We start from the raw sequence: 57671 nt of genomic DNA, 5'->3' as shown, positions 1-57671 counted from the left end.
ACGATGGTTTCTCCTTTAAAATCAATAACACCAACAGAAACTTCCATTCCGTCAAGGAAACTTTCAATTAAAATTTCATCATCTTCTTTAAAGGCAATTTCTGTTGCAGCAATCAGTTCAGACTGATCTTTTACTTTAGAAATTCCAAGAGATGAGCCAGACTGATTGGGTTTCACGAAAACCGGAAGACCAAGGTTTTGAATGATTTCATCAACATTGATATCCTGTCCTTTTCTGAGATAAACACTTTTAGCAGAGGGGATTCCATATTTTGATAAAACGGCTAAAGTATCTTTTTTATTGAATGTCAATGCGCTTTGGTAAAAATCACAGCCTGTATAGGTCTGTTCTATTGCGTCCCAATAAGCTTGTAAAATTCCGTTTTCACCTGGAGTTCCGTGGATGATGTTGAAGCAAACGTCAAATTTTAAAGTCTCATCTGCATTTAATGTAACTGAAAAATCACCTTTATTAATGGGCAGTTTGTTTTCATTTTCATCTAGAAAATACCATTCATTTTTCAGAATGACTACCTTATATACATTATACTGATCTCTGTCTAGAGAATCATAGATCAACTGTCCACTTTTTAGGGAAACTTTATATTCGTCAGAATAGCCTCCCATCACTACGGCAACGTGTTTTTTGCTCATATCCGTTTATATCATTTAAGGCAAATTTAATGAAATTATATCATGCACGAATTGAATTTTTGAAAATTTGGAGCCAAATGCTAATTCTGTTAAATAAAAAGTGCAATCAAAAATTATTAGCTATATTTGCCGTTATAATTCAAGTATTTTTAAGTATGCTTAAATCACTTTTCAATTGGAAAGTTTTAGTTAATTTATTAGTAGCGATCGCTATTTTCGTGGGATTGGTATGGCTTACATTTCGTTGGCTGGAGTATCATACAAACCACGGTCAGGAGATTCCCGTTCCTAATGTTGTTAATAAATCTGTACATGATGCTGTCAAAATCTTAGAAGACACAGGTCTTGATTATGAAGTAGACAGCGCTACCTATAATCCAAAATACAGACCTTTTCAGGTGCTTCAGGTTTATCCTGCGCCGGGATCGCGTGTAAAGGATGGAAGAGCAATTACTTTGAAAGTAAATCCAAGAAGCTGGGCTCCTGTTGCGGTACCTGATGTTATTAATAAATATTCTGGTCTTGCATTCCAGCGATTGGATCAGGTAGGTCTGAAAGTGGGTGATACTATTTTTGAACCGAGTATTCAGAAAGATGCGGTTCTCAGAGTTTTGTTCAAAGGAAATTCTTTGAAACCGGGAACGAAAATTCCAAGATTCTCTGTGGTTGACGTTGTAGTAGGTTCCGGGCCGATGAGAAATATATCGATCCCTAATGTTGTAGGGTTAACCGTTAAAGAAGCAAGAGCTTATATTGCCAGAAATCTTTTTGAAGTAGGAATCGTAGATCATGAAGATGGTGGCAAAGACGAATCGGATATCGTTTATTATCAGGATCCTGCTGCAGGAGATGCACGAGATCAAGGAATGCAGATAGATCTCTGGGCAAGTAAGAAAACTCCAGCAGAGCTTAGAGACAAGATAGATCAGCTTAATTCTATGTACAGAATGAAGGTCGATACTACATTGCCTCCGATCAGATATGAGGAGGTTCCTAATTTTCAGGATGCCCCTGTACATGAAACGCCGCCACCTCCTGTTACTCAAAAGCCTGTAGCTCAGAAAGTGAACGTGTCATCAACAGCAAAGCCTGCTGAATCAAAGCCTAAAACAGGAGAAAATTCAGGCAAGTCAACAGCAACGTCGGTAGATAAACCGAAAGCTAAGAAAGCTGTGGTAGAGTAATTAATAACTTTATTATAAAAATTCAGGCTTCAACTTTAAAATGTTGAGGCCTTTTATGTAAAAAGAATATAATGACAGAAGAAAACGAAGATTTTTTAGACGAAGAATTATTAGATCCCAACAATGTAGATATTGATGAGGAAAATAAAGGTTTGTACGAACATGTGAATATTACAGTTGACGGGAAACAAGAACCTTTAAGAATTGATAAATTTCTTTTAAATTTCCGACAGAATTCTTCAAGAAATAAAATATCACAAACCTGCAGAGCCGGAAATGTTGTGGTTAACGGAAATCCTGTGAAGCAGAACTACCGTGTAAAACCGGGAGATCAGATTTCGTTGCTCCTTGCTCATCCGCCCAGACTGAATGTGATCATTCCGCAGGATATCCCAATTAATATTGTGTACGAAGATGATGATTTGGTTGTGGTAGACAAAGAACCTGGAATGGTTGTGCATCCTGGATTTGGAAACTGGGATGGAACTTTAGTCAATGCTTTGGCTTTTCATTTTGATAAAAAAGGTGAAAAATCAGATTTGGATAGAGTAGGATTGGTTCACAGAATCGATAAAGACACTTCTGGCCTTTTGGTTATTGCAAAAAATGAATATGCTTTGAGTTTTCTCGCAAAACAGTTTTTCGAAAGAAAAACCAAAAGACTGTATTGGGCGTTTGTCTGGGGTAATGTAAAAGAAGATGAAGGCACCATAACGGGTCATATAGGAAGGCATCCCAAGAACAGAATGCAGATGTATACTTACGTAGACGGAAGCGTTGGTAAGCATGCCGTGACGCATTATAAAGTTTTAGAGAGGTTTAAATACATGACTTGGGTAGAATGTAAGCTGGAAACCGGAAGAACCCATCAGATTAGAGCGCATTTCAAACATATTGGTCATACTTTGTTTAATGACGAAAGATATGAAGGGAATATCGCTCTTCGTGGAGTTAATTTGCCTAAATATAAGCAGTTTGTAAAAAATGTTTTTGATATTTTACCAAGACATGCTCTTCATGCCCATACTCTCGGATTTATACACCCTACGACAAAAAAGGAATTGTATTTTGAGAGTCCAATGCCTCAAGATATGGCGGATGCCGTAAAAAAATGGAGAAATTATTTAGAAAACTAAAAATATATTGAGAATTTTTTTATATTTGTTGAATTGAAATCAAGATTTGTTATGAGAAAACTATATGCTATCGTATGTTTAGCTCTTTTGTCTAATGCGTACAAAGCACAAGAATCATTACCATACTATCAGCAATATCTATTAGATGGTGAGTTCCTGTTCAACCCTGCACAATATGGTAAAACGGACTATGTACAGCTTAATCTAAACTATCAACAACAATTTTCAAAATTTAGCGAGTCTCCAAACGTTCAGTCTGTGGGGATCAACGCGAATATTTTTGATAGAGTGGGAGCGGGTATTTCCGTTTTTAGAGATAGCAACGGTCCTATATCTGCGGGAGGTATTACAGCGGGAGCTTCTTACTTCATCCCGTTAAGCAGTGAGGGTGAAAGAAAAGATCAGTTTTCTTTTGGTACAAGTGTTAATTTTTATAATATGAATTTTGATTATTCTAAAATTAATACGGAAGACGGTTACGATCCATTATTGCAAGGAAACGAAAGTAATATCTTTATGGCATATGCAAACTTTGGTTTGGCTGCAACGTACAAGGGATTATTTGGAGGTGTTTCTGTGAACGATATCGCTTTAAGCAATGACGAGTCTATCGTTAACAACTACGAGCCATCACCAATCAAATTCTTCTTAAACTTAGGATACGACTGGAAAATTGCAGATAATATTGCCATTACTCCTTCAGCTTTAATCAATTTAAATACCAACTCTACAAGAATGATGGATTTAAACTTGATGGCTACATTCTCTAACGACATCAATGCATTCTCTTTCGGGGTAAGCTACAGAGGTGTTCAAAACAGATTTGATAACCAGCAGTTGAGTATTTCACCAATTGTAAAAGTAAGATTCAACAAATTTATGGTGGGTGCTACTTACAACCTTGGAATGTCTGACATTCAGGAATATGGTGGAAACAGCTTTATGATTGGTTTAGGTTACAACTTTGATAACTTTATTAATCATAGAGGATTTAGATATTAATCTGATTTAATTTAAATAAATTTGAGCTCTGAATTTTTCAGAGCTTTTTTTATGATTTATATTCACATTCCTTTCTGCAAACAGAAGTGTAGCTATTGCAATTTTCACTTTTCGACTTCTTTGAATTTTAAAGATGAGATGATTGCTGCGATGAAAAAAGAAATTTTTCTCCGCAAAGATGAACTTCAAAACAAAAATTTGCAGTCCCTTTACTTCGGTGGAGGTACACCTTCGATACTTTCTGGCAATGAAATTAAGTCTTTAATTGATGAGGTTTTAAAATATTTCAGTTTTAACGCTGATATTGAAATTACATTAGAGGCTAATCCGGATGATTTAGATAAAAACTTTTTAAGACAACTCACAAATTCTCATGTCAATCGATTGTCAATCGGAACTCAAAGTTTCTTCGACGAAGATTTAAGGTTAATGAATCGTGCACATAATGCTTCGGATGCTGAAGGTTCTATCAAAAGAGCACAGGATTTTGGCTTTGAAAACTTAAGTATTGACCTCATTTATGGTTCACCAACATCAAGTTTAGAAATCTGGAAGCAAAATTTAAATAAAACTATTGCACTTGAAGTTCCCCATATTTCATCGTATGCATTGACGGTCGAGCCAAAAACGGCTTTAGAAAAGTGGATTGCGAATGGAAAAGTTTCCAATCCTAAAGAAGAAGAGCAGAACAGAGAATTTTACTATATGATTGACTTTTTGAAAGATCATGAATTTGAGCACTATGAAATCTCCAATTTTGCTAAAAAAGGTTTTCATTCAAGACATAATTCTGCCTACTGGAAATATAATGAATACTTGGGAATCGGGCCTTCTGCACATTCTTACAACGGATTTGATGCGAGAAGCTGGAATGTTGCTAACAATCAGCAGTACATTAAAAAATTAAACTCCAATCTTCTGGCCAAAGAAACAGAAATTCTTTCACCAAAGGATCAGTTTAATGAAATGATTATGATCGGTTTGCGGACTACTTGGGGGATTGATCTTGAGAGTTTGAAAAATAAATTTAAAGAGGATATATTAGATATGTTTCATAAAGAAATTCAGCAAAAAATGGCAGACGGAATTTTAATTAAAGAAAATAATCACCTTAAAATTCCTGAAAAGCATTGGTTTATGGCAGACGGCATTGCTTCAGATTTGTTTCAGGTTTAAAAAAATAGAATCTAAAATCTACAATTTAAAATCTTTAAGTATTTTTGCACTAAATTTCACTTCGTTTGAAAACTAAAAAACAGGATTATTCGCATCTTTCGCCTCAACAGCCTATCGGAATTTTTGATAGTGGTGTAGGTGGATTAACGGTTGCCAAAGAAATAAAGAGACTTCTTCCGAATGAAGATCTAATCTATTTCGGAGATACAAAACATCTTCCCTATGGTGAAAAATCAAAAGAAGCGATCATAGGATATTCTACGAAAATTACTAATTTCTTATTGGAACAAAACTGTAAAGCTATTGTAATAGCCTGCAATACTGCAACTGCAAATGCTTTGAATGAAGTAATGGAAGCTGTTGCCGGAAAAGTTCCTGTGATTGACGTTATCAATCCGGTTGCGGAAAAAGTAGCGTATGAAATTCATAATAATGTCGGAGTCATTGCGACAAAAGCTACTGTAAATTCAGGTCTGTATAAGAAAAGTATTCGCAAGCACAATAAGTTTATCAAAGTAGATGAGTTGGCGACGCCTTTGCTGGTTCCTGCGATTGAAGAAGGGTTTAAAAACCATCCGATTACGCATTCTATTATTTATAATTATCTGAGTAATGCCAAGCTTAAGAATATCGAAACACTGATTTTAGGTTGTACGCATTACCCATTATTGATTGACGAAATCAAACAGTATTATGGAAACCGCGTTCGTGTGATCGATTCACCCAATATTGTAGCCAATCACCTGAATATTATTTTAGATAAGTATCATCTTCTTAATACCAATAATCCTAAGGCGACGTATCAGTTTTATCTTTCAGATATCACGAAAAACTTTGAGAAAATTTCAAAAAAGTTCTTCGGAAAAAGTATAGATTTGGAACTGAAAGTATTGTAATTATCTGTAAATCAAAAAAACGGACTTTTGCCCGTTTTTTTGCAGTGTTAAAATTTTAGATTTCAGTAATTATTTTTTCTGGGTTTAATCTTCGTTTGGGAGTAATGGTCAATTGATTATGATCTGTTTCAGGCTTTTCACCGATGGCTACTGCCAACACCGATTCATAATCTAGATTATTGATGATAGCATCGTAGTGATCCGGTTGGATTCCTTCCATCGGAGTAGAATCAATTTTCATGTCAGCGCACGCTGAGAGAAATACACCAAGCGCAAGATAGACTTGGTGGACCATCCACGATTTTACATATTCTTCACCATGTGGTTTTACCAAAGTGTTATAAAAATTTACACCCACTTCATTAAGATACTCATGCATCTGATTTTCGAAATGTTCAGAACTTTTCAGCACCTGAAACACAATAACATGACTGCAGTCGATTACTTTTTGTTTGTTGTGATAAGAAAATTCAGACAATTGCTCTTTGATATTTTGTGTTTTGATAAATACAAAATTCCAGGGCTGACTGTTGATCGAGGACGGACTTAAATTTAAAATTGTTTTCAGTTCATCAATTTTATCCTGACTGATTTTAGCTTCAGGATTGTATTTTTTCACCGCATATCGGTTTTTTATTTGATCTAAAAAGCTCATTGTAATTCAATTTGTACCTACTAATGTAAATAAAAAAATCAGGAATTAAATTTCCTGATGATCTGTTTGTTCTAAATCCGTTGTTTCTTCCTCAATAGGTTCGAAAAAGCTGAAGGTTATATTTCCATACTTTCGACTGTCAACCAAATTCGGATGATCAAGTTTCATTCTGCTTTGATGTTCTACGATGAAAACTCCGTTAGGTTTCAGGTATTTATTTTTTAGAACCAAAGAAATCAGTTCCATATATTTTTTCTCTTCAGTTTCAAATGGTGCATCAGAGAATACAATCTCGTAAGACTTTTTATTTCTGAATTTTTTCAGCCAGTCAAAAACATCGCCACGCTGCACACTTACATTTAAGCTAAATCCAAGTTCTGCTGCAGTAGAATTTAAAAATGAAGTATGTTTAGGGTTTAATTCAACTGATGTGACATCTTTGCAGCCTCTGGACGCAAATTCGAAAGTGATAGAGCCAATTCCTGCGAAAAGATCCAGCACAGAGCTTGCCTGCATATCGTATTTATTTTCGATGATGCTGAACAAAGCTTCTTTCGCAAAATCGGTGGTCGGTCTTACGTCAAAGTTTTTAGGAGCGGCTATTTTTTTGGCTTTCCACTTGCCGGCAATTATTCTGTACATTTTTTAGGTTTTAGATAGTAGGTTATAGGTGAGCAGAAAAGGATTAAGTTCTTTAATCTGCGTCCTGCAACCTAATTTAGAATGAAATTCTTAATCGGAATATTATCAAAAACAATCTTAATATTCTTTACAAACTTCTGAAGCTCTGAGATGAATGTTTCGTTTTCTGTTGTTTCGCCGTAGACAAAAAAGTTGGTGTCGTTAATTCCGAAACCGATTTTGCTTAAAGTAAACATCACGAAATAAAGAAAATCCACCTCTGAGTTGACGTCGAGATTGTTGTATAAAATCACCTTCTTATTGGCGATCGCAAAAAACTCACACTGGTTATGATAAAGATTGATGTGAATTTCTTTATTGTTTTTATTTTGTATTGAATTTAAAAACTTCTCTCCCGAAAAATTAAATTTCACAGGAATCGAAAGATCTTTAATTTTTGTGTAAAATTCCTTCGGAAAAGTATAATAAAACTGCACTTGAAACTTCTTATTTACTGAAAGCATCAATTCCTCATTTTCCTTATCAACAGGAGCATTGAATGCAATCAGATCATAACCTGCCTCGTGCTCAGAAAAACCTTCCGGCATCAAAGTAAAATGATTGAGCGCCGAGACCACAGAAATTTCATCATATCTCTGTTTCAGCAATGCTTCATCCAGTTTGTCAGCGATATAATTTGCAGGAGATTCTTCATTCACAAGATAAGACTTCTCTTCCAAAACATTTTTGTTCTTGGAAATCTGATAGATCAGCCCGTCTTTGGTAAAAAGTAAAGTAAGTAAGTTCATATAACAATTGCTGCAAATTTAGTGAAATTCTACCATTACCGCACCCGATTGATGGTGAAGAATTTCTTTGTTGTAAAAATCCAAACCGGTTTGACTTTCAAGCACGTCCCAGACTAATTTCTGAAGTACGCCGTCACCGATTCCGTGTACGATTTCCAGTCTTTTCAGATGATTTTTTCTACAGAAATTAATGGTTTGAACCAATTTTTCCTTCTGCATAAACAATCTTTCGAAACTGTCATAGTCATTCGGATTTTTAACTAAATTATGAAAATGTAGGTCAAGAACCAAAGGGTTTTTATCGTGTTTCTTAGAAGTCACTTTTCTGGGTTCTGCTTTCTGCACCACTTTTATATTTTCGTAAATAGAAGCGTTTTTCGGAACCAGTTTTTCTTTCGGATACTGATAGGTAAAACCATATTCATCTTTGAAAACCACGATATTTCCATTCACAGAAGTGATTACTCCGCTCAAATCTTCATCAACCACTGAAACTTTATCGCCTATTTTCATATATTTTCTTTTTATCAATGCAAGGAAGCAATCTCTTGATTTTTCCAATCTATCAATATTCATTACCAATTACTTATCACTCATTTTCAGGAGCTATTCCCGCTATCCACTCATACTCCTCGTAAGCCAGCCTGTCCTGAGCCTGTCGAATGGCTTACTGTGGGGTAACCGTTACTATCGGGGCTAGAACCACTCCGTCAAAAATTCTTTCAGAATTTTCGCCACCCCTCCAGAGTAGGGGAATCCCATATTACATCTATTTGTCATTGCGAGAAACGAAGCAATCCTTTTTTAATAAAGAACAGTTAAGAAGGTAAGTTTATTAAAGAAAATCAATGGATGTCTCAACTTACTTAAAAAAAAGTTTAAACTGAAAAATCTCAAACTTTCGCTCCCAACTCAATCACTTCCAAATCTTTTATTTCCTCTCCATCAATCACAAAACGCATCATCGTTCTCATTTTATGCCATCCCTGTTTTCCGCAAGCTCCCGGATTTAAATGTAAAAGATTATTTTTCCGATCATACATAGCCTTCAAAATGTGAGAATGCCCGGAAATAAATAACTTCGGTGCTTTCTCTGAAATTTCTTTGTGAGTTAACGGTGTGTATTTTCCGGGATAGCCGCCGATGTGAATCATTAAAACTTCCACTTTTTCGCAGAAAAAACGGTTAACTTCAGGAAACTCAGAACGTATTTTAGCACCATCAATATTTCCCCAAACCCCTTTAAGAGGTTTTATTTTTTCAAGTTGTTCAATGATTTCAAAACTTCCAAAGTCACCACAATGCCAAATTTCATCAGCATGTTTTGCATAATCTAAAATTCTTTCATCAATGTATGAATGGGAATCGGAGAGTAGTAGGATTTTGGTCATCGGTGAACAAGAATTTCTTTAAAAAGCAAATTTACTCAATAATCCCGAATTGATTAACTTTGGAAAAATTAAAAAAATGAAGCAAAAGCTATCTCTATTCTTTGTTCTTGTCTCTTTTATCTCGTTTGCGCAGGTCGAAGAAAAAAAACTGGATGAACTCATTCAAAATACTTTAAAAACTTTCGATGTTCCGGGAATGTCGGTTGGTGTAATCAAAGACGGTAAAATCATTTATTCAAAAGGTTTTGGAGTACGGTCTTTGACGTCTAAGCAGCCAATGGACGATACTACTTTGGTAGGAATTGCTTCCAATTCAAAGGCATTTACGTGTACCGCTTTAGCAATTTTGGCAGATGAAGGAAAATTGAACTGGGATGATAAAGTTTCAAAATATATTCCTGAATTTCAGATGAATGATGCTTATGTTTCTCAAAATGTCACAATCAAAGATTTAGTTACACACAGAGCCGGATTAGGTTTGGGACAAGGCGATTTAATGTTCTTTCCCGAAGGTGGAAGCTTAACAGTGAACGACATTGTCCATAACGTAAGATATTTAAAACCCGAAAATCCTTTCAGAACAACTTTAGATTATAATAATGTCATGTTTATCGTTGCCGGAGAAGTAATTCACAGAGTTTCCGGATTAAGTTGGGCAGAATTTATTGAGCAGAGAATTATGAAACCTGTGGGAATGAATGCAAGTTTCGGAAGTTACAACAGAGCAAAAGCTGTTGCCAATAAAATCGATGCGCATGCACCTGCAGACGGAAAAGTGATCGCTGTTCCTCACGACTGGAATGAAACAGCCAACGCAGCCGGAGGAATTATGAGCAATATCAAAGATATGACAACATGGGCCGAATTTCTTCTCAACGGATTTACAACTAAAGATGGAAAGAAATTAGTTTCAGACAAACAGATTATGCAGCTTTGGAATTTGCAAATTGCAAGTCCGGTTGCGATGAAGAATCCTTATGATACAGGTTTTTATGGTTATGGATTGGGATGGTTTTTAAGTGATGTAAAAGGTCATAAACAGGTTCAGCATACAGGCGGATTGATCGGAACCGTAACTCAGTTTACCTTAATTCCGGATATGAAATTAGGAATTGTGGTGTTGACCAATCAGCAGTCTGGAGCAGCATTCAATACAATTACTAATACTGTAAAAGATTCTTATTTAGGCATTGCCGACAGAAACTGGCTGAAAACCTATGGCGACAGAATGTCTAAAGCCAATGCAGAATACGAAAAACAAAAGAAAGATGCTTTCGCAAAGTCAGTTGCATTTAAAAAAGATAAAAACCTTCAGCCAAAAACCGAGCAGTTTGTCGGGAAATATAATGATGTCTGGTTTGGGGATGTAGAAATTGTTCAGCAGGGAAATACCTACAGAATTTTATGTAAAAATTCTCCGAGATTGAAAGGAGAATTGCTTCCTTATTCAAACAATTCTTTTATCATTAAATGGGATGACCGAAGCTACGATGCCGATGCTTACATTATTTTCAGCTTCGATGAAAACGGGAAGGCAGAATCTGCAAAGATGAAAGCCATTTCTGATATCACAGATTTCAGTTTTGATTTTGATGATCTGGAGTTAAAAAGGAAATAATTAAGTTTAGAAATAAAACTAATAAAAAACGGGCTTTTAGTCCGTTTTTTATTTATAAAGCTATTGTATCTATTAATCTGCCAAAAACATTACTAGAAAACATCCTAGCTGAACACATAAACTCAAAAGATTAACGGATACCGATCTGAATTTATTTTTAATTAAAATAAACAGATTAAAAAAGAACAAGAAAATCATTCCTATAATTATGGGAATGGTCAGAAGTTCTGCAACAACGTTGACCAACTCAATTTTAACTAAAAAACCTAAACTATAATAAACCATAAACAACATATATCCCAGGCAAAAAATACTGAATAAAAGAATAAAGATGTTAAGTATGTTTTTCATTTTAAGATCCTAGAACTGAATTTTATTAGGCTCATAATAAAACAAAAACTTTTTCCTAGCACCATCAAATTCAGACCACGAGTTGCAATCGATTTCAAAACCTGCGACACCACATGTTGAAAAATGGAAAATGTTGTCGGTAATGTAGTTGGCAAAATTTGAAATTCCGTTATTGTGCGAAAACAAGGCTACTGAATTGACCTGATCATCCAGATCGTAAATGACAGAATTGAAATTATTTTCCGAAGGATTGTATAATTTAGCATTTGTCGTCCAATCTAAACGATACGTTTGGTTGAAAACTTTGCATGTACTGAGTGCTCTCACCGCAGGACTAGACACGAATTGATCAATCAGGATATTTTGACTTTTTAAAAACTTAGACATTTTCAGTGCGTCTTGTAAACCTTTGTCTGCCAATGGTCTGTCAAAATCTTCCATTTCTTCCGGCCAATCACTTTTTGCATGTCTTACTAGGATGAGTTTCTTCATAGTTTTGAGTTTGGTTAAATAAAATTATAAAAAAAAACGTGGAAAGTCACATCATTTTATAAAAAAAACTGCGTTATGAATAAAATCATTAAAATTTCTTAAATTTGCAGACTTATGGGACAAATCCTTGCGATAGACTACGGAAAGGCTCGTTGTGGCCTTGCAGTAACCGATGATATGAGGATTATTGCCAGTGCACTGAAGACTGTAGAAACAAAGTTTTTAATGGAATTTTTGAAGAAATATTTCAATGAAAACAAGGTAGAAGACATTGTTGTAGGTCTTCCGACAGATTTAAAGGGGAATCTTTCTGAAGTGGAAACAGATATTTTGAAATTTATAGAAAGTTTCAAAATTGAATTTCCCAACATTCAGGTTCATCGTTTGGATGAGCGGTTTACGTCAAAAATGGCCTCGTTTTTTATCTCCCAAAGTGGGAAAAGTAAAAAACAGAGACAGGAGAAAGGATTAATAGATAAAGTAAGTGCAACCATCATATTGCAGAATTTTTTAGAACAAAGAACAAGATGATTTTACCAATTAGAGCCTTTGGAGATCCTGTTTTGAGAAAAGTAGGAAAAGATATAGAGAAAGATTATCCTGGTCTGCAGGAGCTCATCGACAATATGTTTGAAACGATGTATAGTGCCAACGGTATTGGTCTTGCAGCGCCACAGATAGGTTTAGATATCCGTCTGTTTATAGTAGATGTGACTCCTTTGGCAGAAGATGAAGATTATGAAGATATTGCTGAAGAGCTGAAGGATTTTAAAAAAGTATTCATCAATGCTCAGATTCTTGAAGAGTCAGGTGAAGAGTGGAAATTTAATGAGGGCTGTCTTTCGATTCCTGATGTAAGAGAAGATGTAAAAAGAAAAAGTACAATCGTTATAGAATATTATGACGAAAATTTTGTTAAGCATAAAGAAACTTTTTCCGATATTAGAGCCCGCGTAATTCAGCATGAATATGACCATATTGAAGGTACGTTGTTTACCGACCATTTGAGTTCTTTAAAGAAGAAGCTGGTAAAAGGTAAATTGGTGAAAATTTCTCAGGGTGATGTAGCCATCAACTATAAAATGAGGTTTCCAAAATAATAAGAGAGAAAATAAATAAATAATAAACTGCAGTTTGTCTTGAGCAGATTGCTAAAAATTTTAAAAAAATAAGATTATGCTGTTAGAAAAAATAATTTCGATTTCTGGTAAACCAGGTCTTTACAAATTAGTTTCGCAATTGAAAAACGGATTTATTATTGAAGACGTTACTACAAAAAAGAAAGTGAGCATCGGTAACTCAAGTCAGGTGAGCTTGTTGGATAATATCGCAATGTTTACATTTGATAAAGAAGTTCCTTTGTTTGAAGTTTTTGAAAATATTGCTAAAAACTACGAGTACAAAGAAACAATTTCTCACAAATCTACTGAAGAGGAGTTGAAAGAGTTTATGGGAGCTTCACTTCCAAACTATGATACAGAGAGAGTATATTTTTCTGATATCAAAAAATTAGCGCAATGGTACAATATCCTACACAAAGCAGGATATATTACTCCGGAAAGCTTCGTAAAAGCTGAGCCAGAAACTGTAGAAGGAGAAAGCGCAGAAGGAGAAATCACTGCAGAAAAAGCAGCTCCTAAAAAGGCAGCTCCAAAAGCGGATAAGCCAGCAACTCCAAAAGTGAAAGCGAGTACAGGAGCAAAAGCAGCTACAAAAAGTACACACAGAAAAATGGGATAATTAATTTTATCTGAATTTATACAAAACCTTATCAGCAATGATGAGGTTTTTTTGTTTTTGGGCTAAAAAAATTGACCTAGGAAAATGGAGCGTTAAAAAAATTAAAAGTTAATCCGTTAAAAAAAATCCACTGTTTGAAGCGCGACATCAATTTTGAACTGAAGAATTGATTTAGAATTCGCGCAAGTTTTGGGAATTTTAGGATTGGCTTTTAATTTTTAGCGGAAGTTTCCAAGTCTTGAACTTTTGGTTCTTTTATTTCAAGACAAAAGAACTAATAAAGATTTACCTTAAATTTGCATGAATTTCAACACTCAAATTATGAACACCAGACAGGAAAAACTCGAAGCTTTTGGAAGACTTTTGGATATTATGGATGACCTTCGTGAAAAATGTCCGTGGGATCAGAAACAGACACTTCAGACCCTTCGTCATTTGACGTTGGAAGAAACATATGAACTTTCAGATGCGCTTTTGCAGGAAGATTTAACCGAAATTAAAAAAGAATTGGGTGATGTACTTCTGCATTTGGTTTTTTATGCCAAAATAGGTTCGGAGAAAGAAAGTTTTGATATTGCTGATGTCATTAATTCATTAAATGAAAAACTGATCTTTCGTCATCCTCATATTTACGGTGATATCGAAGTGAAAGATGAAGAAGAAGTTAAGCAGAATTGGGAGAAACTGAAGCTTAAAGAAGGAAATACATCGATTTTGGGTGGCGTTCCGAAAGGTTTACCAAGTATGGTAAAAGCCTACAGAATTCAGGATAAAGTAAAAGGAATTGGTTTTGAATTTCACGATGCGGAAGATGCGTGGAAAAAAGTAGATGAAGAAATTCAGGAATTTCATGATGAAACCGATTCAGATAAAAAAGAACAGGAATTGGGAGATGTATTTTTCTCATTGATCAATTATGCGAGAATTTCTGGTTTAAATCCGGATTCAGCATTGGAACGAACTAATCTGAAGTTTATTTCTAGATTTCAGAAGATGGAAAATTTAGCTTTGCAAGAAAATTTAAAATTGGGAGAAATGTCTCTTGAAGAAATGGATGTTCTCTGGGAAAAAGCAAAACATTTTGACTAGATGAAAACGAATCATGCCGCACGAAACCGATTTCAATATCTGATTGAAATCAAAAAAACAGAGAGGAAATGGCATTTTCCGTTTCTTGCGGCTTTGTGTATTGGCACACCACTATTGTTGGGTTGGTTTTCCGGAAAACCAAATTATGGCAGTCTTTCGAGTTTGGGAGCTTTGACAATCTTGTATTTTACCACAGCGCCCATCAGTCAGCGAATGATTCATATGGCGGTATGTGCTTTCGGAATTATCTTTTCCTTTACCATCAGTCTTTTTTTTAGTTTTAATATTTATATGGCAGCGCTGTCCTTTGGGATTGTTTCTTTTCTGTCACATTTTATTACTTCTTATTTTAAAATTCCGCCGCCTGGAAATTTTTTCTTCATCATGCTTGCGGCGATGGCAAGCACTTTTCAGTTTGATTTGGAAATGATTCCGACAAGAGTTGGATTGGTCGCAATGGGAGCCATTTTATCATGTTCACTGGCTTTTATTTATTCCGTTTTTGTGGAAAAAAGCGAAGTGGTGACTGTTCCCCGAAGAGTTTTTAAAAAGAAAAGATATACCAAGTTTGTTGAAAGTACGATTATCGGTTTGATTATGATGCTGACTTTAATTGTCGGTCATCTTTTAAAATTTCAAAATACCTATTGGATTTCTATTTCTACCGTTGCCATTATTCAGGGAAGGAATTTCGAGCATGTTCGACAAAGAAATATGCACAGAATCTTCGGAACTTTCATTGGTCTCGGTCTAGCTTGGCTAATTTTACTTTTTGATCCCGAAAAGATTATAATGATAGGAATTATTGTAGTTTTACAGTTCATTGTAGAATTGATGATTGTAAGAAATTACGGTTTGGCCGTTATATTTCTAACACCACTCACTTTACTTTTGGTAGAAGCAGGAAGTCCCATTCATCATCATGTTGGAAATCTTATGGAGGCGAGACTGCTTGATACGGTTATCGGAAGTTTAATGGGGTTGGGAGCAGGATTTCTTCTGCATCATCAACAGATCATCAATCAACTGGAGAAAAATATAAGATATTCTTTTTTTCAGTTTAAAAAATTTAAAAAATAAAATTATGCGCATTCTTGTTGTATTCGCTTTCATCTTATTAAGCTGTAATCCAAAAGCTCAGGATTCAGTAACACAATCACAAGACGATTTGAAAACAGAGTTTTCACTTCCTAAAAAACTGAAAGAAGTTTCTGGAATTGCTCTTTCTCAGGATCAGAAGACCATATGGGCCATCGAAGACGCAGGAAATAAAAATGTGGTATACGGACTGAACAGACAGGGCGAGCAAATCGCTGATGTTCTGGTGGAAAACGCTGAAAACAACGATTGGGAAGATATTACAAAAGATGCAGCCGGAAATATATACATCGGAGATTTCGGAAATAATGAAAACGACAGACAAAATCTTTCCATTTTAAAATTAGATTTAAAAACTGATTCTCAGAAGTCGACAAAGGTTATTCAAACGACGAAGTTTCATTATGAAGGCCAAACTGAATTCCCACCTAAAAAATCAAATTTACTGTACGATTGTGAAGCTTTTGTAGAGAAAGACGGTAGTTTTTACCTGTTCACCAAAAACAGAAGCAAAGGTTTTGACGGGACTTTTCTGGTTTTCCAGATTCCTAATAAAGAAGGTGATTTTGAAGCGAAATTGGTTGGTAAACTTAAACTGGAAGGAGGTTACAGCGATGCTGCCATTACTTCAGCAACTATCAATTCTAAAAATCAGATTGTTCTATTGAATCATAGAAATATCAATGTACTTTCCGGATTTACTTCAAATGATTTTAATTCAGCTAAAATTCAGAAAATACCATTGAATCACGATTCACAGAAAGAAGCAGTTGTTTTTGTTGATGATAAAACGGTGTTGATTGTCGATGAAAAAGATAAGAAAACGGGTGGGAATGTGTATCAGTTTTCTTTAAAATAAATATTTTTAAACCTTCAAGTTTTTCAAAACCTTGAAGGTTTCTTAATTGTTTTTATAATAGTAAGAAATGATAGATTTGTTTTCTTCGAAGGGATTGGTTTTTCAAGAATATTCAAAATTTCGAGCACAAGTTCTTTCTGATTTTTCGTTTTTTCCTGAGCAATAAATCCGTTTTCTAAATTTTTATTTGAGAACAGAATGCTGAAATTATAGGAAGTTCCATCAATATATTTGCCTTCAATTCTTTCCAGATCTTTCTTTGAGATTTTACGGATAATCATTTTTAAATCATTTAAATCTTCATCTTGAAGTTTTAAAGAATATGATCGAAGATGTTTATTTGTTTCAATAAATGGCTCATTGGTACCATCTTTTCTCGGAGGTGGTGGCGGTTCTGGAAGAAATGGATAAATGGTTCTGAAAATTAAATGCTTTTTTTCAAAGTTGATAATCACTTCTGTATTTTCTTTCAACGAAGGTTGAAATTGAAAAATTAATAATTCAGGGATTTGTGTTTTCTTCTTATCATTAGCTTCTGAAACAATTGTTGATTGATGATTTAATTGTAAATCATAGAATATAAATCCACTAACAATAATGGTTAAAGATATAAGTAGAAAGTAGATTTTTTTCATCCTTGACAAAAGAAAATAATGGATAAATAACTTTTTAAAAACTCAATCCCACACCACCGGAAATTCTTCCACCATCTTCACCCGTAAAATAATCCACTCTCGCAGAGAACGTTTCCAGAATACTCATCCAGAATCCTGCGCCAACACCTTGATGCCATTTATCGGATTGTTCACCGTCTTTCCATACTCTTCCTAAATCATAGCCGATCAAAATTCCCAAGTTCGTAGGAACGATATTGTTTTTTACTCTTCCGAAATTCCAACGAATCTCAGAATTGTTGGCGAAATATGATTTTCCGGCAAATCTTTCGTTTCGGTAGGCACGCATTCCGTTGTTTCCACCGATGGCTGCAGCCTGATAAAATTCAAAGTTATTATTGTTGATGATCATGGCATTGCTCGAGTTGGCAAATACAAATTTGCCACGCTTATCAATTCTGTGGAATAGATTTAATGTTCCGTTGAAATTAGCGAAGTTTTGATTGAATTCTGACAGATTGGCTTTCCAGCCGGCATTTAAAATCATTTCCAAACCTAAAGTAGGGAAGGCTGTATTGTCTAAATTTTTAAAACTAAACGTATAGTTGGCTCCCGCAAATTGTTGCCCGTTAAAAACTTCAGGATTCACATCCGGAGAAACAGCTATGAATCGGTCATCATTGAACTGTACTTTAGCATGTTCAAAATTCAGCTGAAACTGATGTTTAAGATTCAGCCAGCTCGTTTTTGAAATAGAAGGAGCAAATTTAAACTGCGAAATTCGCACTCTGTTGTAGTCTCGGTTGTCTTCGTCAGCATTATTTAAACTTTCATTACCCAAACCGAAAAATGTTCTGGCAAAAAACGGTGTGGTGTAGGTGGCATCAATTCCGGCATCCCAACCAGTGATTGCTTTTTTGAAAATTCCTTTGTAACCGACATTAAATCCGCCGGTTGCAGTATAAAAATTAGCGCTTAAACTATGTTTTTGGGTAAAAGGATCACGGATGAAATTGTTAACGGTATAATTTGCAACGATTCCAAGAATCACGCCGTCATCAGGATTGAAATTGGCCATTGGATACCCAGCAAAGAAATTGTATTTCGGATGTTTCCAGTTGTACGTATTCACGTCATAATCGTTGGAGATATGTTTGGTCGCTGATTTTGCATTATAGGTGTTTTTTGAAGATTTAAAATCATAGATTTTCACCTTCCTTCCGTTCTCTACATTGTACGTGTCATGATTGTAACCACCGATTAATCGGATATTGATTTTCGATTTTCCTTCTCCTGAAACTTCATAAATATCATCTTCTTCCAAGCCGTAGATCCAAAGTTCTTTGGTTTTGGTATCATCATATTTTTTCTCAAAAACCAGTTCTTCGCCTTTGTTTTTATCAAGCTGATATTGTTTAACTTCAACAGAATTTCCATTTTTAGTAATCACAAATTTGTCTTTGTTCACTGTTCCTGTTAAAGGAATTTTTTCCTGCAAAACATCAAAATATGTCTTAGCATAATCTTCCAGTTTGCCTTTTCTCAGCTTCAGTTTTTTCTGAATGTCTTTAATGGTTTCATCCTGAACTTCTTTTGGCAAATTATCAAAAGCACTGTCGATATCAGTATCTGATAAATGTTCCTGAATGTATTTTGCCTGAGCCGTCCAGTCGCCCTGATTCGCATTCTTCAGGAAAATTAAATCCATAGGATAAGGCTCCATATTAATCCATCGTACGCTTTTGATATCATCTTTAAACGTTTTCATGTGACGAATTGCCGGAATATTCATGAGGACTTTAAAAGCAGCTCCATCGTAATTGCTGAATGCCTGATCTCTGTCACGGGGAATAGGTTTATAAACCACTTGATCGCCTGCCTTATATTCTGCCCATTTCCATTGATCTTCGTGCCTGTCCCAATCGCCAATCAGCATATCAAAAATTCTTGCTCTGATGTAGAGATCCTGATCAACTGAATATTTACCGTCTTTTCGTATATTTTTCAGAACATCTGAAGTTGAAACGATGTCTGAAGCATTACCCAATGACTGTAAAGTTTTAGGATCTGATGAAAAACGTTCTTCGATCATGTACAGCTCGTTACCGTAGTTTTGATTGTATCGTCCTAAAGATTTTTGTTTTGGAATGTAATATAATTCAGGATTGCTGTGGTAAATCCCCAATTTGTCGATCATATTGTTGACCGCAAAACCTGTAAACGGATGATTGGTTGTATAAAAATCGAGTAAAAACCTTTCAGGAAAAGTATTGTTTAGTTCGCTTCCAAAACTATTTTTCTTAAAAGCCTGTGCGTTCAGAAAACGGACTGCACTTTTTTTGATTCCGCGCATTACAAATTCCTGTCCTTCATTGGTTTTAAGACGGAGACTGTTCGATTGGTTTCCGCCACCTTCTCTGACAGGAGAATATCCGGGATTCATGTCTGAAAGATTTTTTGTTTTAGCTTCAATCGGAAGTGCGTAATATTTTCTGTAGTGATTTCCCCAAAGCCAGGTGTAGAATTTCCCTGCTTTAGTCTGTCTTTCGGAGTAAATCGTAGATGTTACGGTTGCTGGTAAAGTATCTGGATAAGTATTGATATATTCTTCGGGTTTTTTAAGAACTGCAATTTGAGTCAGCTTTTCAAGCTTATGGTTTTTAGTTGAAAAATATTCAACATCCGAACTTAAATCTTTTCTAAGATTTAAAACTGCAAATCCGCTTCCGCCGGAAAAAAAGTCTGTCTTTTCCACAATCGTTGCCGGATCAGTTTTTGAACCTGCACCGCTGATGATCTGTTTTATGTTTTTGTTTTCGTGATATTGAAGATTGTGATCATGACCGGAAACCAGAATCACATTTTCTTTATCCTGAATAATACTTTTGATTCTGTTGGCAAATTCGGCATAATGAGCATTCGTAATATCTTCCATACTCGCCCCGGAAGAGCTTCGCAAAATATTAATTAAACTCGCAACTCCGGGAACAGGAAGTTTACCCTGAAAAGCGGAGAGGTGCGATTTTGCAGAATTAAAACCTGCATGAACGCCCGAACTGATGACAGGATGATGTACTGCAACAATAATTCTCTTATCCTGATTTTTTGTAATTAAATCTTTGAATTCAGCATAAAAATCCGCTGTTGTTTTGATGTCGCAACCTTTGTTGATGCCCAGATATTTGTCCCAGTTGATTAAGGCCCATTCAGAATCTATAACGATCAGTTTAATGTCTTTGGTTAAATTGATATCGTCAATCGGACAGGAATTTTTAGGTAAAAATGCTTTTTTGTCGTTTAAATATGATTTTACAAATTCTTCCTGTGCTTTCAAGCCTTCCACGCCGTGATACCAATCGTGATTTCCAGGAATGACTAAAGTTTTTCCTTTAAAATTTTTAGTGATCGCTAATTGGTTTTCAAGTTTCTGTTTGGCTAAATGATAGCCTTTGTCAGTTTCTTTTGGCATTCCCAGCGGATAAATATTGTCTCCTAGAAACAGAAGCATTGAGTTTTTATCGGCGGAATCTAGTTTATTTTTAATGAAATTTAAAGTATGCTGCGCTTGTGGCTCATCTGCGTTTCCGGCATCACCAACGAGAAAAATTTTAAAATCATTTTCAGTTTTTATATCAGAATTTTGTATTTCATGCACGTTTTTTCCTTTTTGTACGTTATAGGTTGCACACGAAAATAGAAATCCGGAAAGAAGGATTGTTCTCGCAGTCGCCGAGAATATTTTTCGATTAAATTTAAAGGATAAATTCATACATTTACATTAAGAAAAATTCGGAATGAGCGTTTTAAACAAAGCCAAAGATTATGTTGAAAACTTATTCAAAGATAAGTTATCTTCTGTATATTTTTACCATAATTTTATACATACCACATACGCTGTCAACAAAGCTGAAGAGATCATCAACCACTCTGAAGTTTCTGAGGCAGACAGAGAGAAAATCTTGCTGGCACTTTGGTTTCATGACGTTGGTTTTACCGATTGTAATGCGGAAGGTCATGAGAAAAAAGGTGTCGAAATCGTTACTGAATTTCTTCTTCACGAGAACGCTTCAAGAGAATATATTGATGAGGTTTCAAAGCTGATTCTTTCAACAGAAAAATATCATCAGCCTCAGAATTTTCTCGAGCAGATTATGAAAGATGCAGATTTCAGTCATTTTGCGAGTCCGTTTTATAATGATTCTGCGGAAGCTCTGCGTAAAGAATGGGAATTGACTGGCGGAATGTGCTTTTCTAATGATGAATGGAATGTGATGAATGTAGATTTTCTGAAAAACAAACACAAATATTTTACAGATTACGCCAAAGAAAACTGGGAGCCACTCAAACTGAAAAACGTAAAGAAATTGGAAAAGAAGATTGATAAAGAAGAAAAGCCTAAAAAAGAAAATTCAGATTCTAAAAAAGATAAAGACCCAAAGTCTGACAGAAGTGTAGACACGCTTTTTAGAGTAACTCTGAACAATCACACCAGATTGAGTGATATTGCAGACAGCAAAGCCAATATTTTACTTTCCGTAAATGCGATTATTATTTCCGTTTGTCTTTCGGTTTTGGTTCCGAAATTAGACACTCCCAAGAATGCACATTTGATTATTCCTACGTTTTTTCTTCTGATTTCAAGCGTTCTTACGATCATTTTTGCTATTCTTTCTACCAAACCGAATGTGACGAAAACTACCTTTACCAATAAAGATATTGAAGACCGAAAGGTGAATCTTTTATTCTTCGGAAATTTTCATCAGATGAAGTTTGAACATTATTTGGATTCAATGCACGATTTGATAAAAGACAGAGATTACATCTACGATTCTATGGTGAAAGATTTATACTTTTTAGGGAAAGTTTTAGACAGAAAATACAAGCTTTTGTCTACGACCTACACGATTTTCATGGCTGGAATTATTATTTCGGTGCTTTCTTTTGCATATGCATTTCTGAAACTATAGTCCTTTGATGATTTAAACAAAAGAAACCCTTATCGCCAGCAAACCTGTAATCCCCTGAAGATCTTCAACCTTTAAAAATTCAACATCAGCTTTGAGAATATTTAATTTTTGAAGTCTGTTGATGTATTGCAAATATTCGCGTTGATTTTCCATCCCGAAATAAACGATGGTGATTTTTCCCGGGCAGGTAATTCTTTCTGTTGAATCTTTAACGTTAGCTTTTTCAAGTCTCTTTTTAATGATTTCAAAATTAGAATTAAAAGCGCCGTCTACGTCAAAACGTTTTTCATCCATTCGGAAACGGATGTCTATTTTTTCATTATAAACAAAAATCAGTGAAGCAATGTCGAGCGAAATCGGGAGGTCTTTTTTAAACAAATGAAATTCGTGCTCCATCGTACAGATAGTTTCCAGCTGCCAAAATCTCAGTTCGTGAACAACTTTGGAAGAGTAAAGTAACTCCGGTGCAACATTCGATCCGATGTAAAGATTGTGCTCTACACCGTCAGATTTAAATCTTTCAAAATAATGCGGGAAAATTTCCTGAGCAATAACCTGTTTTTGATCCAGAATATCTGCCAACTTGCGGTTCAGCAGCGTAATCGAATCATCTAAATTTTTTCGGTTGGCATAAAAAAGGTCATTCTGTACAAAAACCTGACTGAAATAATTTTTGATTTTATCTTTAATAATTCCGTCATTTTGAACTTCAAGCTGACCTTGCAGATACGGATGTATATCATCCCGCAACAATCTTTGGAAACGCTGTTCGGTATCGGCTTTGATCTCGTTATTTAATTCATTTTCAAAAATATCCAGAGCCAGAAGATATTTCTCAGCATTGGAAGAGCTCAGTAAAGTCATCACTTCATGCAGTCCGTCAATCTGCTGGTTGAGATCTTCCAGCATCAGATTAAAACGTTTGTCAGATGACGAACGAATGTCTGAGAAACTGAATAGCGGAGTGAGATTTTTAAATGAAATCTCTTTTAAAGTATATATTTTTTTAGATAAATAGGCATTCAGATATCTTTCGGCTTCATTTCTGAATTTCCAGATGACGCTGTCGTGAATCGTTGTATATTCCCGCTGAATGATGGCTTCAATCTGATTGTTTCTTTCGTAAGAAAATCGGGTGAGAGAGAAGATAATCATGTCTGCTACAAACTCGAGCTTTTTTAGCTTCAGACCATTTAAACTGTTGGCAATTGGTGAAGTAAACTCCATAATAGCCAGCAATTCGCCGTCTTTCATAATCGGAATGACCATAAAGCTGTTGATCTGATGATCTTTTAAAATATGAAATGAAGGAAGTTTTTTGATTTCTTCATCTATTTTGTCAACATCAGAAATAACGATAGGCTTGGAGTTGTAGGTAATGTTTTCAAAAGCACTTTTGCGGATTTCTTCATCAAATGTATTGAGCCAAAAATCTAAAAGATAATTGGTGAAAACACTGTCGTAAATGGGAAGTTTTTCCAGCCTTTGATTTTTGTTGTTAAAGAGCATTAAACCAAAATTAAGCTCAGCGACATCAAAATAAGATTTAAAAATTTCTTTCAGATTCTCGTCCGGTGAAGGATTTTCGAGATCAATTTTAATAAGGGTTGATTTCAGATCAGACAAGGCAACTTCTGAAGTACAGTCTACCAGTGAAATGATGCTGAATCCGTTTAAAATCCATGATTCTGAAGGAAAATGCTTTTTCCAAAGCTGAATATCATCCATGTTTTCTAGCAGCATGTCAATAATGTCATCGGGAGGAATTTTCGTTCCTTCTGCGGGATATACATAACTAAAATCTGAGTTGACCGTGATTTTATAATGTTTGATAATTCCATTTTTATCGGGAATGTCATAATAAAAAGGCATGTTAACTCTGATATCTCTTTTCAGATAAGTCTGCAAAATGAGGCAACAGCAAAATATGTAATATTCGTCATCGCTAATGTCTCTGAATTCGATCTCAAAATCTTTTCCGGCATCATTCAAAATGTTCTGAAATCTTTCAGTGTAATTGAATGTAAGATTCGTTAGCGGGATTCCTGCTGCTTTAATTTCATTTTTCGTTAAACCGGTCGGGAAGAGGTCTGCCAACAAAAGGCGGATGAGGTCTTTGTGTTTTTCAAAGACCGCAAGATCCTGAAATCCGTCGCGTAATTCTTTGAAATTTTTTGTTTTTTCAATTAAGGATTCTGCATAATTGGCGCGATATTCCAGTCGGTCATTATACCGGATATGCTCTAATACATCCAAATATTTTTTGAACGATATAAAAACCTGAAACGGACTTTCTTTCTTGTGAAGATTTGCCAAAATGTGAAAAAAAATTAAGAGGGTAAAGGTATGAAAAAAGGTTTTTTAAAAGGCGTAGGAATCCTGATAATTGTAGTGAAATATTATTCGTTTTATCTTTGGAATTTGTTTTAGAATGTAATTTTTCAGAATTTAGTGTAGGCTGTCACTAAAAAAAAGTTTACGTTCAAGATTCATACGATCGGAAAAAAAATCCCCAAAGTTGTGAGGCTTTGAGGAACTGTTTATAGAAATCTTTAATGATTTTATTTTTTCGGTTTCAGAGAAAAATTATCTACATAAACCGCTTGATGCACACTATTGAGTAATACTTTCAAAGCTAGATTAGAATCTTTCTTCAAGGTAATGTCAAATACTTTTTTAACACCTGCAATTTTTGAAGCTTTCGCTATCGGTATATATGACTTTGTGTCGGCTGCATGGTTTAGGGACAAGAGTTCCAGTGTAGTTTCACCTCCATTGTCTGAAATATCGAGGGTTAATGTATATTTTCCGGCCTTAATTTTTGGAGTCACTAAATACATGTTTTCTCCAGGATTGGTCATCGAATAAAAAACGACTTTTTTATCGCTTGCATACAACATGGCTTTTCCTTGATGCGCAGTCCAGCATTTATTAATTTCTTTCCAGCTGTCAAAATTTTCACTGATTGCGGCTACAGTTTTACACTGAGCGTTTGCAGTTAGAAATCCTCCCAAAGTCAGTATTCCTGCAAGTACGATTTTTTTCATGTCTCTTAATAAATTGTGACGTAAAAATAGTTTAAAAAAAGGTAATAGCCGACTGTATTAGTTCGCTGTTATCATATTTACTGTATTTTTTTTGAAGATTAAATTTCTTATGAAGATAAAAATGATGTATCTTTTTAAAAACAATTTAAGCATGAAGAGTCAACTGTACGATCATATTTTAAAATTAGTTCCCAGTTTTGAAAACGAGATCGATAAAGTGCTTCGTTATTTTGAAGAGCAAACTTTTTCAAAGAATAGCGTGGTGATTGATGAAGGAGATTTGGTAAACCGATTTTATTTCGTCATCAAAGGATGTTTACATATTTATTTTAAGGATCATGACGGATATCAAAACACCATCCATTTTGCCATTGAAGATTGGTGGGTGACAGAATACAATGCATTTTTAGGAACAAACCCTTCTAATTTTGGTATTGCAACGCTTGAGGAAACAGAAGTTTTAATGATTACAAAAGAAAATTTTGAAAAGTTACTGCTCGATTATCCGTTTATGGGAATTTACTTTAATAAAGTTCACATGCGCGCCTACGGTGCCTCGTTACAGAAACAGAAAACATACCCGATGACCACCAAAAAAGATTTTCATGCCTATTTTTGTAAAACGTATCCTGATTTGGTGAAGCGATTTCCGGATGATGTCTTCGCATCTTATATTGGGATTGCCACAGATGAACTTAAAGTTTTTAATGAAAATTTTCGTTCTTAAACCAGTTTAAGTTTTTTAAGATCGAACTTGCTGACCTTTGTTTTAATAAAAAATTAGAACAATGAAAATAGTAATTATCGGAGGTACCGGCCTTATCGGATCTCAATTGACCAATCTTTTAAAAGATCAGCATGAAGTGATCGTAGCATCACCTAATACAGGGATCAACACCATCACCGGTGAAGGTTTGGAAGTGGCCTTAGAAAATGCAGATGTGGTAGTGGATGTGTCCAATTCACCTTCTTTTGCGGATGATGATGTGATGAATTTCTTCAGAACTTCTACCTCTAATCTTTTGGCAGCTGAGCAAAAGGCCCAGGTAAAACATCATATCGCTCTGTCTGTCGTAGGAACACAGAAATTAGGAGCGAGTGGTTACTTTAGAGCAAAACAAGCTCAGGAAGAATTGATAGGGAAGTCATCTATTCCTTATTCTATAGTGCATGCAACACAGTTTTTTGAATTTGCAGGTGGCGTTGCCGCTTCCAGTGTAAAAGATGGCGGAATGTTTGTGACTGATGCCTTGGTGCAGCCTATTGCTAGTTCAGAAGTGGCGAAATTTTTAGCTAAGACAGTATCTGAAAATCCCAGTTTTGGAATTGCAGAAATCGCCGGTCCTGAAAAAATGCCGATGAATAATTGGGTTGAAGATTACCTGTCTGTAATGAAACGTCCGTCGAACATTACCATAGAAAAAGATGCACCATATTTCGGAGCAGTTTTAGACGCAGACACATTAGTTCCTGAGAAGGCAGTTTTTGAGAGCGCCGTAAAATATGAGGATTGGATTGCAAATCCGCAAAACCAAAGATAAAATTATGGCTGGTTTCATAGGTTTTTTTACAAGTTCCATCGGGAGAAAAGTGGTGATGGCGACAACAGGTTTATTTCTGATCAGTTTTCTGATTGTACACTGTGCTGTCAATGCTTTAATCTTTTTCAACGACGGAGGAAAGACTTTTAATATTGGTGCTCATTTTATGGGCACCAATCCTGTTATTAGGACGATAGAAATCGTTTTGATTATTGGTTTTTTAGTCCATATTATTCAGGGGTTAATGATTTGGCGGCAGAACCGAAAAGCACGTCCAATTAATTATGCAGTAAGAAAAGCATCTCAAAACAGTACCTGGTACAGTAGAAGTATGGCATTGCTCGGGACTTTGCTTCTTTTATTTTTAATCATTCATACATCCAATTTTTGGATTCCGAACCGGATCAATCAGTTTATTTACGGAGAAGAACTACCTCTGTACGAAATGATGCTTGAAAAGTTCCGGAATCCTCTACAGGTATTTTTGTATTTGTTTGGATGTTTTCTTATGTTTTGGCATCTGCTTCATGGCTTCAAAAGCGCTTTTCAATCTTTGGGGATGAATCACTCAAAATACAATTCGGCCATCATATTTTCAGGAGCTGCATTTTCATACATCGTGCCGTTTGTTATGGCGATGATGCCGGTGGCTATTTATTGTGGTTGGATTGGGGAGTAGGTAGTTCACTATCGCTGACTGTTATATTCAGTTTTTAAAAAGACTGCGATTTTTAAGAAAATACGGTTGAAATAAAAAGCCCAGGAAAGGATTCTTGCGGCATCTGGGTCTCATCTCCAAATATCCTATCCGGCATATAAAAATCTTGCGCTGTAATTATATATTTCTGTCTCTTGAAGTTCCCTTCCATTGTACTTATAATTTTACAAGCATTCGATTGTTGGGAAAAATTCTGAAAATGTAACGCTCCATTTGTTATCAAAATTTCCGTTTATAATAATTTAGTCAATTCCTTTTTTTAGCTTAAAATTCATCACTTCTTTTTTCTTTGATGTGATATTAATCTTTTCATCTGTTTTAGGAATTCTAATTTGTGTATACCTTCATTAAATTTTTCCCGTGTAATTATTATTGGTGAAGTATCAATGGAATCACCAATAATTTTCATTTTTTGACTGCGGAAAATATCATCAATCTTTACCCGATCTTTTTCCCAAACGATATATTGAATATACTCACCAATCATATTGTTTGTTTTAATTCTAATTCGCACAGAATCACCCACTTTTATATGATTGGTAGGGTTTCCTTTAGAATTTATAAAATAAGCATGGGTAACTTTCTTGTCCTTATCCAATTTTTCAGGCTGAGTAGAAGTTCCTGGGAATATAGCACTATCTCTTTTTGGTTGTTTAGTTGAGTTTGTTACATCCACATTTACCTGACTTGCATTTTGAATTTTCCCATTGTAACTCGCGGTGACATAAAATTCATGGTTGGCACCTTCGCTTTTATCGCCACTCATCATATATTTGTTAGCAATAACTTTCAAAACCTTTTCGTTGGAAAGTAAAGAAATTTATACTTCGGCGATACCTTTTTCATTTACTTTTGCTTTAAAAACCTGGGGAAGTTGATTATTTTTATTGATTGTTTCATGATGACCACCGCCCGCTGCATCATCTTCCCACAATCTAAATTCTACTTCCTGATTAAACATTGCAACACAATGGGCTCTAGCAATCAATGAATCTTTGTAACTCGCCTTATTTGGATCTTTTGCACCTTGGTTGAACAAAACAACTTTATCTATCTTCGGTGTTTTTACAGACCTTGGAATTACCAATATTTCGGCTGCAATTTTCGCTTCAAATCCGTTGGATAACAGTTTTTTTGTCGCCTTATAAACCTGCAATTTAAATTCTATACCAATTACTTTTTCGCCAAATTTAAATGAAACTTTTTGTCCCATTTTTTCAGGTTTTTTGGTAATGTTGATCCAGGATCCCGATTTATTTTTTTTCCAAATATTCCAAACAAATGTAGCATTAGTAACATTAAATATATCTAAAGGATCGCTGAACCCGTAAAATTCTTCTTTTCCCACCATTGGGTTTTGTGTTCCGGTAATCATTTTTTTTCTTTAATTATTCGTAATCTGTACTGTAATCACCTTCTATATCCTCCTTGAATACATCAAAATCCACAATACTATTATACACCTGCTGTTCCTGTGCATCGGCTTTTTCCACATTACTTTTCCCAGCTTCACTTTGTTGTCCGTGCTTCATAATGGTGATTTTTCCACCTGTAGCACACATCAATTCAGAAAGTTCCGTTACGCAGCTTTTGCCCATTTTCCGGAAGGTGCGTAAGCACAGGGATTTCCATTCTTAACAGAGCATGTTCCGAAAGGCATTGCAGGAGGATTGAAAGTGAGATCATCTTCTGTGACGGCTAAATAATCAGCTTTTCCTTCTTCGTCGTTCCAATAATGTTTTTGGTGGCTGGTGACTTTGAAGTTGGGGAATTTTGCGCCTTTGTCACACATTGCCATACCTTTTTGGATGACGAAATATTTGCTGTCATGGCTGCTTAAGCCGCTTTCTTTTTGTTCTTCCTGTTTTTCTTCTTCTGCTTCTTGCTTTTTTTCTTGTGACGGATTTTCCTCTTCAGTTTGTTCTTCTGTTTCATCATCATATCCATTCACAGAATCGACTTCATCTTCATTGGTGTTGTCTTCTTCAGGTGTAGAATTATCAATAAGATATTCAAGATCTTCGGGAATCAAAATTTGAGTTCCTGTGGGAATCTCTCCATGAATAACTTCTTCGTTTGAACAATTCAGATTGTGAAAAGTTTTTAGATAAAATTCATCTTTTATCTGAAATTTTTTCGCAATCTCAGAAAAAGAGTCATTAGGTTGTGTGAGGTAAGTTTTCATCATTATTTTGTGTTAAGTGTAAGGTGTGTTTTTGAAATAATTCGTTTTCAAACCAAATAGAAACTGATGATTTGACTTCTATCAATTGCTTTGAAATCCTATCTGTGAAATAATGAATCTCAATCTCTGCCTCTATAAAACTTTCAGGATCTTCATCTTCAATTCGTATTCCTTTTAACAGTTCTCTTAGGCTGCAATTTTCTATAATTTTTCCTGTAAGAATAGTTTCTACATGATAAATATCTTCATATAGGCTTTCAGTTTTAAATTCAAATTCTATCGGAAAAGAATTTTTATAAATGATGAACTTCTCATTCCAAAAAGATTTATGATGGAGCCATTTCAAATTTGGAAAAATAATTTGATACATCCAATTTGATTGAATTTGCTGTAAAAAATACGCTCCGTTGGAAATATTTTCCTCAAACGTATCAAGATATTTTTTTGAAATTTCCCCAATATAGAAATCTTCAATGTCGTTTCTTTTTGACTTAAATTTTTCGATTACCTTTTGATGCTCAAAACAAGAATCAATAATTCCGTTATCAGAAAGTTGAAATGAAATAGGGTACAGGCTTTTCATACATTCCAAAGACAGAGAAGATATTTTATCATCTGGAATGTTACCATTTTTTGTAAAGTTTTTCAGGTCAATATTTACTACAAAATTCTCGTTCTTTTCTTGAATATTGAGGTTGATGGTATAGTTGAACTTTAAGTTTTCTTTTCCTGGTTGTTCAAAACATTCTTCAATTGAATATTCATTCAAATGAAAATTGGCAAAGTAAGATTCGGTGGGAGCATCTTATGTTGTTGAACTAGATATTCTTCTTCGGTAATAAAACGTGTCGGAATAAGAACAACTTCAATTCCTCTGAGATTCGTTACCCAAAGCTTATTCATCTTGCCACAGTTTTGATTGTGGAATTCTTTCAGATCATTCTCAGAGATGTTGATTCTTCGGGCGAGCGAAGTCAGGGTGTCGTCCGGACGAACTTTGTGCCTGATAAAATTTTGCGGAATCATTGGTGTTTGTTTTTTTCATCACATTAAAGTTAAAAAAGATTTTGCAGGAAATTTGTAGTAGTTCTACGACAAGTGATGTTAAAATTTAAATTTTAACACAAAAAAACCTTCCAAAATAAATTGAAAGGTTAAGTATATTTTTGAATTGAATTTTTACAGTCCGAACTGCTTTGCAAACAAATCCGGGAAAACGCCCAATACAACCAATGAAGCAATAATCACTACCGCGACAATGTTGTAAGTAACCGTTACTTTTTCTGAAGTTTTGAAAGTGGTTTCTTTAAAGAAGAACATGGCAATAATCAGTCTTAAATAATAAGCAATAGAAATTGCCGAACCTAAAACTGCTACGATTACTAAGAAAGTATTGTCATCCTTCGTTAAAGCCTGAGCAAATAATGAGAATTTACCCATAAACCCTGCAGTCAACGGAATTCCTGCCATTGATAACAAAGAAATTGTTGCAACTACAGCCAATAAAGGTTCTGTCTTTGCCAATCCTTTGAAAGCTCCGAAAGAAGTTTCTCTTTTGATTTTTTCTACCCAGATTAAACACATAAAAACTCCTACTGTAGACAGTGAATATGCGAATAAGTAAAATGCTAATGTATACGTAGAAAGTGCATTCATTCCAAAGAACACTAAACCGATATATCCTGCGTGAGATACTGAAGAGTATGCCAACATTCTTTTCGCATTGGTCTGCGCAAGTCCCATTACGTTCGCAAGAACCAAAGTGATGATTAAGAAAACTCCAAGAATATTAATCCATTCAGCGGTTACGCCAGAGAATCCGATGGTCATTAATCTGAATAAAGCGAAGAAACCTGAGATTTTCACCACACTCGCCATGAAAGCCGTAATTAATGAAGGTGAACCTGCATACACATCCGGACTCCACATGTGAAACGGTGCCAAAGCCACTTTAAATGACATTGCACAAAGCATTAGGATTACTCCTAAAATCAACATGATATTTTTCGGATTCGTAATCGTGAATTCCTGAATTCTGTATAAATCGAAAGTTCCTGTACTTCCATAGATAAATGCGATACCAAACAACAGGAAACCTGTCGCAAATGCACCCATCAGGAAGTATTTAATTGAAGCTTCGTTTGATCTTAAATCTGTTTTATTCGCTCCCGCCATCACGTACAACGGTATAGAAAGAATCTCAATTCCTAAGAATAAAGTCACTAAGTTCTGGAAACCGAAAAGGATGATTCCGCCACTTAAAGCGAAAAGCATCAAGGCATATAATTCTGACTGGTGGCTTCTGTGATTGCTGAAAGCAAACCCCCCCAAAAAGAACAGCAGTAAAGTAGTTACCAGAGATATTTTTGTAAACAACGCAGTATTTGCGGTGTAGTCATACATGTGTCTGTACTGCGCGAAGAATGAAGCTTCAGGTAAGAAACTCACATACAAGGCAATGATTAATCCAAAAATCCCAATGTATCTTGCGAATTTTCCTTGCTCAAAAACTCCCGAAAATAACGCAGCAACTGCAGTTAGGAAAACAATAATTAAAACACTCATAATTTATATTTGAGATGAGAAGGTGTAAAGTTTTTAGTTTAAAGTTTTCAGTTCAGTGTTTGAAGTTGAACTTTTTTCCTTTGCTCTTTTTACTTTTTACCTCTTAATTCTTTAATCTTTTACTATTTAAATCTTTTAATGTTAATTAATCATTGAAGCATAAATAAACTTCAGTGAACTACTTACCATATCAATGACCGGCTGAGGAAAAACTCCCAGGACAATTACAAATACTGCAATACTTGCCAATACCGAAAATTCTACTGCTGATAAATCCTTAGCTGTACTTAAAACTGCATCATCGCCCTGTCCGAACATTGCTTTTCCATAGAATCTTAAAAGATAAACTGCACAAAGAATAACAGTAAGACCTGCGATTACTGAAGCCAATACATTAAAGTCGAAGATTGATTTAATCAAAATAAATTCTCCGATGAAACCATTCGTCAACGGAACACCCATTGAACCTAATATGATAATCAGAAACAAAACCGCAAACTTAGGAGCGACTTTCGCCAAACCTCCCATCTGTCTGATGTCTCTTGATTTAAATCTTTTGTATAAAATATCAGCACAGAAGAATAAACCTGCTACGTTGATACCGTGAGCAAATGTCTGTACCAAAGCTCCTTCAGCTCCTTCAATAGTAAATGTTCCTCTTAAAGTAAGCACTGCAGAGGAGAAAATACCTGCCACCATCAATCCGACGTGAGATAAAGAAGAATACGCAATGATTCTTTTCATATCGGTCTGGATAATAGCAATTAAAGCACCATGAACAATTCCTACAATCGCTAAAATAATTACAATCTGTCCGGAAATTCCGAAGATTGCAGTCGGTGTGATCGGAATAAGATAACGAAGTACACCATAGATCGCCATTTTAAGCATAATCCCAGATAACAACATCGATCCCTGAGTAGGAGAGTAAGTATAAGTATCCGGCTGCCAAGTATGGAATGGGAAAACCGGAAGTTTTACTGCAAATGCAAAGAAGATAAACCAGAAAACAACAATCTGCTGAGTTTCACCAAGGTTTGCGTTATACAAATCTGTTAAAGCAAATGATGCTGAATGATTGTAAACGTAAATTAACCCTGCCAACATAAACAGAGATCCTACGAAAGTATAAACGAAGAATTTTGTGGTGAATTCCAGTCTTTTGTTTTCCTGACCCCAAAGCGCGGCGATAAACCAGATCGGAATCAAAGTTACTTCCCAGAAAATGTAGAACAGCAATCCGTCTAAAGCAGTGAAAACACCTACCAATCCGAACTGCATCAGCAAAATCAGACCGTAGAAAGAATTTTTATAGCTTACATTTTCATTAAAAGATGATAAAATAATGATCGGCATCAAAATATTGGTCAGCAATAAAAGAAGCAAGCTCATTCCGTCAATTCCGAAATGAAGGTTACTTTTTATAAACTGTGACCAAGGATAATTGATCTCGTACTGCAATACGCTGTCTACGGTCGGATTAAAATCAAAATCCGAAACAACGTAAAATGTAAGCAGCATTTGAATCAAAGCAATTCCTAATGCCAGGTATTTGCTGGAAGTATTCCTCCATGCAAAGACCAATCCCGAACCTACTAGAGGTAAAAGTAATAATGTTAATAGTAAATAAGACATTATTGTAATATAAAGTTAACAATCAGTATAATTCCCACAGCTAAAGACATGATCAGAATGTAGTTTTCTACATTTCCGTTCTGTACACGCTTCATCGATCTTCCGCTGTCTTCAGCGCCTTCCCCGATGTAGTCTACCAAACGATCCAGAACGCCTTTGTCAAACATTTTTCCGCCACGCCCCAGTCCTTCAACTGTTTTTACAATCAATGCATTGTAAAGTTCGTCAACGTAAAGTTTCTTAGCAGAAAGTTTTTCCCATCCTGTATAATCGTCTTCAGCAATAGCTCTTTTTTTCTTATTTACATAAGTATTTTTCACGATAAACCAAACGGCAAAGAACATGGCAACGGTTGCTCCCAAAAGAATAAATTCTGTGCTTTCTGCTACTCCTGTAAGTGTAGTTTCCATTTGCTTAAAGCTTTCCGGTGTCAGTACCGGTTTCAGCCATTCCATTAATTTAGCATAATGACCGTGACCGATGAAGTGAGGAAGGTTAATGAAACCTCCAAGCACTGAAAAGACAGCCAGAATGATTAACGGTAAAGTCATGTTTAATGGACTTTCGTGTAAATGATGTTTTTGATCCTCCGTACCTCTGAAATCTCCGTGGAAAGTTAAGTAATACAGTCTGAACATATAGGTTGCAGTAACAGCCGCCAAGATGAATAGCATCACCCAGTAAACAGGGTTTTTAGCATAAGCTGCAACTAAAATTTCGTCTTTTGAAATCATCCCTGATAGTAAAGGGAATCCTGAGATCGCTAAAGTTCCGATCAGGAAAGTTGCGTGAGTGATAGGAATATATTTTTTCAAACCTCCCATGAAACGCATATCCTGTTCGTTGCTCATCGCGTGAATGACAGAACCTGCACCCAAGAATAACAAAGCTTTAAAGAAAGCATGCGTCATTACGTGGAACATCGCAGTTGTGTAAGCTCCCAAACCTAAAGCAATGAACATGAAACCTAGTTGTGAAACTGTAGAGTATGCCAATACTTTTTTGATGTCGTTCTGACGAAGTGCATAGAAACCAGCCAAAGCCGCAGTTAAGAATCCAATTAATAAAATTCCGTCCTGTACGGTTGGTGCCAAAGTAAATAAGAAGTTTGATCTTACCACCAAATAAATACCTGCCGTTACCATCGTCGCCGCGTGAATTAACGCAGAAACCGGAGTCGGACCAGCCATCGCATCGGGTAGCCAAGTATATAAAGGAACCTGAGCAGATTTTCCGGTAGCACCGATAAATAAACTCGCGGTGATAAATATGATGATCGTTCCGTCCAGTTCAAATTTCCCTGCGTTTTGAGCGACAGTTAAATAATCAACTGCGTTTGTCTGAGACGCAATCATAAAGATTCCGATCAACAAAGCAAGGTCACCAATTCTGTTCATGATGAAAGCTTTTCTTGCCGCCTTCCCATATTCTTCGTTCGTGTACCAGAAACCGATCAATAAGTAAGAACACAAACCTACACCTTCCCATCCGATGAATAAGATTAAGTAGTTGCTTCCCATTACCAAAAGTAACATCGAGAAGATAAAAAGATTTAAATAAGTGAAAAACTTATAGAAACCTTTATCATGACTCATATATCCGATAGAATAAAGGTGAATTAGAGATCCGATTCCTGTGATGATCATCACCATCATTAATGACAGCTGATCGATCTGGAAACCGAAGTTAATTTGAATTCCGTTGACTCTGAACCATTCAAAAGCTTTTACGATTACAGGCTGACTTTCAGAATCGAAATTCAGAAATAAGCTTACCGCAATACAGAAAGATCCGAAAACAGCAATGGTAGCAAGGCTTCCTACAACTATTTTTGGAAGATTTTTTCCGAATAAACCGTTAATAAGAAAACCTAAAAGTGGTAAAAGTATTATTGCATAGACTAAATTCTCCATTCTTTATCCTCTTAATTTATTAAATATACTCACATCTACAGAACGGGTATTTCTATATAGCATCGCAATAATTGCCAAACCTACAGCAACTTCTGCAGCAGCAACCACCATAATGAAGAAAACTAAAAGTTGTCCGTCACTGTTCCCATTGTATGCTGAAAATGCAGCCAGCAAAAGGTTTACAGAATTAAGCATAAGCTCCACACAACCCAAAATTACAATCGCGTTTTTTCTCAGCAATACTCCCAAAACCCCAAGACAGAACAATACTGAAGAAAGGATTATGAAATATTCCAGAGGGACGCTTTGCATAAAAGTATTTACTTCTCCCATAATTTATAAATCTTTTTTACCGATTAATACCGCACCTACAATCCCTGCTAAAATCAGGATGGAAGCAAGCTCAAACGGCAAAACATATTCGTTGAATAAAAGTCTTCCCAGATTCTTTGTAAGACCAACACCTTTGTCTACGTTTTCTACCACTACATGTTGTTCCTGAACTCCTCTGAAAACACCTAAAACCCCAATTAACAAAAGACCCGCTGTAAAAACTCCGACAAACTTTAAAGTATTGTTCTTCTTACTTTCGTCTTCTTTATTAAGGTTAAGCATCATTAAGATGTAAAGGAATAAAACCATGATCGCACCTGCGTAAACGATGATCTGTATGATGGCCAGAAACTGAGCATTCAGAAGAATGTACATTCCGGCGATTGAAAACATTGTAACAATTAATGACAGAATAGCATATAGAGGATTTCTCGCAAATACGAAGTAAACCGCACTTGACACTGCTAAAAACGCCACCAAGAAAAATAAAAACTGATCCATTATTTTACCGCATTTTTTTGTTTCTCGGACTGTCTTTCTGTGATGTCAATCCTTTCATTAATTTTTTCAACCAATTTATCTTTTCCATAAATGAAAGAACCTCTGTTGGTTTCTACATCCACCAAACGGTCTGTCAGATAAATTGCAGATTTCGGACAAGCCTCTTCACACATACCGCAGAAAATACATCTCAACATATTGATTTCATATACTGATGCATATTTTTCTTCTCTGTAAAGATCTTTTTCTTCTCTTGTTCTTTCAGAAGCGGTCATTGTAATAGCTTCAGCAGGACATGCCACTGCGCACAAACCGCAAGCTGTACATCTTTCTCTGCCTTCTTCATCTCTTTTCAGTACGTGCTGACCTCTCCAGATATCTGCTCTCGGTTTTTGTACTTCCGGATAAGAATAAACATTCGGAGCACGTTTTACAACGGTTCTCACAGCATGCTTAAAAGTAATCCCCATACCTTTGAAAATCGCCGGAAGGTAGATTTTTTCAGCAAGGGTCATTTCTTTATTCGAAACAACTTTTGATCTGTTTGTAAGTTTCATTTAATTATAGATATTAGATGTTAGACGTTAGATTTTAGACTAATCTTGTCTGTTATCTTAATTATTACTATTGTACTTTAAATTGATAATTTAATTTTCAAATTATCTCATTATCAAATTTTCAAATTCTTTCTTAATTACCGAAAGCTAAAATCGCAGCTCCTGTAATCATTAAGTTGACCAATGCCAATGGAATTAAAGTTTTCCATCCTAAGTGCATCAACTGGTCGTATCTGAATCTTGGAAGCGTCCATCTGATCCACATAAAGATCAAAATTCCGACAACCGTTTTCGTTAAAAATGCTACAATGCTTAAAATTCCAGCTGCATTTTCTCCCCAGTTCTGAGTTACCCATTCAATTCCCGGATAGTTGTACCCACCGAAGAAAAGAACTACGATAAATGCATTAGAAATAAACATGTTCACATATTCACCAAACATATACAATCCTAATTTCATTGAAGAATATTCGGTAGAATATCCGGTTACCAATTCAGATTCACACTCAGGTAAATCGAAAGGGTGACGGTTGGTTTCTGCCAAAGCCGATACAAAGAAAATTAAAAATGCCAAAGGCTGGTAAAGTATATTCCAGTTTAATCCGTCTATCTCAAAAAGTCCCCAGATTTTCCCTGAAGTCTGAGTTTCGGTGATTACTTTTAAATCTAAACTTCCAGTCATCATAATGATGGAAAGCAATGCAAGACCCATCGCCAATTCGTAAGAAATCATCTGCGAAGAAGCACGGATGGCACCTAATAATGAGTATTTATTGTTGGAAGCCCAGCCTCCGATCATAATTCCGTAAACTCCTATAGAAGCCATACCAATAATAAACAGTACACCTACATCAATATTAGCCACCTGTAAGTCGAAAGATTCACCACCAATATTCAATGTTTTACCCCAAGGAATTACCGCTCCGGTAATCAGTGAAATAAACATTACCAATGCAGGTCCCAATACAAAAAGGAATCTTTCTGCATTTTGCGGAGTAAAATCTTCTTTAAAGAAAAATTTTCCACCATCTGCAAGAGGCTGCAGTAAACCGAATGGTCCAGATCTGTTAGGTCCGATTCTGTCCTGCATAATTGCCGCAACTTTTCTTTCTGCCCAGGTGGAGTAGGCCGCTATCGTCAATGATAACAGGAAAAGTGCCAGTACAAGTATTAATTTAAATGTAAGTAAATCCATTTTTTATTTGTTTAGATAATAGATATCAGATGCTAGATATCAGATTTAAAATCTGAAGTCTGTTTTCTGAGATCTGATGTCTTTAAAAATTATTTTTCGTCTTTTTCGCTGATTTCTTTCGCCATAGGATTGTCTAAAACTCTTAATTCGTCTTTAGGTTTTTCGTAATGGTTTAATGAAATAACTGAATGTCTGTCGATATGTCTAGGACCTTCAATGTTCCAGTCTGACAATGATTTTCTCTCGAAACGACAAGTGTCACAGATAAACTCTTCAACTTCTCCCCACTGATCTTTTCTTGCAGTAACTCTTACAATCTCGTCACCTTTCATGTAAACCGTAGCTTTTCCAGAACATTTATCACATTTACAAGAAGCGTTCATTGGCTTTGTAAACCAAACTCTGCTTGCAAAACGTGCAGTTCTGTCAGTTAATGCTCCAACCGGGCAAACGTCAATAACGTTTCCGATGAAATCATTATCCAAAGCTTTATTTAAATAAGTAGAAATTTCAGCATGATCTCCTCTGAACAAAATTCCGTGCTCACGCTTACCAGTCAATTGGTTTGCCGCTAAAACACATCTTGCACACAGGATACAACGGTTCATATTCAGTTTGATGTTCGGACCTAAGTCGTCAGCTTCGTATGTATTTCTCTTAAATTCAGTTCTGGTTTCAAGATTTCCGTGCTCGTAACCCAGATCCTGAAGGTGACATTCTCCAGCCTGATCACAAACCGGGCAGTCTAATGGGTGATTCACCAATAAGAATTCGGTAACTGCTTTACGTCCTTCCTGTGCTTTATCAGAAGAAAGGTTTTTTACTTCCATTCCGTCCATCACATTCGTTCTGCAGCTTGCTACCAATTTCGGCATCGGTCTCGGATCTGCTTCCGAACCTTTAGAAACCTCTACCAAACACGTTCTACATCTTCCTCCACTGGCTTCCAGTTTGCTGTAATAGCACATTGCTGGTGGTACAGATTTTCCGCCGATTTGTCTTGCTGCCTCCAAAATAGAAGTTCCAGGCAAAACTTCAGCAGTCTGTCCGTCTATCGTTATTTTAAATTTCTTAACCTCTTCGCTCATATTCTTTCGCTTTATAATGCGCTAAGCAATAGTTCTATTTATTAATTAAAATCAAATTACTTTGATCTTTTTGTCGTGTTAAAAGTATATCCAATTCCAAAATTAAACTGTGCATATACAAAATCCTGAGAAGCTTTATCCGGCTTGTTGTTCAGTGTCGTTTTGATATCTGGCATATTGATGTATCCAAGTTTTCCTTCCGCCTGTAGCACAATATGTTTGATAATCACCACACTCACTGCTCCTCTTGCATCCAATCCGAATCCTGCTAAATGGAATCTGTCACTTCTTTCATTTCCCATCAGCTGAACGTTAGATTTTGGCAATAAAGCACCTAATCCACCTCCATAACTGGCAAAAATAGCAATATGTTTTTTATTTAAAACGTTATGATATTTCTGAGCACCAATATTGATATAATTCAGACCGTCTGTGTGTTCGAATGTCAAAAATTCTCCACTGTTAAGGTCTATTGTTCCACTGTTCACCATTCCTGCATATTTAGGATCATTAATGTATCCTTTCATATTGACAGTCTGATCTTGATCCATCACATATTTCATGTGATCCATTCCTACAGTAATTCCTAGATTATCTTTCGGAAAATAGGTAATCCTGTAATTAACCTGAGGAATTGTGATGCTTCCCGGATTAAAATAGGTTCCCCAATCAAATTTGGTTTGTCTGTCGTTTGCAACTACATTATCCAACTGAAAATCATACCCATCACCTTTAAAGTGAATATCTGATTTTGAATATTTTGCATTATTCCATCCCCAAAACACCAAGAAGCTTCCTTTTTTGAAAACTCTGCTGTTTTCCTCCTGTTGTTGTCCTTTTACATTAACTGAACTGAATCCGATTAATAATAAAAAAACGATTATATTTTTCAATTCTTTAAGACTCTATTAATTACTTGCTGCAACTGGGATAGGGTCTGCATAATTGGCCAATCCGTAGTTTTGAGTTTGACTTAATTCAGGGTTTTTCACATGCCATTCGAATTCATCTCTGAAATGACGAATCGCTGCTGCTACAGGCCATGCTGCCGCATCACCCAATGGACAAATAGTGTTTCCTTCGATTTTTCTCTGGATATCCCAAAGCAAATCGATGTCTTCCATTTTTCCTTCTCCTTTTTCTATCTTCTTTAAAATTTTGTGCATCCATCCCGTTCCTTCACGGCAAGGAGTACACTGTCCGCAACTTTCATGGTGATAAAATCTCGCCAAAGTCATGGTATGTTCTACAACACACTGGTCTTCATCCAAAACGATAAAACCTCCTGAACCCATCATCGTTCCGGTAGCAAAACCACCGTCAGCAAGAGATTCATAGTTCATATATCTTGGTTCACCGTTGACGGTTTTCAATAATAAGTTGGCCGGAACAATTGGAACTGAACTTCCTCCGGGAATACAAGCTTTAAGCTTTTTACCATTTGGAATTCCGCCACAATATTCATCAGAGTAAATGAATTCTTCAACCGTAATGGTCATATCGATTTCGTAAACTCCGGGCTTATTGATATTTCCGCAAGCAGAAATTAATTTTGTACCTGTAGATCTTCCAACTCCTATTTTAGCATATTCAGCTCCCGTAATATCGATAATAGGAACGATGGCTGCGATAGATTCAACATTGTTAACAACCGTTGGTCTTTCCCAAAGTCCTTTTACAGCAGGGAAAGGTGGTTTCAATCTTGGGTTTCCTCTTTTACCTTCAAGAGATTCAAGCAAAGCAGTTTCTTCACCACAGATATAAGCTCCGCCACCTCTCTGAACATAAATTTCGCAGTCGAAACCAGTTCCTAAGATGTTTTTACCTAAAAATCCTGCAGCTTTAGCTTCTTCAATTGCCTCTTCCAAAATATCCGGAATCCAAGAATACTCTCCACGGATGTAGATATAAGAAACATTTGAACCTAAAGTATACGATGAAATCAACATTCCCTCAATCAAAAGATGAGGAAGAAATTCCATTAAATATCTGTCTTTGAAAGTTCCCGGTTCGGATTCATCAGCATTCACTACCAAGTGTCTTGGCACGCCTTCCGGTTTTGCCAGAAAGCTCCACTTCATTCCCGTCGGGAAACCTGCACCACCACGACCACGAAGACCTGAAACTTTTACTTCTTCAAGAATTTCTTCGGGTGTCATTTTTAAAGCTTTTTCTGCTGCTGTGTAACCTCCCTGTTTACGGTAAGTTTCAAAGTAGCGGATGCCTTCAATGTGTGCGTCTTTAAGTAAAAGTTTTTTACTCATTTTTAATTATGCTTTTAGCATTTAGCTGCTGGCTTTTGACCTTTGCACTTCGACAAGCTCAGTGTAACAGCTTCGCGCTTTTTTAAATTAGTTTAAAATTTATTTAGCCCAGATCAACTTGTCCTTCTCTGCAAAGATCAAGGATTTCGTCCACTTTCTCTATGGTTAAATTTTCGTGATAGAACTTTCCTAACTGTAACATTGGAGCGTATCCACATGCACCAAGACATTCAGCTGGTTTCAAGGTAAACATTCCATCAGCAGTAGTTTCGCCGTCTTTGATGTTCAGTTTTGTTCTGATGTGGTCTAATATTTTTTCGCTTCCACAAACCATACAAGGTCCGGTTCTGCAAACTTCCAAGACATATTTACCAACCGGTTTCATATTGAACATGGTATAGAAAGTAGCTACTTCATATACTTCAATTGGTTTAATACTCAATAATTCAGCAACATAATCCATCACAGGAACGTCTAACCAACCTCCGAATTCTTTCTGTGCAATGTGAAGCACAGGAAGAAGAGCAGATTTTTGTCTTCCCTCAGGGTATCTTGCCATAATTTTATGGACCTGCTGTAAACTTTCCGGTTTAAAAGCTATTGTTTCGCTCATTTTTTATCTCTTAGATTAAAGAGTAAAGAACAAAGAAAAAAGATTCTCGGGTTCTATATTCTAAATTCGTTTTATATTGGCGACGAAAGTCTTTCATCTTTCGTCTTTTTTCTAATATCTAAATTATGCGTCTAATTCTCCCGCAATAATATTCATACTACACATGGTTACGATTGCATCAGAAATAACAGAACCTGTAATCATTTCAGGATAAGCCTGATAATAAATGAAACAAGGTCTTCTGAAGTGCAGTCTGTAAGGCGTTCTTCCACCATCACTCACCAAGTAGAATCCTAATTCTCCGTTTCCGCCTTCTACTGCGTGGTAAACTTCACCTTTCGGAACATCAGTTTCTCCCATTACAATTTTGAAGTGGTAAATCAACGCTTCCATTTTTTGATAAACATCTGCCTTTTCAGGAAGATAGAAGTCAGGAACATCCGCGTGGAATGGACCTTCAGGAAGATTGTCGTAAGCCTGGTTGATAATTTTTAATGATTCCCAGATTTCCTGCTGACGAACCATAAATCTGTCGTAAGTATCACCTGCAGTTCCTACAGGAATAATGAAGTCAAAATCTTCGTAAGAAGAATAAGGTTCTGCAACTCTTACATCATAATCTACACCTGCTGCACGTAAATTCGGACCTGTAAACCCATAGCTTAAAGCTCTTTCCGCAGAAATTGCTCCTGCACCGATGGTTCTGTCCATAAAGATTCTGTTTCTTTCCAACAACTGTCCGAATTCCGCAAATCTTGCCGGGAAAGTTTTTAAGAAATCTTTCAACAACTCATGGAATTTTGGAGTGAAATCTCTTTCAAAACCTCCGATTCTTCCCATGTTGGTCGTCATCCTCGCACCACAAATCTGCTCATACATATCGTAAATACGCTCTCTTTCGATGAACATATACGTCAAACCTGTAATAGCACCTGCATCCATTCCGGTTACGCCGTTACAGATCAAGTGATCACCGATTCTTGCCAATTCCATTAAAATAACACGCATATAATCTACACGCTTTGGAACTTTGATACCGATGAGTTTCTCAACCGTCATGTGCCATCCTAAGTTATTGATGGGAGCAGAACAGTAGTTCATACGGTCAGTAAGAGTAGTGATCTGAGAATAGTTTCTTCTTTCAGAAATTTTCTCAAAAGCTCTGTGAATATAACCAACGGTCTGCTCAGCATGAAGAATTCTTTCTCCATCCATCGTCAACACGTTCTGGAAAATTCCGTGTGTTGCAGGGTGAGTAGGACCAAGATTCAGGGTGTATAATTGCCCGTCAATCTGTTCTTTACTTTCGTGTTGGTTAAGTATATTAGATAATGAGTTATCTTTCATAATATATAATTGATAATTGATAGGAGATAATTGATCAAACATCAATCATCATTAATCATTTATATTTTTTTTTATCTTCCGAACATTGCATCGTCCTTATCGGTTCTAGTACCGTCTTCAAGTCGATATTCTTTCAACATAGGGTGGTATCCAAGATCTTCCATATTTAAAATAGGTCTAAGATCCGGGTGACCTTTAAATTTAATTCCGTAGAAATCAAAAGTTTCTCTTTCCATCCAGTTGGCTCCTGCATACAATTCAGTCAGAGAATCTACTTCGATGTTTTCTCTTGACATGAAAATCTTTAAACGCAATCTGAAGTTGGTCATCATGTTTTGTAAATGATACACTACACCAATTTCTTTTTCAGGAAATTCAGGGTAATGGATTCCACAAACATCGGTAAGGAAATTTATTTCTAGCGAAGAGTCTTTCAAATAATGAATGACCTTTTTGATATCCTCTTTTTTAACCTCAATCGTCAGCATACCATAAGGTTCTGAACTTGAAATTACAGTTTCCGGAAATTCTCTCGTAATTGCTTCTAATACAAATTCGTTCGTCATTCTCTTAGTTGCTAATGTTATAAGAGTCTAGTAAATGCTGATATTCCGGTGTATCTCGTCTTCTGATACTTTCGCTTTCTGCCAAAGCCTGAACCTGCATTACACCTTCAATAATCTGCTCCGGTCTTGGCGGGCATCCCGGAACATAAACATCTACCGGAATAATTTTGTCAATTCCCTGTAAAACAGAATAGCTGTCGAAAATACCACCGCTTGAAGCACATGCTCCAACAGCAACCACCCATTTTGGCTCAGCCATTTGCGTGTATACTTCTTTTAAAACAGGGCCTAATTTTTTAGATATAGTTCCGCAAACCATCAGCATATCTGCCTGTCTTGGTGAGAAAGAGTTTCTTTCCATACCAAATCTTGATGCGTCATACGTAGGGTTTAGCGTTGCCATGAATTCGATACCACAACAAGAAGTTGCAAAAGGTAATGGCCAAAGTGAAAACTTTCTTGCCATACCGATCACACTGCTCAGTTTTGTTGCGAAAAAACCTTCTCCTTCAAATCCTTCGGGAGCTGGTGCATCTGTTCTTATAATTGGTTTTTGATCTGACATTTTGTTGATTTTAATATTCTAATTTAGATTCTAAATTACTGTTAATGTTAACCTTAATTCGATTGTGTTTATCTAAATCTCTTATTTAAAATGATGATTGATTATTTATCCCAGTCTAGTGCGCCACGTTTCCATACATAGAAGAATGCGAGGAAGAAAATGGCCACAAACATGAGTACTGCGAAAAAGCCTTCAACTCCGAATTCTCTAAAGTTGACAGCATATGGATAAAAAAATACGATTTCGATATCGAACAGTACGAATAATACTGCTGTTAAGAAATATTTAATAGAGAATGGAGTTCTAGCATTTCCTTCAACAGGAATACCACATTCCCAGCTAGAGTTCTTTACAGAATTCCCTTTTTTCTGCTGTGGACCCAGAAAATGAGCGCCAAGCAAAGAAATGGCAACAAAACCAATGGCTACACCGGCTTGTATGAGTATTGGAATATAACTTTCAGGTAAATTCATTTTTACATTATTATCTCAAGTTGCAAATTTAGGCAATAAACAATAAAGCATGAAATTAATCAACTTAAAAGTCTGATGAAAATGAGAAAAACCGATAATTTAGAATCAATAAAAATAGTGTCTATTTCTTCATTTTTTTGAGCAGAGCAAATGCCATAAAAGCAATGTATCCAAAAAGTACACTTGCATAAAGAATGTTAATGATGGTATTCAGACGTTCGTCTTCCGACTCTAAAAATAGATTGTAAGAGATGAATCCTACAATGAGAACCGCAAAAAATATAAGATGTAATTTCATGCTAGAATTTTAAAGAATACGTTCTTCTTCTTTTGTGATTTACGGGATTGTAATCCTGCCAAAGAACCTGCACGCTCTTATTTTCTTCAAGTTCAGGATTGGTTTCAGCGAAGTCGATTCCCATATTATTAAAACGGACAAAGATTTCTTTAAAAATAATTGCTGTTACACCACGTCTCTGATATTCCGGATGAATTCCAATAAGATAAAAATTGGCACGGTCATTTTTCTTCTGAGCCTGCATAAAATGCCACCAGCCAAACGGGAAAAGCTTTCCTTTAGCTTTCTGCAAAGCTTTAGAGTATGAAGGCATTGTTACTGCAAAAGAAACCAATTCGTCTTGCTCGTCAACCACGCAAATTACGTAATTTTTAGCAATCATCGGAAAGAACTTTTCTTTATAGGTCTTGATTTGTTCTTCGGAAATAGGAGTGTAGGTGGACAGATGTTTGTAGGTTTCGTCAAGCAATTTAAACATAGGTTTTACATAGGGTAAAATCTCTTCCTTGCTTTGAAAATCTAAAACTCTCAATTTATATTTTTCAGCAATCAGCTTGCTGAATTTTTCCACTTTGGGAGGTAAAACTTTTGGGAAATTCATCTCAAATTCTACCCATTCCTTTTCTTTGACAAGTCCTAGATTTTCAATGTGTTGTGGGTAATATTCATGATTGTAAATACCAATCATTGTCGCGATTTTTTCAAATCCGAAGGTCAGCATTCCTGCTTTGTCGAGATTGGTAAAACCCATCGGTCCTTCAATGTTGTCGATCTGATGACTTTTAGCATAATTAATAACTGTGTCAATCAATGCCTTAGACACCTCTTCGTCATCAATAAAATCAATCCATCCGAAACGAACTTTTCTGATGCCGAGTTCTTTTTCTTCTTTATGATTGATGATCACTGCAATTCTGCCGACAATTTTATTGTTTTTCCATGCCAGAAACTGCTTTGCCTCGGAATACTGCAACGCTGGGTTTTCCTGAGAATTCCATACATTCAATTCATCTTTTATAAAAGAAGGTACATAGTAAGGATTGTTCTTGTACAAATCCATCGGGAATTTCACAAATTGTTTTAATTCGTTAGGTGTTTTTACTTCAAGAATTGAAACTTCTGACATAGTATTTAGGGTAATTTCAACCACAAATATAATTAATAATTGTTAATACTTTGGCACAATTATTACATCTCATAATAGAATTATTATATATTAAATTTTTGAAAAAATGACAGGTTATTATCTTATTATAGGAATCTCGATGCTCCTTAGCTGGCTGGTTTCCTCAAGATTGAAATCTAAATTCGAGTATTACTCAAACGTACATCTTAGAAATGGACTTTCAGGAAAAGAAGTGGCAGAAAAAATGTTGAGAGACAACGGAATCAATGATGTGCAAGTAATTTCAGTTCCTGGACAACTAACAGATCATTATAACCCAGCGGATAAGACCGTTAATCTCTCGGAAGGAGTATATATGCAAAGGAATGCAGCGGCAGCTGCGGTTGCTGCTCACGAGTGCGGACACGCTGTTCAGCACGCCGTAGGTTATTCAATGTTGCAATTACGGTCCAAATTGGTCCCAGTGGTAAGCATTAGCTCTAATCTAATGCAGTTTGTTTTGATGGGAGGGATTGTAGTGATGGCCATGAGTGGGAATAAAATAATTCTATTAGTGGGCGTGATCATGTTTGCACTGACAACGCTTTTTGCGTTTATCACACTTCCGGTAGAGTATGATGCGAGTAACAGAGCGATGAAATGGTTAAAAGATACTGGAACGGTAACTTCAGAAGAATTTGTAGGCGTAAAAGACAGTCTTACCTGGGCTGCGCGAACATATCTTGTAGCTGCTCTAGGTTCCTTGGCACAGCTTCTGTATTTCGCTTCTCTTTTGATGGGAGGTCGAAGGGATTAGAATTTAGTCTTTAAAATAACAAGAAATATATTGCATCTCAGAAGGTTTATCTGAGATGTTTTTTATTTGAATATACCTCAAGTATATTTAATATTTTTGAAGATGATATCACAAAGAGATTAGTATGTGGCAAAAGACAGTGTTTGATTCAGAAAATCAAAAGATTAAATTTCTTATAAAATTTGTGGCTGCTTTTTGGTTTCTTACAAAGCTGTGGAGCTATAAAACTTGGATAATCGAAAGGGAGTATCCTGTAATTCCTCCGTTTGATTTTTTAAAACAGGTTCCGGCAGATTTTCATTTGACTTTATTTTGTCTTTCTCTTATAAATTTGTTGCTCGTAGTATTCTTTCGGAGAAAGAAATGGATGCTAATATCTCTTTTTTTGTTGGAATTTTTTAGTTGTGCATTAGATACTGTACGGTGGCAACCTTGGCAGTATATGTACATGTGCATGCTTTTACTTATTATTTTAAATTTTTCGAAGCCTAAAAATATTGTTTTTCTTTTTCATCTGTTTTTGGTCGGGATGTACTTATTCAGTGGACTTCACAAACTTAATAGAGATTTTCTGTACACTTTCTGGATGAATACTGTCTTGCAAGAATTTTTCGGCTTATCACTAAAGAATATTTTAAAATTTAAATTGTTTTTTTTCGGATTATTAATTCCAGTCATTGAAATAGGATTGGCGGTTTTACTGCTTGTGGTAAAATCTAAAAGAATAATAAGTTACTTTCTCATAGCAATACACATCTCTATTCTAATTATCATCGGTCCAGCTGGCTTGGGTTATAATTCTGTGGTTTGGTTTTGGAACTTAGCACTTATATTTATCTTGCTGATTCTTTATACTTCACCGGTAAAATATATAGGGACAAAGCTAATGTTAAAGCAGTTTTATTGTGTGGTATTGTGGTTTTTGATGCCGGTTCTAAGTTTTTTTGGATTATGGTATCAGTACTTTTCTTTTAATCTTTACTCAGGGAAAGGCTACCAAATGTATGTATGTGTTAATAAAAATGTTGATGGGTTAAAACCTTATCTGGAACCTGTGCTTGGTAGATTTTGTAAAGATAAACCCTACTTTATTTTGCAAAATTGGGCGATGGCTGAGATAAAATCTGCGCCGCTACCAGAATTTGAAATTTACAAAAAAATAAGTAATGAAATAAAGAAGAAGTATGGAGATAAAAGTGTGAGAGTTTTTCTCTACAATACCCGCACAAAGAAAACTGAAGAATTATAGAGGAAGCTAATGACTCTCTTATTCTATAAAATTATACTTTATATGTTGCATCTCGGAAAGCTTTTCTGAGATGCTTTCTTTTTGTGCAGTTTTTAAAGAAGCAGTGAGGATGCAGTTTTCATCGGCATCAAAATTCAAAACTTTTGCATCAAATTTTGAGAGCAAAGTAAAAATAACATTCTGCTGATTAAATTGAAACTGAATTTTAATTTCGGTCTCCAGTTCTTTAGTAATGATTTTGGTTTCTTCTAAAGTGATTTTTGCAGATTCTTTATATGCTTTAACTAAACCTGAAACCCCTAATTTTGTTCCGCCATAATAACGAACGCTGATCACCAATACGTTGGTGATTTCATTGGCTAAAAGTTGATTGAAAATTGGTAAACCTGCACTTCCTGATGGTTCTCCGTCGTCATTCGCCCGATAGTTTTCTCCATTCAGACCCATTCGGAAAGCATAACAATGATGTGTTGCTTTTGGATGCTCCAGTCTCACTTTTTCTAAAGCATTTTTAAGCTCAGTTTCATTATTGATAGGGAATGCAAACCCGATAAACTTGCTTCCTCTTTCTTTAAGAAGTGTATTTTCAACAGGTTTTTGTATCGTTTTATATTCGTGTATCATTTCTTCAAAATTCTAATTTGAATTCTTATGAAATTCCATCACATTGTCTCTGAATTGTTTAATTTCAAAAGGTTGATGCTGAAATTTTGGAGCCCGCGTTCCGTTTTCAATTTGGAGATTTTCATTTTTTATAACAATTGTTTCGTCCCACAAATTGGCGTCTATGAATTGTTGTAAAACCAAATTTCCACCCTCTACAATCACCGACTGAATTTGTAATTCGTATAATTTTTTTATGAGCTTTTCAATAAAACCTTCTCTTTCTGTCTTGATAAATCGGATATGTCCTTCGTCTGAATTTTTCAGAGAATTAAAAACCAGCGTTTCCGCTTCGTCATTATAGATATGGTAATCAGCAGGTACTTTCAGGTCAATATCAATCAATATCCGGATAGGATTTCTTCCGGTCATTTCTCTCGTAGTTAAACTTGGATTATCACGCAGGGCAGTCATTGTTCCGATGAGAATGGCATGCTCATTATTTCTCAGTTCATGAACATACTGTTTTGTTAAAGAATTGCTGATTGGAGTAGGCTTAAATTCTCTATCAATAAAACCGTTTCCAGATTGGGCCCATTTCAAAACAATAAATGGACGTTTTTTCTCGTGATAAGTGAAGAATCTTTTATTTAGATCAATGCATTCATTTTCTAGAGCTCCGTTCACCACTTCGATTTGTGCATCCTGGATGATTTTTTTCCCTTTTCCATTGACTTTATCATGAGAATCCATCGCCCCAATTACTACTTTTTTGAATCCTAATTCTGCGATTTTCAGAGCACAAGGTGGTGTTTTTCCAAAATGAGCACACGGTTCCAATGAGACATAAATGGTAGACTCCGGGATCAGGTTTTTGTCTTCAACTGAATTAATAGCATTGATTTCAGCATGGTTTTCTCCCGCTCTATGGTGGTAACCTTCGCCGATGACTTTGCCGTTGTGAACTATCACGCTGCCCACTAATGGATTAGGGTACGTGTCTCCAGTTGCCTTTTTAGCCAGCTCAATGCATCTTTTGATGTAAAATTCGTCCTGCATATTATTAAAAAAGGCGAAGACAAATTTCTTTGCTTCGCCATTATCAATTGTTTTAAATATTTATTCTCCAGCGATAATATTGTGAAGATTTTGCTTCAATGTTTCCAAATGCCCCTTTTTATTATCAATGGTATTGTACGTTTCAGCAAGCATAAGATTTTCTCTTGATGGATTTTTGAAGAATGCTAAATTGTTTTCCAATTTTACGATTTCAGCTTCAAGATCAGCAATTTGATTTTTGATCTTTCTCGCTTTATCTGTCAATTGATTTTCAGAAAGACCTTCTTCCTTCAACTCGAGTTCGTTGATCTTATTCAGTTTCAGTTTTTCTCTTAACGTTTTATTAAATTCAGAATTGATACCGATTTTATCTCTCGGAACTTTCCCGATATTATTCCAGGCAGTCTTGATATTTTCAATTTTTTCTATGCTTCCCTCTTCGTCAGAAATGGTTTTAAGCTCTTCCAGAATTTCTTTTTTCTGCTTGTAGTTTTCTTTCCAGTTATCGGTAGAAGCGTTACTTTTTTCTCTGTAATTATTAAAGAATGTGTTACAAGCTTCACGGAATTCGTCCCAGATTTTATTGGTCATGCTTTTAGGAACGTGCCCGATTTTTTTCCAGTCTTCCTGAAGTTTTTTGAAAAGTGCCACGGCAATATCCCAATCTTCAGAAAGCATATTGTCTTTTGCGCTTTGAATTAATTTTAGTTTCTCATCTAAATTCTCCTGTTGAGAGCCTTTTAATGATTTGTAATAATTATTCTTTATTGTATTAAAACCTCTTAATGTGGATTTAAAATCATTCCAGTTGTTGTTGGATAATTTTCTAGGAACGTTCCCTGTTTTCAAAAATTCAGAACGAAGTTCTTCCACTCTTTTGATAGAGTTCTGCCAATAGTTATGGTTAGGAGTTTCTTTTGGTTCAGATAATTTTTTGATTTCAGCAATGATCTCATTCTTCTTTTCAAGATTGGCATTTTGCTCAGTTTCAATTGCTGCAGAAAGCTCAGATTTTCTTTCGTGAATTTTATTCGATATTTCTTTAAATTCATCCCAAGTTGTCTCACGGAATTCTTCTGCTACAGGTTCTGCTTCTTCTTTCCAAAGCTTGTGCAGATATTGTAGTTCGTTTAAAGCTTTCTGTACGACAGGCTCATTTTCTAGTTCTTTTGCACGAGCAATGATATGCTGTCTTTTTTCAAGATTGTGGCTGTATTCCTGTTCAAGAAATTCTTTGTTTAAATCCAACATCTGATAAAATTGATTCAGATGATGAAAATAATTGTTGTTGAGGATTTTAAATTCAGATTTAGCCACTTGCCCTGCTTTTGACCATTCTTCCTTAATCTCACGGATGGATTTGAAAAGGTTGGTTCCGGGTTCAGAATTGGTGTATAGATTTTTCAATCGGTCAATCAATTCCTGACGGTGGGCAAGGTTTTTTTTCTGCTCTTCTTCCTGACTTTTCTGAAATGTATCATGCTTTTCTTTGTAAATATGAATCAGTGCAGAAAGTTTTGACTGTGCAGGGTGCTCATAGCTGAAATTTTCAGGTGCATTTCCTGCATCAGTATATTCATGCTTTTTGTCTTCAATCTCATCATGAATTGCGTGATTTGCTTTTTCTTTTAATACATTGAATCTTTTGAAATTTTCTCCTGCATTACTAGAATTGATGATCGTTTCCATTTCTTTGAGAGCATCTGCAAGGGAAATATCAGTATCTACATGTTCTTCTGCGTGTTCATTTTCCTCTTCATGTGTAGCTTCCTCAGAAGAAGCCGTAATTTCAGATGTTTCCTGTTGAGTTTCCTCGGTAGAAATTTTGTTTTCTTCGTTTTCAGAAAGGTTGTTTTCTGTAGTCATAGCAAATCTTTTATGTGAGTGGCGTTTATTCTTTAAATATTGGGAAAAGCCAAATAAAGTACTAATTTATGTTATTTTTTTTGAAAATTCCAAATTTCCCAGGCTTTTTCTGCCTGCTGTTCAAGCATGTAATATCCGTTGACAGTTTTTGCTCCGTTTTCTGCGGCTTTGATAATGAAATTAGTGTAGCTTGGGTTGTAGATAAGATCGATAACAAGATGCTCTTTAGAAAGTCCGTCAAAAGGGAAGTCTAAGCAGTCATCGACGTTTGGAAAAGTTCCCACGGGTGTGCACTGGACGATAATGTGGTGTTTATTAACAGTTTCTTTATCTAAATTTTCAAAATTAAGCTCCGATTTTCTTGAAACAGTTTGGCAGGAAATTCCATGTTTAGCTAAAATATATTCCACTGCTTTTGCTGCACCTCCATTCCCCAGAATTAATGCGGTATTTTGATGTGGTTTTTTATGAATTTTCAATGTTTTCTCAAAGCCAAAAGCATCAGTGTTATACCCTGTTTTTTTTCCTTCGTGAATTAAAACACAGTTCACCGCACCAATTTCTCTTGCTTCATCGCTTAGTTCATCCAGAAAATCAATGATTTTTTCTTTATAGGGAATTGTAACATTGAAGCCTAATAATTCAGGATCAAGAAATAAATTCTCCACATCATCAATTTCCGGAAGATCAAAAATGGTGTACGAAAAATGATCAAGCATTTGCTTCTGAAATTTTTCTTCAAAGAATTTTTTTGAAAATGAATACGAAATGTTTCTCCCGATGAGACCTAATTTTTTAGTGGAATCCATAGATCAAAAATAAAAAAAAGACCGAAAAAATCGGTCTTTAAGTCAAATTATATTTTGTTTAATTAATCAATGATAAATTTTACAGAATTACGGTATGTTTTCAGAATGTAAATTCCTTTTGCAATTCCTTGAAGATTGATTTTGTTCGAGTTTTTAAAAGGATTTGTAATGGTCTGAATCAATTTTCCGGATACATCATAAATTTCAGCTTTTGAAATTTTGCTTAAGTTTTCACTTTTTACAAATAACTCATGATTTTTTACAGGATTAGGGTAAATGCCAAAAGATTTGTCTCTGGAGATTTCATCTGTTCCCAAAGAACCCAAACATGACCAACTAAGATCATCTATTGCAACCCTGTTACCAGATACAGGATTGATGAGTTTTATGGTAAAGTTTCCTGAGATGTTGAGATTGTTAATCGTGGTAGTCGTTACTGTAGCACTGTACGGAATTGTTCCCACATTCACTCCGTTGATTTCAAGATTTAAATTACTTGAAGTTCCAGAATATTTCAATTGTGTCGTTACTGTAAGACTTTGAATTCCTCCTAAAATACCTGTACTGCTTAAATTGCCATTTCTGATGGTGATTGCTTTTCCTGTGATGGTTTCATCTACTCTTGCATCTGTAGCAGTCCAGGTAATGTTGTTGTTAGTCCATGTTCTGGTAGCATAACTCGTTCCTGATCCTGGGATATTCGAAAAGTTTTCGGTTCCGCAGCTTCCACTTCCTACTGGTACAGAAAGGGTAGTTTGCGTAGCGGTATTACTTTGTGGGGAAGAATTTCCAGATCCATCTTTAGCGATGACATAGAAAGAATAAGCGGTGTTGGGTGTCAAGCCTGAAACAATAGCTGTCGTGGCAGTTACAGATGTTTTTAAAAGTCCATTCGCATAAATATCATAGACAGCAACGCCAGTATTGTCGGTTGCAGCAGTCCAGAATAACGCAATGGAATTGATTGTTGGATTGTTTGCTAAAAGATTCGTTGGAGCTGTTGGAGGCTGATTGTCTATCACAGGTGTTCCCCAGATCAATCCGACATACGCAGGATTGTCAATGAAAGGGTTTCTGTTTTGTTGGAAAGTATATGAAGCATTATTTCTTGCAATCTCCTCCGGAGAAACCGGATCGGCTGTATGCCAAGCCAACAATTGATTAAGTTCCCAGGTCTGTAATCCCGGAAAAGCTGATCCTCCGAGCATATTACCGGAAGTAAAGCCTGATAGTTGCGTTTCATATCTCGTTACGAAGTAGAAAATCATTCTTGCAACATCACCTTTAAATGCATCAATAGGTTCAAAAACAGTTCCTGCATAGCCTTGGGATACAGACGTTCCCACTTTAGAACCATTTAATGAAGTAAATGATGCATTTCCGACTATTCCAAAAGGATAATTAGATCTTTCACCATTGACCTTGCCATCAGTTGCTCGTATAAAATGAATGTCATTTTTCATTGGTGAAGCTTCATTGAATAAACTTTGAGGTACAATGTGTTCTCTGTTGTAGCAATCTCCTTCATTGGCATAACCATTTGATCCGCATTGATTTGTAGTAATGGTGAAGTTGTAAGGGTCAGCCGCGTTTGGTCTTTCAGAATATATATCCAATATAGAGCCGTCGTTTTCAAAAAAATAATCGCGGTCTGTTGTTTGGTAAGCGGTCCAAAGTCCTCCGTAGCCCATATCCTGATGACCTGCTGTAATGATTAGGTTGAGTTGGCTTTTTAGTGTTGCTCCCGTTCCTGTTGCGGTACTGTAATATCCTGTTGGGATCTGTGCGAAAGTATTGATGAATACAATACTTAATACTAAGGAATATAAAATTCGCTTCATTATTTTAAAATTTGAAGGCAAAATTACGAAAATAGTTAACCGGAATATGTTAACTTTTAGTAATGTAGTCTTTGCTGATTTTCGAGAAAAACCAAGAAATAGAAATGCCAAATATTGATGCTGTTGCAGCGACAATCAAATAATTTTTGGCAACAATTTTTACAGGAAAAGGCACGTTTTCTACCGCCTTGAAAAATTCTGTATACAATTGGAAGAAGCATAGGGTGCTGCCGAGTATTAATCCCGAAATAATACCCAGTACCACAATCAAAATCCCTGTGTAAAAATAAGTTTTCCTTAAATGGCTCAAGGGAAAGCCTAATGAAATTAATGACTTTGCCTGAAGCTTTTTGTCGAGCTGCAAAATAATAATGGCTCCTGCCAAATTGAAGGTTGTGATGAAAATAACCAGTGCGAAAATAAGATAGATGAATAGTTTTTCAGTATTGATCATCTTCCAGAAAGCGGCATTCTCCTCCTGTTTGGTTTTTATTTCAATTCCTTTTCCGATAGAGGATAAAAGGTCCTGTTTGACTTTATCCGCCTTTTCAGGATTTTTTAATTTAATAACAATTTGGTAAGCAGAATTCTTTGGGAGTTGTAGGAGTTCTTCAGATAATTCTATCGGGGCAAAAATGTAATTGTTAAGCTGGTCATTTCCTGGAAAAACCCCCGTTACCAAAATATTTTTTTTGTTATAAATATCTTCTTCTTTATTGATAATTCCTGTTCCGGATTTGGGCATGAAAATCGTCGCGAAATCTTTTACAGAATCTACTGGAATCGAAAGCCTGTTATTTAAGGAATTTTCCATGATCACCTCATTGGAATAGTCAAAACTTGGATACTTACCGTAAAAAATTGTTGAGTCAATAGGATTTACTTTAGTGTAAGCTGAGTCCACACCTCTCAGATAGGCGATATCACCTTTGCCATTGTAATTGAGATAAACTTTCTCTTCAATAACTCTGGAGAAGTGAACGATTTCCTTATTGGTCTTCAAGATATTGTTAATCTTTGTCAGTTCACTAATTGTTTTTCCTGTAGTGCTCTTGACTGTTAAGTCGGCATGGAGATTTGAAATAAGATTCTGATTAAAAACTTCTAAACCTGAAAATACAGAGATAATGACAAACATTGCTGCCACAGCAACCGTCATAGCACCTACAGCCAGCCAGGTTATGAAGGTGACGGCAGTGCTTCCTTTTTTTGACAAAAGGTATCGTGATGCTATGTAAAATGCAATGTTTTTCAAGATGGTTTACAATACAGGATTGTCGCCTTCGCCTCTGAGTTCTTTTTCAATTTTTTCTACGTCATCCAGAGCGGTGTCTAGGTAGAAGTTAAGCTGAGGAATTACACGTACCTGCTTAGCCATTTTCTGACCAAGAAAATTTCTGTATTGTGCTTTATTGATTTCAATCTCTTTCATGATTGAACTTCTGAATTCCTGAGGGAAAATGCTTAAATAAATTTTAGCAACCCCTAAATCTGGTGATATCTTCACATCAGAAACCGACACCAAAAAGCTCTGTTTGCTTTCTGCTGACTGCTTGCGGAATAATTCTGCAAAATCTTCCTGTATAATCTGCGCTACTTTTCTTTGTCTGTTACTTTCCATAATTTGTGCAAATTTAGTACTTTTGTTTGAATTGTGGATTTGAATATTGTATAACAATCAAATTCACGTTTAATTATATTGAATTATTATGAAATTAGAGCATGTCGGTATCGCTGTGAAATCTTTGGAAATGTCTGATAATCTGTTTTCAAGGCTTCTAGGGAAAGAATCGTACAAAAAAGAAAGCGTAGAGAGAGAAGGTGTTACGACATCTTTTTATAAAACAGGTGAAAGTAAAATAGAGTTGCTTGAGGCTAGCAGTACTGATAGTGCAATTTCTAAATTTATAGAAAAGAAAGCGGAAGGTATTCATCATTTGGCATTTGGGGTGGAAGATATATTAAAAGAAATTGCAAGATTAAAAAAAGAAGGCTTTCAGTTTATATCCGAAGAACCGAAAGAAGGTGCTGATAATAAATTGGTTGTCTTCCTTCATCCTAAATCTACAAACGGAGTGTTGGTAGAACTTTGCCAAGAAAAGGTATAAAAAATTTTGTAGTGCAAGAAAATTTACTATTTTTGCAAACACAAAATTTAACCAAATTTTGAGGTCCTATAGCTCAGTTGGTTAGAGCACCTGACTCATAATCAGGTGGTCCCTGGTTCGAGCCCAGGTGGGACCACTTTTAAAATCAAGCACTTACAGAAATGTAGGTGCTTTTTTTTGTTTTATATGTTGCAATTTGGGCACAATCAATCTTTTTAACCTAACAATTCTAAATTCACTCGAGTTTCTTTCCCATATTTAAAGACACGTAAAAAGGCATACCCGTATTAGATAACAGTGAGTGCAGGAAGTATAATTTTATATAATAAAATTGTTGTTTATAACCAGCGTTTTTATATGTTGATAATGAGTTGGTTACTAAAGTGAAGGTTTTTTAAGTTTAAATAATCTTAAAGTAAACATAAACTTTAGGCAACATTCTGTTGTTGTTAAAACAGT

60 protein-coding genes and 1 tRNA gene (1 of these 61 only partly in view) are annotated in these 57671 nt (G+C 35.7%); 20 read left to right on the top strand and 41 right to left on the bottom strand.

What is annotated here, in order from left to right; translation table 11 throughout:
• Positions 1-653, bottom strand: the 5' portion of a protein-coding gene (locus AR685_RS16315) for a D-alanine--D-alanine ligase (RefSeq protein WP_047447437.1). It extends 337 nt beyond the left edge of the window; the window shows 653 of its 990 coding nt (coding positions 1-653); the start codon lies at positions 651-653; the stop codon falls past the left edge of the window.
• A gap of 155 nt (positions 654-808) precedes the next feature.
• Between AR685_RS16315 and AR685_RS16310 the strand changes: the two genes are divergently transcribed.
• The 5 genes from AR685_RS16310 (at position 809) to murI (ending at position 6047) form a co-directional block, all read left to right on the top strand.
• A complete protein-coding gene (locus AR685_RS16310; protein ID WP_047447321.1) occupies positions 809-1837 on the top strand; it encodes a PASTA domain-containing protein in 1029 nt (342 codons plus the stop codon).
• Positions 1838-1908: 71 nt separating this feature from the next.
• Positions 1909-2973, top strand: coding sequence for an RluA family pseudouridine synthase (locus AR685_RS16305; protein ID WP_059125214.1), 1065 nt, complete (start codon positions 1909-1911; stop codon positions 2971-2973).
• A 51-nt stretch (positions 2974-3024) separates the two neighbouring features.
• A complete protein-coding gene (locus AR685_RS16300; protein WP_047447315.1) occupies positions 3025-3975 on the top strand; it encodes a PorP/SprF family type IX secretion system membrane protein in 951 nt (316 codons plus the stop codon).
• Between the two features lie 51 nt (positions 3976-4026).
• Positions 4027-5151, top strand: coding sequence for a radical SAM family heme chaperone HemW (gene hemW, locus AR685_RS16295; RefSeq protein ID WP_082671956.1), 1125 nt, complete (start codon positions 4027-4029; stop codon positions 5149-5151).
• A gap of 65 nt (positions 5152-5216) precedes the next feature.
• Positions 5217-6047 (top strand): glutamate racemase, encoded by an 831-nt coding sequence (murI, locus tag AR685_RS16290; protein ID WP_047447312.1) that lies wholly within the window; start codon positions 5217-5219, stop codon positions 6045-6047.
• 55 nt (positions 6048-6102) lie between these two features.
• Here murI and AR685_RS16285 read toward each other — a convergent pair whose 3' ends face one another.
• The 5 genes from AR685_RS16285 to AR685_RS16265 form a co-directional block, all read right to left on the bottom strand.
• Complete coding sequence (locus AR685_RS16285) at positions 6103-6702, bottom strand: nitroreductase family protein (RefSeq protein ID WP_059125213.1); 600 nt, start codon at positions 6700-6702, stop codon at positions 6103-6105.
• Between the two features lie 45 nt (positions 6703-6747).
• A complete protein-coding gene (locus tag AR685_RS16280; RefSeq protein ID WP_059125212.1) occupies positions 6748-7344 on the bottom strand; it encodes an RsmD family RNA methyltransferase in 597 nt (198 codons plus the stop codon).
• Between the two features lie 71 nt (positions 7345-7415).
• Positions 7416-8132 (bottom strand): DUF3822 family protein, encoded by a 717-nt coding sequence (locus AR685_RS16275; protein ID WP_059125211.1) that lies wholly within the window; start codon positions 8130-8132, stop codon positions 7416-7418.
• An 18-nt stretch (positions 8133-8150) separates the two neighbouring features.
• Positions 8151-8645: a Smr/MutS family protein gene (locus AR685_RS16270; protein WP_047447431.1), complete on the bottom strand. Its 495-nt coding sequence runs from the start codon at positions 8643-8645 to the stop codon at positions 8151-8153.
• Between the two features lie 380 nt (positions 8646-9025).
• Complete coding sequence (locus AR685_RS16265) at positions 9026-9523, bottom strand: metallophosphoesterase family protein (protein WP_059125210.1); 498 nt, start codon at positions 9521-9523, stop codon at positions 9026-9028.
• A gap of 76 nt (positions 9524-9599) precedes the next feature.
• Between AR685_RS16265 and AR685_RS16260 the strand changes: the two genes are divergently transcribed.
• Positions 9600-11141 carry a serine hydrolase gene (locus AR685_RS16260; RefSeq protein WP_059125209.1) on the top strand — a complete coding sequence of 514 codons (1542 nt, stop codon included), beginning with the start codon at positions 9600-9602 and terminating at the stop codon, positions 11139-11141.
• Positions 11142-11501: 360 nt separating this feature from the next.
• Here the strand turns inward: AR685_RS16260 and AR685_RS16250 are convergent, their stop codons facing one another.
• A complete protein-coding gene (locus AR685_RS16250; protein ID WP_047447286.1) occupies positions 11502-11984 on the bottom strand; it encodes a SixA phosphatase family protein in 483 nt (160 codons plus the stop codon).
• A 114-nt stretch (positions 11985-12098) separates the two neighbouring features.
• Between AR685_RS16250 and ruvX the strand changes: the two genes are divergently transcribed.
• The 6 genes from ruvX to AR685_RS16220 all read left to right on the top strand — a co-directional run bounded on the left by ruvX (position 12099) and on the right by AR685_RS16220 (position 16770).
• Positions 12099-12515, top strand: a complete 417-nt coding sequence (gene ruvX, locus AR685_RS16245; protein ID WP_059125207.1) for a Holliday junction resolvase RuvX — start codon at positions 12099-12101, stop codon at positions 12513-12515.
• Positions 12512-13084, top strand: coding sequence for a peptide deformylase (gene def / locus AR685_RS16240; protein ID WP_047447280.1), 573 nt, complete (start codon positions 12512-12514; stop codon positions 13082-13084). Before ruvX ends, def begins: the two co-directional genes overlap by 4 nt.
• Positions 13085-13160: 76 nt before the next feature.
• Positions 13161-13724 (top strand): DUF5606 domain-containing protein, encoded by a 564-nt coding sequence (locus tag AR685_RS16235; RefSeq protein WP_047447278.1) that lies wholly within the window; start codon positions 13161-13163, stop codon positions 13722-13724.
• 321 nt (positions 13725-14045) lie between these two features.
• A complete protein-coding gene (mazG, locus tag AR685_RS16230; protein ID WP_059125206.1) occupies positions 14046-14813 on the top strand; it encodes a nucleoside triphosphate pyrophosphohydrolase in 768 nt (255 codons plus the stop codon).
• Positions 14814-15893 carry an FUSC family protein gene (locus tag AR685_RS16225; RefSeq protein ID WP_047447270.1) on the top strand — a complete coding sequence of 360 codons (1080 nt, stop codon included), beginning with the start codon at positions 14814-14816 and terminating at the stop codon, positions 15891-15893.
• Between the two features lie 4 nt (positions 15894-15897).
• Positions 15898-16770, top strand: coding sequence for a hypothetical protein (locus AR685_RS16220; RefSeq protein ID WP_047447265.1), 873 nt, complete (start codon positions 15898-15900; stop codon positions 16768-16770).
• 23 nt (positions 16771-16793) lie between these two features.
• Here AR685_RS16220 and AR685_RS16215 read toward each other — a convergent pair whose 3' ends face one another.
• Together AR685_RS16215 and AR685_RS16210 are read right to left on the bottom strand one after the other, a co-directional pair.
• Positions 16794-17405: a hypothetical protein gene (locus tag AR685_RS16215; RefSeq protein WP_059125205.1), complete on the bottom strand. Its 612-nt coding sequence runs from the start codon at positions 17403-17405 to the stop codon at positions 16794-16796.
• Between the two features lie 34 nt (positions 17406-17439).
• The gene (locus AR685_RS16210) at positions 17440-21153 is read right to left on the bottom strand and encodes a metallophosphoesterase (protein ID WP_059125204.1); all 3714 of its coding nucleotides are present in this window, start codon (positions 21151-21153) and stop codon (positions 17440-17442) included.
• Positions 21154-21178: 25 nt separating this feature from the next.
• Here AR685_RS16210 and AR685_RS16205 point away from each other — a divergent pair, with 25 nt between their 5' ends.
• Positions 21179-22351, top strand: coding sequence for a Pycsar system effector family protein (locus AR685_RS16205; RefSeq protein ID WP_047447263.1), 1173 nt, complete (start codon positions 21179-21181; stop codon positions 22349-22351).
• A 12-nt stretch (positions 22352-22363) separates the two neighbouring features.
• Here AR685_RS16205 and AR685_RS16200 read toward each other — a convergent pair whose 3' ends face one another.
• On the bottom strand, positions 22364-24667 hold the full coding sequence (locus AR685_RS16200; protein WP_059125203.1) for a GAF domain-containing protein: 2304 nt from the start codon (positions 24665-24667) through the stop codon (positions 22364-22366).
• Between the two features lie 245 nt (positions 24668-24912).
• Complete coding sequence (locus tag AR685_RS16195) at positions 24913-25398, bottom strand: hypothetical protein (protein ID WP_059125202.1); 486 nt, start codon at positions 25396-25398, stop codon at positions 24913-24915.
• Positions 25399-25549: 151 nt separating this feature from the next.
• Here AR685_RS16195 and AR685_RS16190 point away from each other — a divergent pair, with 151 nt between their 5' ends.
• The 3 genes from AR685_RS16190 (at position 25550) to AR685_RS16180 (ending at position 27618) form a co-directional block, all read left to right on the top strand.
• Positions 25550-26125, top strand: a complete 576-nt coding sequence (locus AR685_RS16190; protein ID WP_165592828.1) for a Crp/Fnr family transcriptional regulator — start codon at positions 25550-25552, stop codon at positions 26123-26125.
• Between the two features lie 61 nt (positions 26126-26186).
• Positions 26187-26939, top strand: a complete 753-nt coding sequence (locus tag AR685_RS16185; protein ID WP_059125201.1) for an SDR family oxidoreductase — start codon at positions 26187-26189, stop codon at positions 26937-26939.
• Between the two features lie 4 nt (positions 26940-26943).
• Positions 26944-27618, top strand: a complete 675-nt coding sequence (locus AR685_RS16180) for a succinate dehydrogenase cytochrome b subunit (RefSeq protein WP_059125234.1) — start codon at positions 26944-26946, stop codon at positions 27616-27618.
• A gap of 313 nt (positions 27619-27931) precedes the next feature.
• On the opposite strand, the gene AR685_RS16175 is transcribed toward AR685_RS16180, so the two are convergent.
• The 23 genes from AR685_RS16175 to AR685_RS16075 all read right to left on the bottom strand — a co-directional run bounded on the left by AR685_RS16175 (position 27932) and on the right by AR685_RS16075 (position 46881).
• Entirely contained in the window at positions 27932-28450 is a 519-nt protein-coding gene (locus tag AR685_RS16175) for a hypothetical protein (protein WP_228376454.1), read from the bottom strand.
• A 27-nt stretch (positions 28451-28477) separates the two neighbouring features.
• Complete coding sequence (locus AR685_RS16170) at positions 28478-29032, bottom strand: hypothetical protein (protein ID WP_059125199.1); 555 nt, start codon at positions 29030-29032, stop codon at positions 28478-28480.
• A gap of 13 nt (positions 29033-29045) precedes the next feature.
• Positions 29046-29255: a DUF4280 domain-containing protein gene (locus AR685_RS18285; RefSeq protein ID WP_228376453.1), complete on the bottom strand. Its 210-nt coding sequence runs from the start codon at positions 29253-29255 to the stop codon at positions 29046-29048.
• Positions 29237-29845, bottom strand: a complete 609-nt coding sequence (locus AR685_RS16165; RefSeq protein WP_228376452.1) for a DUF4280 domain-containing protein — start codon at positions 29843-29845, stop codon at positions 29237-29239. Before AR685_RS16165 ends, AR685_RS18285 begins: the two co-directional genes overlap by 19 nt.
• Entirely contained in the window at positions 29817-30611 is a 795-nt protein-coding gene (locus tag AR685_RS16160; RefSeq protein WP_059125198.1) for a hypothetical protein, read from the bottom strand. Before AR685_RS16160 ends, AR685_RS16165 begins: the two co-directional genes overlap by 29 nt.
• Positions 30608-30868, bottom strand: coding sequence for a LysM peptidoglycan-binding domain-containing protein (locus tag AR685_RS16155; RefSeq protein ID WP_059125197.1), 261 nt, complete (start codon positions 30866-30868; stop codon positions 30608-30610). Before AR685_RS16155 ends, AR685_RS16160 begins: the two co-directional genes overlap by 4 nt.
• A 153-nt stretch (positions 30869-31021) precedes the next feature.
• Positions 31022-32407: an NADH-quinone oxidoreductase subunit N gene (locus AR685_RS16150; RefSeq protein ID WP_059125196.1), complete on the bottom strand. Its 1386-nt coding sequence runs from the start codon at positions 32405-32407 to the stop codon at positions 31022-31024.
• 141 nt (positions 32408-32548) lie between these two features.
• Complete coding sequence (locus tag AR685_RS16145) at positions 32549-34042, bottom strand: NuoM family protein (RefSeq protein ID WP_059125195.1); 1494 nt, start codon at positions 34040-34042, stop codon at positions 32549-32551.
• A complete protein-coding gene (gene nuoL / locus AR685_RS16140) occupies positions 34042-35955 on the bottom strand; it encodes an NADH-quinone oxidoreductase subunit L (RefSeq protein WP_047447240.1) in 1914 nt (637 codons plus the stop codon). The genes AR685_RS16145 and nuoL overlap by 1 nt, the downstream gene beginning before the upstream one ends.
• Positions 35956-35958: 3 nt before the next feature.
• Positions 35959-36288: an NADH-quinone oxidoreductase subunit NuoK gene (gene nuoK, locus AR685_RS16135; protein ID WP_047447237.1), complete on the bottom strand. Its 330-nt coding sequence runs from the start codon at positions 36286-36288 to the stop codon at positions 35959-35961.
• Between the two features lie 3 nt (positions 36289-36291).
• Complete coding sequence (locus AR685_RS16130) at positions 36292-36789, bottom strand: NADH-quinone oxidoreductase subunit J (protein ID WP_047447235.1); 498 nt, start codon at positions 36787-36789, stop codon at positions 36292-36294.
• Positions 36789-37346 (bottom strand): NuoI/complex I 23 kDa subunit family protein, encoded by a 558-nt coding sequence (locus AR685_RS16125; RefSeq protein ID WP_047447230.1) that lies wholly within the window; start codon positions 37344-37346, stop codon positions 36789-36791. Before AR685_RS16125 ends, AR685_RS16130 begins: the two co-directional genes overlap by 1 nt.
• A 133-nt stretch (positions 37347-37479) precedes the next feature.
• On the bottom strand, positions 37480-38541 hold the full coding sequence (gene nuoH, locus AR685_RS16120) for an NADH-quinone oxidoreductase subunit NuoH (protein WP_059125194.1): 1062 nt from the start codon (positions 38539-38541) through the stop codon (positions 37480-37482).
• An 89-nt stretch (positions 38542-38630) separates the two neighbouring features.
• Positions 38631-39629 (bottom strand): 2Fe-2S iron-sulfur cluster-binding protein, encoded by a 999-nt coding sequence (locus AR685_RS16115; protein WP_059125193.1) that lies wholly within the window; start codon positions 39627-39629, stop codon positions 38631-38633.
• 56 nt (positions 39630-39685) lie between these two features.
• Entirely contained in the window at positions 39686-40522 is an 837-nt protein-coding gene (locus AR685_RS16110; RefSeq protein WP_059125192.1) for a hypothetical protein, read from the bottom strand.
• Positions 40523-40537: 15 nt separating this feature from the next.
• Entirely contained in the window at positions 40538-41893 is a 1356-nt protein-coding gene (nuoF, locus tag AR685_RS16105; RefSeq protein WP_059125191.1) for an NADH-quinone oxidoreductase subunit NuoF, read from the bottom strand.
• 103 nt (positions 41894-41996) lie between these two features.
• A complete protein-coding gene (gene nuoE / locus AR685_RS16100; protein WP_047447219.1) occupies positions 41997-42506 on the bottom strand; it encodes a complex I 24 kDa subunit family protein in 510 nt (169 codons plus the stop codon).
• A 123-nt stretch (positions 42507-42629) separates the two neighbouring features.
• Positions 42630-43853, bottom strand: a complete 1224-nt coding sequence (nuoD, locus tag AR685_RS16095) for an NADH dehydrogenase (quinone) subunit D (protein ID WP_047447218.1) — start codon at positions 43851-43853, stop codon at positions 42630-42632.
• Between the two features lie 71 nt (positions 43854-43924).
• A complete protein-coding gene (locus tag AR685_RS16090) occupies positions 43925-44419 on the bottom strand; it encodes an NADH-quinone oxidoreductase subunit C (protein ID WP_047447217.1) in 495 nt (164 codons plus the stop codon).
• Between the two features lie 4 nt (positions 44420-44423).
• Positions 44424-44984 (bottom strand): NADH-quinone oxidoreductase subunit B, encoded by a 561-nt coding sequence (locus tag AR685_RS16085; protein WP_047447216.1) that lies wholly within the window; start codon positions 44982-44984, stop codon positions 44424-44426.
• A gap of 101 nt (positions 44985-45085) precedes the next feature.
• Positions 45086-45457 carry an NADH-quinone oxidoreductase subunit A gene (locus AR685_RS16080; RefSeq protein ID WP_047447213.1) on the bottom strand — a complete coding sequence of 124 codons (372 nt, stop codon included), beginning with the start codon at positions 45455-45457 and terminating at the stop codon, positions 45086-45088.
• Between the two features lie 121 nt (positions 45458-45578).
• Positions 45579-45755, bottom strand: a complete 177-nt coding sequence (locus AR685_RS18170) for a hypothetical protein (protein ID WP_165592827.1) — start codon at positions 45753-45755, stop codon at positions 45579-45581.
• 1 nt (position 45756) lies between these two features.
• A complete protein-coding gene (locus AR685_RS16075) occupies positions 45757-46881 on the bottom strand; it encodes a hypothetical protein (protein WP_059125190.1) in 1125 nt (374 codons plus the stop codon).
• 106 nt (positions 46882-46987) lie between these two features.
• Here AR685_RS16075 and AR685_RS16070 point away from each other — a divergent pair, with 106 nt between their 5' ends.
• The gene (locus tag AR685_RS16070) at positions 46988-47677 is read left to right on the top strand and encodes a zinc metallopeptidase (RefSeq protein ID WP_047447207.1); all 690 of its coding nucleotides are present in this window, start codon (positions 46988-46990) and stop codon (positions 47675-47677) included.
• 586 nt (positions 47678-48263) lie between these two features.
• Positions 48264-48926 carry a hypothetical protein gene (locus AR685_RS18030; RefSeq protein WP_131777646.1) on the top strand — a complete coding sequence of 221 codons (663 nt, stop codon included), beginning with the start codon at positions 48264-48266 and terminating at the stop codon, positions 48924-48926.
• Positions 48927-48944: 18 nt separating this feature from the next.
• Here the strand turns inward: AR685_RS18030 and AR685_RS16060 are convergent, their stop codons facing one another.
• The 7 genes from AR685_RS16060 to rbfA all read right to left on the bottom strand — a co-directional run bounded on the left by AR685_RS16060 (position 48945) and on the right by rbfA (position 56725).
• A complete protein-coding gene (locus AR685_RS16060) occupies positions 48945-49550 on the bottom strand; it encodes an IMPACT family protein (RefSeq protein WP_059125188.1) in 606 nt (201 codons plus the stop codon).
• A 12-nt stretch (positions 49551-49562) separates the two neighbouring features.
• Entirely contained in the window at positions 49563-50588 is a 1026-nt protein-coding gene (gene ribD / locus AR685_RS16055) for a bifunctional diaminohydroxyphosphoribosylaminopyrimidine deaminase/5-amino-6-(5-phosphoribosylamino)uracil reductase RibD (protein ID WP_059125187.1), read from the bottom strand.
• Between the two features lie 60 nt (positions 50589-50648).
• Positions 50649-52454 (bottom strand): DUF349 domain-containing protein, encoded by a 1806-nt coding sequence (locus tag AR685_RS16050; RefSeq protein ID WP_059125186.1) that lies wholly within the window; start codon positions 52452-52454, stop codon positions 50649-50651.
• A gap of 71 nt (positions 52455-52525) precedes the next feature.
• A complete protein-coding gene (locus AR685_RS16045) occupies positions 52526-53263 on the bottom strand; it encodes a shikimate dehydrogenase family protein (protein ID WP_059125185.1) in 738 nt (245 codons plus the stop codon).
• A 62-nt stretch (positions 53264-53325) separates the two neighbouring features.
• Positions 53326-55104, bottom strand: coding sequence for an endonuclease (locus tag AR685_RS16040; protein ID WP_059125184.1), 1779 nt, complete (start codon positions 55102-55104; stop codon positions 53326-53328).
• Between the two features lie 49 nt (positions 55105-55153).
• The gene (locus AR685_RS16035; protein WP_059125183.1) at positions 55154-56359 is read right to left on the bottom strand and encodes an ABC transporter permease; all 1206 of its coding nucleotides are present in this window, start codon (positions 56357-56359) and stop codon (positions 55154-55156) included.
• Between the two features lie 6 nt (positions 56360-56365).
• Positions 56366-56725, bottom strand: coding sequence for a 30S ribosome-binding factor RbfA (gene rbfA / locus AR685_RS16030; RefSeq protein ID WP_047447183.1), 360 nt, complete (start codon positions 56723-56725; stop codon positions 56366-56368).
• Between the two features lie 88 nt (positions 56726-56813).
• On the opposite strand from rbfA, the gene mce reads away from it, so the two are divergent.
• Positions 56814-57212, top strand: a complete 399-nt coding sequence (gene mce, locus AR685_RS16025; RefSeq protein WP_059125182.1) for a methylmalonyl-CoA epimerase — start codon at positions 56814-56816, stop codon at positions 57210-57212.
• Positions 57213-57274: 62 nt separating this feature from the next.
• Positions 57275-57348, top strand: a tRNA-Ile gene (locus tag AR685_RS16020).
• Positions 57349-57671: the final 323 nt, after the last annotated feature.

The organism is Chryseobacterium sp. JAH (assembly GCF_001507335.1).
Classification (GTDB): domain Bacteria; phylum Bacteroidota; class Bacteroidia; order Flavobacteriales; family Weeksellaceae; genus Chryseobacterium.
This window is presented reverse-complemented; position numbering and strand designations above follow the sequence as displayed.

Excerpts from the sequence above, each read along its gene's own strand:
- AR685_RS16310 (WP_047447321.1), top strand. The coding sequence starts at position 809 with ATGCTTAAATCACTTTTCAATTGGAAAGTTTTAGTTAATTTATTAGTA.
- AR685_RS16305 (WP_059125214.1), top strand. The coding sequence starts at position 1,909 with ATGACAGAAGAAAACGAAGATTTTTTAGACGAAGAATTATTAGATCCC.
- AR685_RS16300 (WP_047447315.1), top strand. The coding sequence starts at position 3,025 with ATGAGAAAACTATATGCTATCGTATGTTTAGCTCTTTTGTCTAATGCG.
- hemW (WP_082671956.1), top strand. The coding sequence starts at position 4,027 with ATGATTTATATTCACATTCCTTTCTGCAAACAGAAGTGTAGCTATTGC.
- AR685_RS16285 (WP_059125213.1), bottom strand. The coding sequence starts at position 6,702 with ATGAGCTTTTTAGATCAAATAAAAAACCGATATGCGGTGAAAAAATAC.
- AR685_RS16280 (WP_059125212.1), bottom strand. The coding sequence starts at position 7,344 with ATGTACAGAATAATTGCCGGCAAGTGGAAAGCCAAAAAAATAGCCGCT.
- AR685_RS16275 (WP_059125211.1), bottom strand. The coding sequence starts at position 8,132 with ATGAACTTACTTACTTTACTTTTTACCAAAGACGGGCTGATCTATCAG.
- AR685_RS16270 (WP_047447431.1), bottom strand. The coding sequence starts at position 8,645 with ATGAAAATAGGCGATAAAGTTTCAGTGGTTGATGAAGATTTGAGCGGA.
- AR685_RS16265 (WP_059125210.1), bottom strand. The coding sequence starts at position 9,523 with ATGACCAAAATCCTACTACTCTCCGATTCCCATTCATACATTGATGAA.
- AR685_RS16260 (WP_059125209.1), top strand. The coding sequence starts at position 9,600 with ATGAAGCAAAAGCTATCTCTATTCTTTGTTCTTGTCTCTTTTATCTCG.
- AR685_RS16250 (WP_047447286.1), bottom strand. The coding sequence starts at position 11,984 with ATGAAGAAACTCATCCTAGTAAGACATGCAAAAAGTGATTGGCCGGAA.
- ruvX (WP_059125207.1), top strand. The coding sequence starts at position 12,099 with ATGGGACAAATCCTTGCGATAGACTACGGAAAGGCTCGTTGTGGCCTT.
- def (WP_047447280.1), top strand. The coding sequence starts at position 12,512 with ATGATTTTACCAATTAGAGCCTTTGGAGATCCTGTTTTGAGAAAAGTA.
- AR685_RS16235 (WP_047447278.1), top strand. The coding sequence starts at position 13,161 with ATGCTGTTAGAAAAAATAATTTCGATTTCTGGTAAACCAGGTCTTTAC.
- mazG (WP_059125206.1), top strand. The coding sequence starts at position 14,046 with ATGAACACCAGACAGGAAAAACTCGAAGCTTTTGGAAGACTTTTGGAT.
- AR685_RS16225 (WP_047447270.1), top strand. The coding sequence starts at position 14,814 with ATGAAAACGAATCATGCCGCACGAAACCGATTTCAATATCTGATTGAA.
- AR685_RS16220 (WP_047447265.1), top strand. The coding sequence starts at position 15,898 with ATGCGCATTCTTGTTGTATTCGCTTTCATCTTATTAAGCTGTAATCCA.
- AR685_RS16215 (WP_059125205.1), bottom strand. The coding sequence starts at position 17,405 with ATGAAAAAAATCTACTTTCTACTTATATCTTTAACCATTATTGTTAGT.
- AR685_RS16210 (WP_059125204.1), bottom strand. The coding sequence starts at position 21,153 with ATGAATTTATCCTTTAAATTTAATCGAAAAATATTCTCGGCGACTGCG.
- AR685_RS16205 (WP_047447263.1), top strand. The coding sequence starts at position 21,179 with ATGAGCGTTTTAAACAAAGCCAAAGATTATGTTGAAAACTTATTCAAA.
- AR685_RS16195 (WP_059125202.1), bottom strand. The coding sequence starts at position 25,398 with ATGAAAAAAATCGTACTTGCAGGAATACTGACTTTGGGAGGATTTCTA.
- AR685_RS16190 (WP_165592828.1), top strand. The coding sequence starts at position 25,550 with ATGAAGAGTCAACTGTACGATCATATTTTAAAATTAGTTCCCAGTTTT.
- AR685_RS16185 (WP_059125201.1), top strand. The coding sequence starts at position 26,187 with ATGAAAATAGTAATTATCGGAGGTACCGGCCTTATCGGATCTCAATTG.
- AR685_RS16180 (WP_059125234.1), top strand. The coding sequence starts at position 26,944 with ATGGCTGGTTTCATAGGTTTTTTTACAAGTTCCATCGGGAGAAAAGTG.
- AR685_RS16170 (WP_059125199.1), bottom strand. The coding sequence starts at position 29,032 with ATGATTACCGGAACACAAAACCCAATGGTGGGAAAAGAAGAATTTTAC.
- AR685_RS18285 (WP_228376453.1), bottom strand. The coding sequence starts at position 29,255 with ATGGGCAAAAGCTGCGTAACGGAACTTTCTGAATTGATGTGTGCTACA.
- AR685_RS16165 (WP_228376452.1), bottom strand. The coding sequence starts at position 29,845 with ATGATGAAAACTTACCTCACACAACCTAATGACTCTTTTTCTGAGATT.
- AR685_RS16155 (WP_059125197.1), bottom strand. The coding sequence starts at position 30,868 with ATGATTCCGCAAAATTTTATCAGGCACAAAGTTCGTCCGGACGACACC.
- AR685_RS16150 (WP_059125196.1), bottom strand. The coding sequence starts at position 32,407 with ATGAGTGTTTTAATTATTGTTTTCCTAACTGCAGTTGCTGCGTTATTT.
- AR685_RS16145 (WP_059125195.1), bottom strand. The coding sequence starts at position 34,042 with ATGTCTTATTTACTATTAACATTATTACTTTTACCTCTAGTAGGTTCG.
- nuoL (WP_047447240.1), bottom strand. The coding sequence starts at position 35,955 with ATGGAGAATTTAGTCTATGCAATAATACTTTTACCACTTTTAGGTTTT.
- nuoK (WP_047447237.1), bottom strand. The coding sequence starts at position 36,288 with ATGGGAGAAGTAAATACTTTTATGCAAAGCGTCCCTCTGGAATATTTC.
- AR685_RS16130 (WP_047447235.1), bottom strand. The coding sequence starts at position 36,789 with ATGGATCAGTTTTTATTTTTCTTGGTGGCGTTTTTAGCAGTGTCAAGT.
- AR685_RS16125 (WP_047447230.1), bottom strand. The coding sequence starts at position 37,346 with ATGAAACTTACAAACAGATCAAAAGTTGTTTCGAATAAAGAAATGACC.
- nuoH (WP_059125194.1), bottom strand. The coding sequence starts at position 38,541 with ATGGATTTACTTACATTTAAATTAATACTTGTACTGGCACTTTTCCTG.
- AR685_RS16115 (WP_059125193.1), bottom strand. The coding sequence starts at position 39,629 with ATGAGCGAAGAGGTTAAGAAATTTAAAATAACGATAGACGGACAGACT.
- nuoF (WP_059125191.1), bottom strand. The coding sequence starts at position 41,893 with ATGAGTAAAAAACTTTTACTTAAAGACGCACACATTGAAGGCATCCGC.
- nuoE (WP_047447219.1), bottom strand. The coding sequence starts at position 42,506 with ATGAGCGAAACAATAGCTTTTAAACCGGAAAGTTTACAGCAGGTCCAT.
- nuoD (WP_047447218.1), bottom strand. The coding sequence starts at position 43,853 with ATGAAAGATAACTCATTATCTAATATACTTAACCAACACGAAAGTAAA.
- AR685_RS16090 (WP_047447217.1), bottom strand. The coding sequence starts at position 44,419 with ATGACGAACGAATTTGTATTAGAAGCAATTACGAGAGAATTTCCGGAA.
- AR685_RS16085 (WP_047447216.1), bottom strand. The coding sequence starts at position 44,984 with ATGTCAGATCAAAAACCAATTATAAGAACAGATGCACCAGCTCCCGAA.
- AR685_RS16080 (WP_047447213.1), bottom strand. The coding sequence starts at position 45,457 with ATGAATTTACCTGAAAGTTATATTCCAATACTCATACAAGCCGGTGTA.
- AR685_RS18170 (WP_165592827.1), bottom strand. The coding sequence starts at position 45,755 with ATGAAATTACATCTTATATTTTTTGCGGTTCTCATTGTAGGATTCATC.
- AR685_RS16075 (WP_059125190.1), bottom strand. The coding sequence starts at position 46,881 with ATGTCAGAAGTTTCAATTCTTGAAGTAAAAACACCTAACGAATTAAAA.
- AR685_RS16070 (WP_047447207.1), top strand. The coding sequence starts at position 46,988 with ATGACAGGTTATTATCTTATTATAGGAATCTCGATGCTCCTTAGCTGG.
- AR685_RS18030 (WP_131777646.1), top strand. The coding sequence starts at position 48,264 with ATGAATACTGTCTTGCAAGAATTTTTCGGCTTATCACTAAAGAATATT.
- AR685_RS16060 (WP_059125188.1), bottom strand. The coding sequence starts at position 49,550 with ATGATACACGAATATAAAACGATACAAAAACCTGTTGAAAATACACTT.
- ribD (WP_059125187.1), bottom strand. The coding sequence starts at position 50,588 with ATGCAGGACGAATTTTACATCAAAAGATGCATTGAGCTGGCTAAAAAG.
- AR685_RS16050 (WP_059125186.1), bottom strand. The coding sequence starts at position 52,454 with ATGACTACAGAAAACAACCTTTCTGAAAACGAAGAAAACAAAATTTCT.
- AR685_RS16045 (WP_059125185.1), bottom strand. The coding sequence starts at position 53,263 with ATGGATTCCACTAAAAAATTAGGTCTCATCGGGAGAAACATTTCGTAT.
- AR685_RS16040 (WP_059125184.1), bottom strand. The coding sequence starts at position 55,104 with ATGAAGCGAATTTTATATTCCTTAGTATTAAGTATTGTATTCATCAAT.
- rbfA (WP_047447183.1), bottom strand. The coding sequence starts at position 56,725 with ATGGAAAGTAACAGACAAAGAAAAGTAGCGCAGATTATACAGGAAGAT.
- mce (WP_059125182.1), top strand. The coding sequence starts at position 56,814 with ATGAAATTAGAGCATGTCGGTATCGCTGTGAAATCTTTGGAAATGTCT.